The sequence below is a fragment of the Leptospira chreensis genome (assembly GCF_016919165.1).
Classification (GTDB): Bacteria; Spirochaetota; Leptospiria; order Leptospirales; family Leptospiraceae; genus Leptospira_A; species Leptospira_A chreensis.
In genome coordinates, this window is record NZ_JAFFPS010000004.1 from 57,672 (window position 1) to 101,727 (window position 44,056).

At 41.2% G+C, this 44,056-nt stretch carries 38 protein-coding genes and 2 tRNA genes (1 of these 40 running past the window's edge); 20 read left to right on the forward strand and 20 right to left on the reverse strand.

The window, feature by feature from the left end:
• The 3 genes in view from secF to JWG41_RS00630 are tightly spaced (at most 10 nt apart) and all read left to right on the forward strand, a layout consistent with a single transcriptional unit that may run on beyond the window.
• A protein-coding gene (gene secF / locus JWG41_RS00620) for a protein translocase subunit SecF (protein ID WP_205268029.1) crosses the window boundary here: on the forward strand, positions 1-749 show its 3' portion. Its footprint begins 190 nt before the window's first position; the window shows 749 of its 939 coding nt (coding positions 191-939); its start codon lies beyond the left edge, outside the window; the stop codon is at positions 747-749.
• Positions 750-759: 10 nt separating this feature from the next.
• Positions 760-2,082 carry a dihydrofolate reductase family protein gene (locus JWG41_RS00625; protein WP_205268030.1) on the forward strand — a complete coding sequence of 441 codons (1,323 nt, stop codon included), beginning with the start codon at positions 760-762 and terminating at the stop codon, positions 2,080-2,082.
• A gap of 4 nt (positions 2,083-2,086) precedes the next feature.
• Entirely contained in the window at positions 2,087-2,695 is a 609-nt protein-coding gene (locus JWG41_RS00630) for a riboflavin synthase (protein WP_205268031.1), read from the forward strand.
• Here JWG41_RS00630 and JWG41_RS00635 read toward each other — a convergent pair.
• Positions 2,692-3,069, reverse strand: a complete 378-nt coding sequence (locus JWG41_RS00635) for an STAS domain-containing protein (RefSeq protein ID WP_205268032.1) — start codon at positions 3,067-3,069, stop codon at positions 2,692-2,694. The two genes, JWG41_RS00630 and JWG41_RS00635, sit on opposite strands and share 4 nt — an antisense overlap.
• A 118-nt stretch (positions 3,070-3,187) precedes the next feature.
• Here JWG41_RS00635 and JWG41_RS00640 point away from each other — a divergent pair, with 118 nt between their 5' ends.
• On the forward strand, positions 3,188-4,396 hold the full coding sequence (locus JWG41_RS00640) for a bifunctional 3,4-dihydroxy-2-butanone-4-phosphate synthase/GTP cyclohydrolase II (protein ID WP_205268033.1): 1,209 nt from the start codon (positions 3,188-3,190) through the stop codon (positions 4,394-4,396).
• 110 nt (positions 4,397-4,506) lie between these two features.
• Here JWG41_RS00640 and pdxH read toward each other — a convergent pair whose 3' ends face one another.
• The 3 genes from pdxH to JWG41_RS00655 are packed head-to-tail and all read right to left on the reverse strand — an operon-like array spanning position 4,507 to position 7,124.
• Positions 4,507-5,154, reverse strand: a complete 648-nt coding sequence (gene pdxH, locus JWG41_RS00645; protein ID WP_205268034.1) for a pyridoxamine 5'-phosphate oxidase — start codon at positions 5,152-5,154, stop codon at positions 4,507-4,509.
• Positions 5,138-5,986: a prepilin peptidase gene (locus JWG41_RS00650; protein ID WP_205268035.1), complete on the reverse strand. Its 849-nt coding sequence runs from the start codon at positions 5,984-5,986 to the stop codon at positions 5,138-5,140. The genes pdxH and JWG41_RS00650 overlap by 17 nt, the downstream gene beginning before the upstream one ends.
• A 40-nt stretch (positions 5,987-6,026) precedes the next feature.
• The gene (locus JWG41_RS00655) at positions 6,027-7,124 is read right to left on the reverse strand and encodes a pyridoxal phosphate-dependent aminotransferase (protein WP_205268080.1); all 1,098 of its coding nucleotides are present in this window, start codon (positions 7,122-7,124) and stop codon (positions 6,027-6,029) included.
• Between the two features lie 81 nt (positions 7,125-7,205).
• Here JWG41_RS00655 and JWG41_RS00660 point away from each other — a divergent pair, with 81 nt between their 5' ends.
• From JWG41_RS00660 to JWG41_RS00680, 5 genes are read left to right on the forward strand one after another with little or no spacing between them, the layout of a single operon-like run.
• Complete coding sequence (locus JWG41_RS00660; RefSeq protein ID WP_205268036.1) at positions 7,206-10,220, forward strand: AAA family ATPase; 3,015 nt, start codon at positions 7,206-7,208, stop codon at positions 10,218-10,220.
• Positions 10,221-10,228: 8 nt separating this feature from the next.
• On the forward strand, positions 10,229-10,717 hold the full coding sequence (gene smpB / locus JWG41_RS00665) for an SsrA-binding protein SmpB (RefSeq protein ID WP_205268037.1): 489 nt from the start codon (positions 10,229-10,231) through the stop codon (positions 10,715-10,717).
• The gene (gene der, locus JWG41_RS00670) at positions 10,714-12,066 is read left to right on the forward strand and encodes a ribosome biogenesis GTPase Der (RefSeq protein WP_205268038.1); all 1,353 of its coding nucleotides are present in this window, start codon (positions 10,714-10,716) and stop codon (positions 12,064-12,066) included. The genes smpB and der overlap by 4 nt, the downstream gene beginning before the upstream one ends.
• Positions 12,063-12,683 carry a glycerol-3-phosphate 1-O-acyltransferase PlsY gene (plsY, locus tag JWG41_RS00675; RefSeq protein ID WP_205268039.1) on the forward strand — a complete coding sequence of 207 codons (621 nt, stop codon included), beginning with the start codon at positions 12,063-12,065 and terminating at the stop codon, positions 12,681-12,683. Before der ends, plsY begins: the two co-directional genes overlap by 4 nt.
• Positions 12,673-13,302: a hypothetical protein gene (locus JWG41_RS00680; protein ID WP_205268040.1), complete on the forward strand. Its 630-nt coding sequence runs from the start codon at positions 12,673-12,675 to the stop codon at positions 13,300-13,302. The genes plsY and JWG41_RS00680 overlap by 11 nt, the downstream gene beginning before the upstream one ends.
• Here the strand turns inward: JWG41_RS00680 and JWG41_RS00685 are convergent.
• Entirely contained in the window at positions 13,266-15,140 is a 1,875-nt protein-coding gene (locus JWG41_RS00685) for a motility associated factor glycosyltransferase family protein (protein ID WP_205268041.1), read from the reverse strand. The genes JWG41_RS00680 and JWG41_RS00685 overlap by 37 nt on opposite strands.
• A 78-nt stretch (positions 15,141-15,218) precedes the next feature.
• Here JWG41_RS00685 and JWG41_RS00690 point away from each other — a divergent pair, with 78 nt between their 5' ends.
• Positions 15,219-18,002 (forward strand): chromosome segregation SMC family protein, encoded by a 2,784-nt coding sequence (locus JWG41_RS00690; protein WP_205268042.1) that lies wholly within the window; start codon positions 15,219-15,221, stop codon positions 18,000-18,002.
• A gap of 94 nt (positions 18,003-18,096) precedes the next feature.
• On the opposite strand, the gene JWG41_RS00695 is transcribed toward JWG41_RS00690, so the two are convergent.
• From JWG41_RS00695 to glnA, 3 genes are all read right to left on the reverse strand, one after another.
• Positions 18,097-18,387: a Cys-rich protein gene (locus JWG41_RS00695; protein WP_205268043.1), complete on the reverse strand. Its 291-nt coding sequence runs from the start codon at positions 18,385-18,387 to the stop codon at positions 18,097-18,099.
• A gap of 19 nt (positions 18,388-18,406) precedes the next feature.
• A tRNA-Met gene (locus tag JWG41_RS00700) sits at positions 18,407-18,483 on the reverse strand.
• Between the two features lie 113 nt (positions 18,484-18,596).
• The gene (gene glnA / locus JWG41_RS00705; protein ID WP_205268044.1) at positions 18,597-20,057 is read right to left on the reverse strand and encodes a type I glutamate--ammonia ligase; all 1,461 of its coding nucleotides are present in this window, start codon (positions 20,055-20,057) and stop codon (positions 18,597-18,599) included.
• Between the two features lie 361 nt (positions 20,058-20,418).
• Here glnA and JWG41_RS00710 point away from each other — a divergent pair, with 361 nt between their 5' ends.
• On the forward strand, positions 20,419-22,158 hold the full coding sequence (locus tag JWG41_RS00710; RefSeq protein ID WP_205268045.1) for a PP2C family protein-serine/threonine phosphatase: 1,740 nt from the start codon (positions 20,419-20,421) through the stop codon (positions 22,156-22,158).
• Here the strand turns inward: JWG41_RS00710 and JWG41_RS00715 are convergent.
• Genes JWG41_RS00715 through JWG41_RS00725 form a run of 3 tightly spaced genes read right to left on the reverse strand, consistent with a single transcriptional unit; the run spans position 22,155 to position 24,476 of the window.
• Complete coding sequence (locus JWG41_RS00715) at positions 22,155-22,886, reverse strand: hypothetical protein (RefSeq protein WP_205268047.1); 732 nt, start codon at positions 22,884-22,886, stop codon at positions 22,155-22,157. The genes JWG41_RS00710 and JWG41_RS00715 overlap by 4 nt on opposite strands.
• 46 nt (positions 22,887-22,932) lie before the next feature.
• Complete coding sequence (locus tag JWG41_RS00720; protein WP_205268048.1) at positions 22,933-23,616, reverse strand: response regulator transcription factor; 684 nt, start codon at positions 23,614-23,616, stop codon at positions 22,933-22,935.
• On the reverse strand, positions 23,613-24,476 hold the full coding sequence (locus JWG41_RS00725; protein ID WP_205268049.1) for a sensor histidine kinase: 864 nt from the start codon (positions 24,474-24,476) through the stop codon (positions 23,613-23,615). Before JWG41_RS00725 ends, JWG41_RS00720 begins: the two co-directional genes overlap by 4 nt.
• A 128-nt stretch (positions 24,477-24,604) precedes the next feature.
• Here JWG41_RS00725 and JWG41_RS00730 point away from each other — a divergent pair, with 128 nt between their 5' ends.
• From JWG41_RS00730 to JWG41_RS00740, 3 genes are all read left to right on the forward strand, one after another.
• The gene (locus tag JWG41_RS00730) at positions 24,605-25,669 is read left to right on the forward strand and encodes a class I fructose-bisphosphate aldolase (protein WP_205268050.1); all 1,065 of its coding nucleotides are present in this window, start codon (positions 24,605-24,607) and stop codon (positions 25,667-25,669) included.
• Between the two features lie 7 nt (positions 25,670-25,676).
• A complete protein-coding gene (locus JWG41_RS00735; RefSeq protein WP_205268052.1) occupies positions 25,677-27,401 on the forward strand; it encodes a 4-alpha-glucanotransferase in 1,725 nt (574 codons plus the stop codon).
• A gap of 90 nt (positions 27,402-27,491) precedes the next feature.
• Positions 27,492-28,031 (forward strand): Mpo1 family 2-hydroxy fatty acid dioxygenase, encoded by a 540-nt coding sequence (locus JWG41_RS00740; protein WP_205268054.1) that lies wholly within the window; start codon positions 27,492-27,494, stop codon positions 28,029-28,031.
• Positions 28,032-28,125: 94 nt separating this feature from the next.
• On the opposite strand, the gene JWG41_RS00745 is transcribed toward JWG41_RS00740, so the two are convergent.
• A complete protein-coding gene (locus JWG41_RS00745) occupies positions 28,126-28,899 on the reverse strand; it encodes a helix-turn-helix transcriptional regulator (RefSeq protein WP_205268056.1) in 774 nt (257 codons plus the stop codon).
• 49 nt (positions 28,900-28,948) lie between these two features.
• Here JWG41_RS00745 and JWG41_RS00750 point away from each other — a divergent pair, with 49 nt between their 5' ends.
• The gene (locus JWG41_RS00750) at positions 28,949-30,706 is read left to right on the forward strand and encodes a transglutaminase-like domain-containing protein (RefSeq protein WP_205268057.1); all 1,758 of its coding nucleotides are present in this window, start codon (positions 28,949-28,951) and stop codon (positions 30,704-30,706) included.
• On the opposite strand, the gene JWG41_RS00755 is transcribed toward JWG41_RS00750, so the two are convergent.
• The 5 genes from JWG41_RS00755 to JWG41_RS00775 are packed head-to-tail and all read right to left on the reverse strand — an operon-like array spanning position 30,707 to position 37,079.
• Positions 30,707-31,810 (reverse strand): alpha/beta hydrolase, encoded by a 1,104-nt coding sequence (locus JWG41_RS00755; protein ID WP_205268081.1) that lies wholly within the window; start codon positions 31,808-31,810, stop codon positions 30,707-30,709.
• A gap of 14 nt (positions 31,811-31,824) precedes the next feature.
• Entirely contained in the window at positions 31,825-32,949 is a 1,125-nt protein-coding gene (locus tag JWG41_RS00760) for a M23 family metallopeptidase (protein ID WP_205268059.1), read from the reverse strand.
• A 16-nt stretch (positions 32,950-32,965) separates the two neighbouring features.
• Positions 32,966-33,370: a bactofilin family protein gene (locus JWG41_RS00765; protein WP_002974102.1), complete on the reverse strand. Its 405-nt coding sequence runs from the start codon at positions 33,368-33,370 to the stop codon at positions 32,966-32,968.
• A 59-nt stretch (positions 33,371-33,429) separates the two neighbouring features.
• Positions 33,430-35,982, reverse strand: coding sequence for a penicillin-binding protein 1A (locus JWG41_RS00770; protein WP_205268061.1), 2,553 nt, complete (start codon positions 35,980-35,982; stop codon positions 33,430-33,432).
• 26 nt (positions 35,983-36,008) lie between these two features.
• On the reverse strand, positions 36,009-37,079 hold the full coding sequence (locus JWG41_RS00775) for a zinc dependent phospholipase C family protein (RefSeq protein WP_205268062.1): 1,071 nt from the start codon (positions 37,077-37,079) through the stop codon (positions 36,009-36,011).
• Between the two features lie 57 nt (positions 37,080-37,136).
• Between JWG41_RS00775 and JWG41_RS00780 the strand changes: the two genes are divergently transcribed.
• Together JWG41_RS00780 and JWG41_RS00785 are read left to right on the forward strand one after the other, a co-directional pair.
• Entirely contained in the window at positions 37,137-38,405 is a 1,269-nt protein-coding gene (locus JWG41_RS00780; protein WP_205268064.1) for a diaminopimelate decarboxylase, read from the forward strand.
• Positions 38,402-39,106: an IspD/TarI family cytidylyltransferase gene (locus tag JWG41_RS00785; protein WP_205268065.1), complete on the forward strand. Its 705-nt coding sequence runs from the start codon at positions 38,402-38,404 to the stop codon at positions 39,104-39,106. The genes JWG41_RS00780 and JWG41_RS00785 overlap by 4 nt, the downstream gene beginning before the upstream one ends.
• Here the strand turns inward: JWG41_RS00785 and JWG41_RS00790 are convergent.
• From JWG41_RS00790 to JWG41_RS00800, 3 genes are all read right to left on the reverse strand, one after another.
• Positions 39,089-40,183 carry a PilZ domain-containing protein gene (locus JWG41_RS00790; protein ID WP_205268066.1) on the reverse strand — a complete coding sequence of 365 codons (1,095 nt, stop codon included), beginning with the start codon at positions 40,181-40,183 and terminating at the stop codon, positions 39,089-39,091. The two genes, JWG41_RS00785 and JWG41_RS00790, sit on opposite strands and share 18 nt — an antisense overlap.
• 77 nt (positions 40,184-40,260) lie before the next feature.
• The gene (locus tag JWG41_RS00795; RefSeq protein ID WP_205268068.1) at positions 40,261-40,779 is read right to left on the reverse strand and encodes a Crp/Fnr family transcriptional regulator; all 519 of its coding nucleotides are present in this window, start codon (positions 40,777-40,779) and stop codon (positions 40,261-40,263) included.
• Complete coding sequence (locus tag JWG41_RS00800; RefSeq protein WP_205268070.1) at positions 40,776-41,198, reverse strand: cyclic nucleotide-binding domain-containing protein; 423 nt, start codon at positions 41,196-41,198, stop codon at positions 40,776-40,778. Before JWG41_RS00800 ends, JWG41_RS00795 begins: the two co-directional genes overlap by 4 nt.
• 118 nt (positions 41,199-41,316) lie before the next feature.
• Between JWG41_RS00800 and JWG41_RS00805 the strand changes: the two genes are divergently transcribed.
• From JWG41_RS00805 to JWG41_RS20880, 3 genes are all read left to right on the forward strand, one after another.
• Positions 41,317-41,398: transfer RNA gene (locus tag JWG41_RS00805), tRNA-Leu, on the forward strand.
• An 822-nt stretch (positions 41,399-42,220) separates the two neighbouring features.
• Positions 42,221-43,108, forward strand: a complete 888-nt coding sequence (locus JWG41_RS00810) for a hypothetical protein (protein WP_205268071.1) — start codon at positions 42,221-42,223, stop codon at positions 43,106-43,108.
• Between the two features lie 686 nt (positions 43,109-43,794).
• Positions 43,795-44,056 (forward strand): VOC family protein (locus JWG41_RS20880; RefSeq protein ID WP_476737616.1); only part of this gene is annotated, 262 nt, incomplete at its 3' end.

The following is a 44,056-nucleotide window of genomic DNA, read 5'->3' on the forward strand; positions in this document are numbered from 1 at the left end:
TCCAATCCAAAAACATTGAAGCCGTTGTGATCCTTTTGGAAAAGGAAAAGAACATCTACCAATTGGATATCGGACTTGGGTCTCTTGACACCATCGAAGCTTTGTATAAAGAAATTCCGGAAGCAAACAGAGAATCTTCTACATCGGCCATTGACCGTTTTGTTCAACTTCTCAGGTATGAATACAAACTCCCGAAAGAAAAAGTTCTCTCTGCTGACCAAGTAGGTGCGGTAGTGGGAGGTGAGTTGACAGAGGTAGGAATCACGTTACTACTTACGACTCTTGCCATCATTCTTTTGTATTTGAGTATTCGTTCTCAGTTTAAGTTTGCTTTGGCATCTTCCATCGCTCTTGTTCATGATATCCTTATGACATTGGCACTCATTGGATTTTTACAAATCAAACCGAGTGTTCCGATCATTGCAGCACTTCTCACTCTCCTTGGTTATTCCATTAACGATAAAATCGTTGTATTTGACCGAATCCGAGAAAATGCTCATGGAAAGGACAACCTAGCCCTTTCGAATATCATCAATGTTTCCATCACTCAAACTTTGGGAAGAACCATCAATACCTCCTTTACGACGATGATCTCTGTCGTGGCAATCATTGTGGGTGGGGCAGTGGAATTGTATGATTTTGCTTTTGTCCTTCTTTTCGGGGTGATTGTGGGAACTTATTCGTCTATCTACATTGCAGCTCCTATTTCTGAGATTTACGACCAACTCAGGAAAAAAAGATTCGCATAACAAATCTACTATGAATGCAGAGAAACGGAAGGAAACTTATTCTCTGCATTCCCTTCTCGGGTTTTTGGCTATGGGAAAAACCGGCGCCAATCCTCCCGTCTCTGCTGTCTTAACTGATACAGAGGGAAACATCCTCGCCAGTGCCCATACCCAAACCTTTGGGAAAAACCATGCCGAACGAGAACTCTATTCTCGTTATCCAAACACCCAAACCAAAGACCTAAAAGAAAATGGAAATCCCGGTTCGGATGATCTTAACCAATCAGGAAAACCCAATGAGGTTTTGTCATTTGAGGAGATCCTTTCTGTTACTTTAGAACCTTGCACTCATTTTGGAAAAACACCACCTTGTCGGAATTTGGTGATCGAAAGAAAACCGAAAGAAATCAAACTCGGATGGAAAGATCCCAATCCGCAAGTGGACTCAGGGGACTGGGAAATCTACAAAAAGGCGGGAATCTCCGTCGCATTGGATCCGATGCTCGCCAAGGTATCGTTTCCTTATTTGCAGGGATTTTTAACCAGAATCCAAACCGGACGGCCATGGGTTTGGATCAAATCAGCTACTTCTGTAGAAGGAAATTTTGCATCCCAGGACAAAAAAAAGGAAAGGGTGAGCTCAAGTGAAGTGGATCTCTCCTTGCAGCTGTTACGCGCCAAAGTGGATGCGGTGGCAGTCGGTCCTGGAACGGTTATTTCTGATTCGCCATCTCTTCATTTCCGAATTTCAGAAGAGATGATTCTTTCTCATAAACCGGGAAGCCGGATCACAGAATTAGAACCTTTTTTTGAGGCCGGATCGGGACTGATATCCTCCATTTTACAATACGCAAAAGATACGACAGAAATCCATCAATTAGATGAAAGTCTCTACCAACCATACCGTGTGTTTTGTTTGGATCCAAACCACTTGCCAACAAATGAGTTTTTTCGAAAACAAAGAGAACTCACAGAGATAATGGGTGAAAAAAAATGTATCTTCTTTATACTCAATCAGGAAGAACCTAAACCGATTGACATTGTATTGGAAGCGGAGATCCAATCCCTTTCTCGGTTCGAAGCCATTGATATTTACGAGGATGACGGCGGTAAATTTTTAGAAATACTAGGGGATCTTGGTATCAATACTTTGTTATGCGAGGCGGGAAACTTTTTCCCTTCTTTTTTATCGGAAGAACTTACGGAAGTCGATCGGATTCTGGAAATTCGAAATGAAAACAAATCCCTACCTGATGGAATCCCTTTTGTTTTTCAGAATGAACTTTTGATTTCGGAATACCAAGTAGGATCCAATCGTATTTTTATTAGAAAACCCCAAGTAAGGAGCACTTAAATCTATGTTTACTGGTCTTGTTGAAACTATCGGAAAAGTCGTCGAAATTAAACCCATTGATTCGGGGATCCAATTTTCAGTGGAAACAGAATGGGAAAATCCTGATTTAAAACTGGGGGATTCCATCGCCATTAACGGTGCTTGTATGACGGTAACTGAGTTTTCTGAACTAGGGAATGTATTTAAGTTTTATGCTTCTTTTAAATCACTTGAACTTACCAACTTATCACGATTAGGTGAAGGGTTTGTTGTCAATTTGGAGAGGGCGATGGCTCTTGGGCAACGTTTCGGTGGCCATATGGTGCAAGGCCATGTGGATGGAATGGCTAAGGTCATTAGTCGAAAACAAATTGAAAAAGAAGTAGAGGAATTTTGGGTGGAGATCCCGGAAGAACTTCGTCGTTATTTTGTGAAAAAAGGTTCTGTCACCTTGGATGGGATTAGTTTGACAGTTGTGGATGTAAAGGATGGAAATATCCAACTGATCTTAATTCCAGAAACCATGGAAAAAACAAATGCAGGTTCCTGGAAAAAAGACCAACGATTGAATGTAGAAGTGGATGTTCTGGCTAAATACATTGAAAACTATTTAAGCCAAAGATCTGGTTCTTAGTTTCTTTTTAATAGATCGTCGATATCCGAATCGTTGTCGTCGGCTACATATTTTGTTTGGAAATCTGCGGCATTCATGATTTCAAAAAACATATCTAATTTTGCTAATTTGAATACGTTCTGAATCATCGGTTTCATTCCGACGAGAATGAGTTTTCCTTTTTTATTTTTTAGAGAGTTGAGGCTTTTGATAAGAGAACCGATTCCGGAAGAATCGATATAATCAAGGCGGCTCATATCAATGGAAACAACACTTGGGTTTGGTTCTATCAGCTTCGCAAAGATAGATTCAAATTCTTCTGTGGACTCAATGTCAAATTTACCTGCAATTTCAATGGTTTTGATCTTTCCTGTTGTGTTCAGTTTCAGTTCCACATGGCCTCCGATCCGGAACATTTAGACAAAAGAAAGGGGAAAAATCAATGACTTTCTTTGGGAATCTTCTTTAATTCGGAACGGCTTTCAGAGTTTTAGTATATAGAGGCCTTTCCCCATGATACGTCCGATCGAAGAAGCAATCGAAGAAATCCGCCAAGGCAAAATGATCATTCTCGTCGACTCCGAAGACAGAGAAAACGAAGGTGATTTGGTTTGCGCCTCAGAGTTTGCGGATAAAGACAAAATTAACTTTATGGCAACCCACGGACGAGGACTCATCTGCGTTCCTATGGAGAGGGAAAGGTTACAAAACTTAGGTCTCGGGAAGATGGTGGATGACTTAACTCTCGGTGACAAACACGGAACTGCCTTTACCGTATCTGTGGACGCCAAACATGGAACTTCTACGGGAATCTCCGCGCATGACAGGGCTAAGACTGTCGAAGTTCTCCTCGATCCCAAAACCAAATCCGAAGATTTAGTGCGCCCAGGTCATTTGTTCCCACTCCAAGCGGTGACGGGCGGGGTATTAAGAAGGGCAGGGCATACGGAAGCAGCTGTCGACTTATCCAAATTAGCGGGTCTTTACCCCAGCGGTGTGATTTGTGAAATTATGAATGATGACGGGTCTATGGCTCGGATTCCTGATTTGGAAAAATTTGCAAAAACCCACGGACTCAATATTTATACGATCGAAGATTTAATTCGCTACAGAAGACACAAAGAAAAGTTAATCCATCTAGAAGTGGAGGCGAATCTTCCGACGGAGTTTGGAGATTTTAAAATCAAAGCCTACTCCACACAGATCGATGACAAAATCCATATGGCACTGGTTAAAGGGGAAATTGATCCCAAAAAACCAGTACTCGTGCGAGTGCATAGCGAATGTTTGACTGGTGATATTTTCTCTTCCCAACGTTGTGATTGTGGGCCTCAACTCCACAATGCCCTTCGTATGATCGAAAAAGAAGGGAATGGTGTACTACTTTATATGCGCCAAGAAGGTCGTGGGATCGGTATCATCAACAAACTCAAAGCCTATTCTTTGCAAGAGGGTGGGCTCGATACAGTGGAAGCCAATGAGAAATTGGGTTTCGCTCCCGACTTACGGGAATACGGAATCGGGGCTCAGATTTTACGGGATATTGGGGTGAAACAAATGAAACTCATCACGAATAACCCTCGTAAGATTGTGGGACTCGAAGGTTACAATCTGCACGTAACAGAAAGAGTTCCGATTGAGATCGATCCTATCGAAGAAAACTCTCGGTATTTACAAACTAAAAAAACAAAACTCGGGCATCTTTTGAATTTGCACGGTTAACCGAAAGGAAATGTCTCTTCGCAGAGAATGGGAAGAGACAACCGGTATTTATCTAAACCTGTCTGAAACAGATTTCATAAAAGCGATCAGGCAGAAGAATCTATGATTGCTTACGGTGATAGTCTAGACCTTTCCCATTCTTTTTCTTTTCTTTCAAATTGAATCCGGTCGTGGAGTCTTCCGACCCTTCCTTGCCAAAACTCGATTTTGGTAGGGAATACGGAATACCCTCCCCAGTTTTCTGGCATAGGAACCACTTTCCCTTCCCATTCTTTCGTCAGTGAGGCAAATTTTTTATCCAAAAACTCTCTGGAAGGCACCACCGAACTTTGGTTTGATGTAAGGGCTCCAATTTGAGATTCTCTCGGTCTGACTGCAAAATAACTTTCCGATTCTTCCTTGGCAATGGGACGAGCCAGTCCTTCGATCCGAATTTGTCTTTCGAGTTTCGGCCAAAAGAAATTCAGCGCTACCTTGTTGTTCTCGGCAATGTCTTTACCTTTGTCCGAATCGTAATTGGTAAAGAATTGGAATTCTTCTCGAATGAGGCCTTTGAGTAAAACGATCCTTGCTGAGGGTTGGCCCGATTTGTTTACCGTGGCCAAACACATTGCATTCGGTTCTTGTTCTCCTTCCTCTTTCGCTTCTGAAAACCAAACTTGGAATAGTTCTAACGGATTGGAGCCAGCGCTCTCTTCCGAGAGAACCGAGCGTGTGTAAAGCCTTCGCATATTTTGTAAATCATTCGATGGTTCCATATATGGAGAATCCCTCCCAATTGTAGTAGTGGACGAGTAGTTTGGCAAAGTAAGTCAAAAATAAACCCAGCGAAAAGTACAATCCCATGGGAACTTTTTTTCCCTTTAAGGATTCTCCTTTTTTACGAAGTAAAAAACTAAATCCCACCGCGAGTAGATAGGCAGAATTAAAATACAAAATCCAAAAAGGATTTCCGGCAAGGGCAGCAAACACAGGAGAAAATAAGACATCCCCAAGCCCAGTGCCCCCGCGAAACAAAAGGTAAATCAAAAGATAAAAAACAAAAAATCCTAAGTACACCCAAAGAGTTTCTAATGTAGGTAGTTCACCAAACAAAAGATAGTTGGACAAGAGTCCGAAACCAATGAGAAAGGGGAGGTTTTCATAATCCAGAGAAAATTTTGCCACATCCGTCATCATGGAAATGAGTAGATGGCCCAATAAAAAGAGAAGGACGATGGTTCCCGCGATGTCTTCCGAAACAAAGTAAACAAAGACTGCTACGATTCCGAGTAGTAATTCTGTGAGAGGATAGAGTTTCGGTAATGGAGTTTGGCACTGAAAACATTTACCCTTCGTCAAAAACCAACCTGCAATCGGTGTGAGATGGGTTTTTGTCACCAAATGCCCGCAAGACGGACAGTGGCTAGGTTTCGAAAAGATAACTTTCCAACGAAGGAATCCTAGGAACTCCTTTCTCTTTTTGCCATAACAATAGAGAAGAATTCGTTCCCCGAGGGTTGTATAAAAACTAGCGAGACTAGCTCCAAAGAAAAATAGAATTCCATAAGTCGACAGGGTCCAAAGAGATAACCAAATCGATTCTTCCATAAAATTCTATTTTACCTTCATTTTCATCTGAATGCGGAGTTCAAGATTCCTTCGAAAGTTCTTGTAAGGCCTTCATTCCTCGTTTCAAAGTGTCCCATTCGGTGGCAAAGGAAAGCCTTACAAAATTCTTTTTATCGCAGAAGATAAATCCAGGAACAAGGATTAGATCTTTTTTTACAGCCCTTTGGATGAACTCTTCATCGGTTACCGGAACTTGGAAAAAGGAATAAAAAGCACCCCCTGATTTTTGGATGGGGTAGAAGTCCTTCAAAGATTCGTAAACAAAGTCCCGTTTTTCTTTATAGTCCTGGATGTAGGCACTCATATCTGTTTTTAAAGCTTCGATTCCAGCCCATTGCGTGATGGAAGGAGCGCAGACTACGGTATACTGCTGTAAGGTGGTGAGGGCTTTGATGACCTTGTCTTCGGCAAGGATGGTGGCAAGCCGAAGCCCTGTCATATTGTAGGTTTTGGAAAAACCCGTGAGTGTGATGGTTTTTTCATACTCGGAGCCAATCGAGAAAAACTGTTTATCATAATCAAAGAGTTCGTAAATTTCATCGCTGATAAGATAGGCCCCAGTGTTTTCTGCTAAATTGGCAAGAGCGGTGAGTTGTTCTTTGGATAAAACCTTTCCCGTAGGATTGGAAGGATTCGAAAAAATGATGAGTTTGAATTTTCTAGATTTTAATGATTCTAAATCTTCTGGTTTAAAACTTTCCTCTAGAGGAACCACTTTTCCGCCATAGAACTTTAACATAGCGGGATACATTAAAAAGTAAGGAGAGACCACCAAACATTCATCACCTTCATTGACGAGGGCATTGAATAATAAAAAAAGTGCCGAAGAGATTCCCGATGTGACAAGGATTCTATCTTCATGAGCATAGGAGATTTGGTTCTGGGTTCGGTATTTTTCTGCCATGGCAGATTTTAGCTCAGGAATCCCACCGGTAAGGGTGTAAGAAGTTTTACCGTCTTGTGCCGCTTTTGTTAAGACCTCGATGATGTTAGGTGGGCAAGGAAAGTGAGGTTGTCCGATACTCAAATTGATCGGGTTTTGGATACTCCGTGCCAGCTCAAAGGCCTTGCGGATGGGGGAGGAGTCAATCCCATACATTCTATTTGCGAAATCCATGGAATCATCATGGTTTTTGGCGGAGGTACCGGTCAATAGAATTTGGTTTACACCTAGGAAATGGGTAGAAATCTGAAGGATATGGAATTTGTAACCATTGCCGATGTGAAAGTGCCGGTTCTCCCGCACTCCAATATGTTTCCTATTTTTCCTTCTAGCCTCGTCGAAACCGACTCGGTAAAACAAACCTTACAAAAAATCCTCTACCCCATGCTTGAAGGAATTCCTGTCCTTCTTGTGGGAGATGCGGGTGTCGGAAAAAACGCTCTTATCTATTATATCAACTCTCTTCGCAAACAACCCACCCTTCGGTTCAGTTTCAATGAAGACACTCTCCCGGAAGACCTAATTGGATCCTACCGGATTCTCTTAGATGGGAAAGGATTTACTTGGTCGAATGGACCTCTTACCAATGCTCTTTCCGAAGGACTTAGTTTTGTTGCCGATGAAATGAACCTCTGTGCACCAAACATCATCAAACGATTTTCCTCGGTTTATGAATCCACCTACTTGGATCTTTTGGAAGGAAGTGGAGAGAGGGTGAATGGAAAACCAGGGTTTTGGTTTATTGGAACGCAGAACCCAAGCGAAGGGTTTGAAGGTAGAAAACCTCTCCCTTTTGATATCACCAAACACTTTGCAGTTGTTTATGTAGATCCTTACTCACCGGAGGAGATGTTTTATATTCTAAAAAAACTCTATCCCCTGCTTGGGGAAGATGTTTTGAAACAAATCATTCGGATCAGTTTGGAATCAGAAGCTCGGATCAAATCGGGTGAGATTGGAAAGGGGGATTTAGAAAAATACCACTTCAATTTAAGAACCCTACAAAAGTATTGCAATCGTTTGGTTTTATTTGGTGCCAAAGACAAAGCGGTTGCGGCAAGAGAGGCTCTCTATTTATTCGAAGAACCCTTCCGCAAAAAAGAAGACAAAGCCAAACAAAGAGAACTCATTGAGTCTGAGTTTGGTGGGGGAATTAAAGTAGTTCCGACCAAAGGTTATGTCCAAGGTTCTACCATTTTCTGGAACGACAAAGAAATCAAAACTTGGGATGAGAAAAAAACCATCTCTCTTCTTTCCACTTATCCTACACCAGAACCAGTACTACATTTTTTAGACCAAGTATTCACGGCCATCCAGGCCAAAGAAAACATTCTGATTGAATACCGAGAAGACCAAGACCCTCAAGAATTTTTACCTCTCTTTACGGAACTGACTGGAATTGAACTCGAGTCTGTGATGTTATCCAAAGGAATGCATACTTCTGATGTCGTGGGTGCTTTGAAGCCAACAGAAGAAGGAAATATAGAAAGTGTGACTTGGGTGGACGGGCCCCTAACACGTTCGATTCGAAAAGGTCATATCATTTTGATCTCAGGACTCGAATCCGCCGGTGCGGAACTTGTCGAAAAAATGAATATGTTAACGGATGATGCAAGGTCTCTCACTCTACCTCCCGAGTCGGGTGAGTATCTTCCGATCCAACTGACAGAAAAATCCATTGTGTTTGGAATGAAGTCGTTTCGTGCTTCTAAGTCGGTAACAACCATCTCTCGTGCTTTCCGAAACCGTTTCACACCAATTCTTTTTCCAGAACTAGAAGATGTGAAAGTGTTAGAAGAGATTTTAGAATTTTATCTTCCGGAAGGTGTGCTTCCTCGAAGCCTCGCTCGCTTCCACCTGAAAGCAAAAGAACTGGCGGAAAAACGTACCATTGGATCGGCAAACCTGATGCCGTACCGATTTGGAATTTCCAATCTTCTCAAATGGAAAAATCATATCTATCGCTATAACCAAACGGACGTTAAAAATATTGCCATTCGCGGGGGAAAGATCTATTACACCAACCAAATTGCGGATCCGAAAGAACGAAAGGAACTCGAAAGGCTCCTCGAAGGGTTTCTATCTGGTGTGGAAGTCGTCTCAACACTCTTCGAGGAAATCGAAGAGAAAAAAAAAACGTTTACCGTTGAATCAGGACTAAATCGTAAAAATTGGTGGGATCCCGAACTCCACCAGCGCGACCCCCTAACAGGTGTTGCTAAAAAACTCAATTCTGGTGTGGAAACCAAACGCGGAATTGAGATCAATACTCCCGAAACGGGAGGAAGCACCAAAGAAGGACCGGATGCTTGGTATGGACAAGACACCCAAGGTAACCAAGGCCAAGGCGAACCGCAAGGGGGCGGGGGTGCTTGGGGTTACCGAACCGAAGAACTCTACAAACAATTCTTAAAAAAACGCAGGCTGCTTTGGGACTATTCCATTATGGTTGGTCTCGAAGAATTTAAGTCGGTATTCGGAAAGGAATTGGAAGAGGTCGAACTCAATTTAGAACAACTCTTTGATCCAGAAATTGACATCCACCGGATGTATAAAAACGAAGGGTCAAGAGTGGATGCAAGGAAATACATTTCCTACAAAAGTGGAAGGGGAGATACAAAAATCTTCGATAAAACCACAATCGAAAAGAATGATGAAAAACTAAAAGGTGTGGAAGTGACCTTCCTTGTGTCAAAATGCCGAAGGATCTTTAACTTCGAGTATTCGATTGCCATGCTTTCCGCACTTCTTGTGAGTTTGCATATCTTAAACGAACATGATATCAAAACAAGTGTTCATACTTTTTGTGATATCAAAAACTCAAAAGACACAGTGGACATTTACAACCTAAAGTCCGCGGAAGAAGACTATACTGCGGAAAAAGAAGAAGAAGTATTTAGTGCTCTCTGTAAAAATTGGCATGGGGACAGTATTCCGGAATACCAAGTTCTTTCGAATTCAGAACGGTATTTTTCCCCTGATGCCCAGACCAAGATCATTGTGATCCTTTCCGACTTCCGAGGACAAAGAGCCAAGACCTATATTGAAGACGAACTGGCATCTTTTGACACAAGAAAACTGAAAGAAGCTGTACTGAAAAACCAGGACAAAAATTATGTATTTTTAGGGGTGGGACTTGGGTCTCGCTACATTGCGGAACATGTGTTCCATGACTCCCTACAGATTACGGCCGATAACTTTTACTCGATGCCGAATTTGATTGGAGCAGAAATCGCAAGACTGGTGCAAACCCACCATTCCCTTCGTTAGTAATCACTATGGGCAAAACCAAAAAAGACGACAAACCACGCGGAACCGATCCTTTAATCAATAAAAAGGCAAAGTTCAATTTCGAACTTTTAGATTCGTTCGAGGCTGGTGTTGTACTCACAGGTTCTGAGGTGAAATCTCTGCGTGAAAAGAAGGGAAACCTGACCGACTGTTTTGCCAAAGTCAGAAATGGAGAAGTTTTTTTAGAAAACTTTCAGATCCCTCCTTACAAAGACGGAGGTTATGCGAACCATCCAGAAATTCGGCCTCGCAAACTTCTCCTAAAGGCAAAAGAAATCGAAAAAATAGATAGATCCATTAAAGAGAAGGGCCTTGTACTCATTGCCACTCGCTGCTTCTTTAAAAACAACCGTTTGGTGAAGATAGATGTCGCTCTTGCCAAACCAAAAAAACTTTACGACAAACGTGACGACATTCAAAAAAAGGAAGCCAAAATCGATATGGAAAGAGCCATGAAGGAACACCTACGCAAATGAAAGGACTTCCAGTGGTCACCATTGTTGGCCGACAAAATGTGGGTAAGTCCACTCTATTCAACGCCATCCTCCGAGCACAAAGTGCCATCACAGAAAATACAGCCGGTGTGACAAGGGACGTATTACAAAAGACAGTGGAACGATCGGAATTCAAAATTCCGTTCACTTTGTCCGACACTCCCGGTCTTGATATTGAAAACATTGACGAAATCTCAGGGGAGATCATTGAGATTGCCTTTGAACATTTACGAAATTCGGATCTCATCTTACATGTGATCGATCATAAAGATTTACGAAAGTATGATCACAAGCTCATAGACCTTTTGAAAAAAGATGAGGTTCTGAAAAATAAATCAGTTCTCACTCTTATCAATAAGGTAGATACCGAACAAGATGAATATGATCTGGAGCCGTTTTACAAACTAGGACTGAACGAACTCCTTCCCATCTCGGCACTGGGTCGTCGTAATTTTGATTTACTCTATCAAAAGATTAATTTTTTTCTGCCCGACAAAATCAAAATGCCGGAAGATCCTTATTGTAAAATTGCCATCATTGGAAAACCGAACTCGGGTAAGTCGTCACTCTTAAATACTTTCCTTGGATACAAAAGAGCTGTTGTGAGTGATGTGCCAGGAACCACAAGGGATTCTGTTTCCGATCAGTTCTATTTCCAAAACCAAAAATTAGAAATCATCGACACGGCCGGGATCCGAAGAAAATCCAAAACCGGAGAAAGTTTGGAATTCTATTCCTACAAACGCACCCTACATAGTTTGGGAGAGGCCGATGTTGTGGTTCTCCTCGTGGATGCGATGAAGGGCCTCGGAGAGTTTGACAAAAAGATCTTTGGAGAAATCCAAGAACTCGGAAAACCCATGATTGTTGCGGTCAACAAATGGGATCTCGTTCCCGAAAAAGAATCCAATTCCTGGAAACACTACAAAGACCGAATGGAAGCCAAACTTTCGATTTTAAAGGAACGTCCTCTCCTTTCTCTCTCTGCCAAAGAGAAACTTAGGACCCACAAACTCCTGGAATCGGTCGTCGCCCTCTATGAAAAGTCCCAAAAAAAGCTAACGACTCGTGCCTTAAATGACTGGTTAAGCAAGTGGGGGGGCAAAAATAAGGTGCAGAAGGCATCGAATCGACCTCCGAAAGTGTATTACGCCACTCAGGTCTCCCAGATTCCTTTTAAAATACTGTTCTTCGTGAATGATACGAAACTCTTTCCGTCAAATATTTTGAGTTTTTACCGAAAGAGTATAGTAGCAGAGTTTGGGCTTGATGGCCTTTCCGTCGAGATCGAGCTCCGCAACAGAAACGAGGGTAAGGAGGGCAAGGAATGATACTTGCCGCAGTCCTATTGAGCTACCTTTTGGGTGGCATTCCGGTTGGGTATCTCCTGGCCAGACAAGTGCGGGGGATAGACATCCGCGAACACGGCAGCCGCAATATCGGAGCCACCAATGTAGGCCGAGTCATCGGTTGGAAGTATGGAATCATCGCACTCTTTTTGGATGCCCTGAAAGGTGCTATCCCCGTTGTCCTTGCTTCCTATATTGAATCTCCCTATTCCCTCACCACCACAGAAATTCTCCTAGGTTCTGTTGCCATCCTCGGACATACATTCACTCCCTTTCTCCACTTCAAAGGAGGAAAAGGTGTGGCCACGGCTCTCGGTGTGTATATGACTCTTGTTCCTATCGTTACCGTTTGTGCGGTTGTCATATTTTTTGTTGTGTATAAGATCTCAGGCTTTGTCTCTCTTGGGTCCATCCTTGCGACACTTTCCATGCCCCTCTGGTATTTTGGAACGACCAAGTTCCTTCCCGATTTTGAATACCAACCAATCATCTTTTTTGTGTTAGTTGCTACTTTTTTCCTCATTTCCTATTCACATAGAGAAAACATCAAACGTTTGGTGTTAGGCAAAGAACTACGAGCAACACAAAATGCAAACTGAAAGAGAATCCACACTCACTCAAAAAGAAAAACTCTTTCTTCTTACCAAATTTGTAGAAGACCATCCCGAAGCCGAGATTCAGGACTTCTACAAATGGTTATATTATGGGGAATTTGGAATGGAAGAATCCACTCTCCTAATGACAGGAAGGCAATCCATCCCGGAACTCCATGTAGTACTCAGTGAAATCAAAAAAGAAGAAGCGGAGAATGCCGAGTCGGAACTCATTTGGGAACCAATGGGCCTTGCCGCTCGTTTTGTGAAAGTTTATGTAACCAAATACTATCATATGGATTGTCCAGTGAAACGCCTTGTCAATTTACTCGAAAGGTCTCCTGCTTTTCGCGGGGCAAGGATGAGTTTTAAATTGGATTGGAACTTACTGAAAGAAACAGCTTTGGAACTAAGACCAGAACTGACCCGTCGCGACTTTATCAATTTTGAAGAACGAATTAATTTCCACCAGCTGCCCGCTTTGCCGTATACAGATGGTTATGCGGAAAAAAATCCTTTTGCTTACCGAGTGGTATCCCAAAAACTATTTTTTGATTATTTTCCTGAGTTTGAAGACAACGCCGTCTTTCATCCTTTTTCTGGAAATGAATCCATCATCGGATAAAGACTTCGTTTTAAATACCGAATTTCCTTTTTGATGGATTGGATCATAATTTGATTTTTTCTATCCAAATCCAAATCCTTATGACGCAAAATATAAATTTCGGTTTTACGAACCATCCGTCTTAGGTAAGACTCTTCTCGCATCCAAATCCAAATATCCGAATCTTGAAAGGACTCTTTTGGTGTTTCCCGTTCAAATCGTCCCAATCCTTGTTCCATAAATTCGATATCCTTTTGAATTCGTTTGTATAAGGATTCCGAACCTTGGGGATGTAAATAGTTTGGTGGTTTGCTTTGATCGTTTTTTTGAGATTCTTTTTTGGTTGGATTCCATATGGCGAGGTCTCGCCAAGGGTAGTTGTGATCGGGCGTTGCCTCTAAAATCGTTTTTGCTTTCTCTGGGTCTAGAGAGGTAATGCCTGCAATGAGGGCCCCATCCTCATTCACATTGAATAACTTCATTTCACTGACAGTGCTTGCGGATTCTTCAAACCAGTGCCTGTACAAATCCAAAACATAATCGGTAAGAACAGATCCTTCCCCGTTGGCTCTGGGAACAAACCGAGTTTCTCTTTTGCGAATGATCACTTCATTGATTCGTTCTAAGCTGTTCTTTCTATTCAAAAGGGTCAGCCATTTTTCATTATGATGGGTTCCTGTGGAATGAATCTCCCTTCCAGAATAAGCCAAGTCTTGGCCAAGAAAATATACGGAAGTAAAACCCATATACCTTAACATATCAAAAGCCGTAGTAGCAACCGATCCTCCGGATTGGATATCGCCCACCTCCGTAAACACTTGTTCGGCGAGTTCTCCTCCCGCAGTGACTTCTCGGACCAGGGATCCTTCGGGATCTACTTGGTATTTGGCCGTCACCGAATGGACAACGGAATGAAACATGGGTTCTCTAAGGAGAGTGGGGGAGCTGACCAAATCGGCAAAGAGGGGAATTTGGTTCAGAGTCTCTCCCATAAAATGAAAGAAGGAATTGGTCTGGGCATCGAGCGTGACAACACCGTCCGCCTGAATTCCCGCTTTGATAAGAACTTTGAGAGAGGTATCACAAGAGAATACGAATACTTTGTCTCTGACCGATTGCAACCAAGGAATGTTCTTTCGTAAACTAGGACCCGCTGACACGAGTACGGCGGTGAGGCCTGGAAACTTATCTTTTAAGGAAGAGATGGGAAAACGAACCGGAGATTTTTTCCCTACATGGGCTAAATTCCAAATGGAGTTTTTAATCCATAACCTTTCAAATTCAAACTTGGTGAGTAGGTCACTCATTTTGGCCGAAAACACGGTTTGGGTTTTTTCTTCTAACTCACGGTAGACGGGATTTCTATTTGTATCTGTCGGGTTACGAATGATTTTGAGCCCACTCACTCGTTCAATGGGTAATGAGTCTAAATAGTTGAAAAACAAAGGAAAAAATAGTTCCCCGGAGAATAAGTGGCGGCCAGGAACTGTCATCACAGGCTTCAGAATTTGATCCCAGATAACGGGGATTAGTGTTTCATCGTCTCCGATGAGAATTAGAATTTGCCCCGGTGCCAAAGTTTCGCTAATTTTTTGGATGAGGTGGGGATTTCCCAGTCCAAACAAAATCACAATGTCTGTTGCTCTTAGGGAATACGTATCCAAAAGGCGGAGAGCTTGTGTTAGAGGAGAGAAGGAAGAAGAGAGGGGTTCTCCGTTTAATGAGACATAATATTCTCCCGTCTTCTTAGCTAGACCCAATTCCCAAAGATTTCCGGAAGAGAAGTTTCTGAAATAATTTTGTAAGTAAGGCTTCCTTTCAAAAATTTCACTGGAAATGGGATCGATAATTTGGGACATAATACTATCTAAGGTTTTTTCTTATGTCTCCCAAGTGGTGTCAACCGGGAAACAGGGAAATCGAACGGCGAAACATATATGCATTTAAAGAGCCTGAGTATTGTTGGATTCAAAACATTTGCGGATGAAACAGAGGTCAATTTTGATCCTGGGTTTACTGCTGTCGTCGGACCGAATGGTTCGGGGAAATCAAATATTGTCGATTCCGTAAAATGGGTCTTTGGAGAAAAAAGTGCCAAGGGACTCCGCGGAGAGAAAATGGACGATGTCATCTTCCACGGAACAGAGAGTAGGCGAGCGGCCGGTTTCGCTGAAGTTTCGATTCTTTTTGATAACGATGACCGTTTTTTCAACATTGATTATCCATCCGTCAAAATCACTCGCCGTTTGTATCCAGACGGAGAAAACGAATACTATCTCAATGATATCAGAACCATAAGAAAGGATATCGAAAAAACACTTCTCGATACAGGAATTGGTAAATCTAGTTACAGTATTTTAGAACAAGGTCGTGTGGACCAAATTCTCAATTCTAAACCAGAAGAAAGAAGAGCCATCTTTGAAGAAGCAGCTGGCGTATCTCGGTTCAAACTGGATCGCAAAGAAGCCACAAAAAAGTTGGATGATACCAACCAAAACTTACTTCGTATCCAAGACATTATGAACTCCATGGTGAAAGACCTGGAAGTCAAAGAAAAACAATCCGAAAAAGCAGAACAATACTTCAAACTCAAATCCGATTTAGATGAATCCGATAAAAACTTGAGGTTTCTAAAACTCCGAGATTTCAAACGTAGAATGAAAAAGTCAGATGAAGATCTGCTTGAGATCCGCGAAAAAAATAAATCCATTCTCTCTCTCATTCAAAACGAAACCAATTTGATTTCCGAAAAGGAAACTACCAAAGAAGCAAAGGAAAGAGAGATCGCGGAAATCGATAAAAAGTTATTTGATCATCTATCCAAAAGCCAAATCCAGAAAGAAAAAATTGCTAAAAACAAAACCTTCATTTTGGAATATGAACTTCGGATTGGAGAAATCCTTTCTGCTTTAGAAACAGAAAACCAAGCTACGATCAAACTCGAAGTGGAAAAACGGGCGATTGAACTCGAAAACGAACGCCAAAGGGAAATCCAAACCACTCTCCAAGAAGAGATCCAAACTTTGGAATCGAGACGAGTTTCTTTGGAACTTTCCATCAAGGAAGAAGAGAAGTCCATCGAAGAAAAAGAAGGTAAGATCAGCGAAAATGAAAAACGCCATATCACCCTTCGGGACAAACAAAAGACAGTAATCCTAGAGCTCATCCAAGAGTTAGAAAACAAAAAAAGGGAATCCAAAGAAGGGGAAGAGATTCGCAGTGCAGACAAAGCAGTCCTTTTGTCTGATTTGGATCTTTATGCCAATAAATTACAATTGGCTCTTTCTCACTTAGAATCTTCACAAGTGACAGAAGGAATTTCTAACCTTAGGGAAATCCAATTAGGTCAATACTCATCAAAACTCACTGAGTTTTTGAAACGAGAGGATGATTTTAGAAATTTACTTTTTGATAAAGATGGAATCCTTTCCAAAAAAGAATCCATCGACCAAGCAATTGAAGATTTAATTTTAGAAAACGAAAACCTCACACGAGGAATTCGAGACAACCAAAGTAATATCATTTTACACAGAAGCCATTGGGAAGAAACAAGAACCCATATTGTCGAACTCGAGAAAAAACTTCTAGAATCCAATTCTCGTCTGGAAAACCAACAGAAGGAAATTGCCGTACTCGACGAACGGATTGGAGAAATCCAAAAACGGATTTTGGGTGCGAAGGAACAAGAGTCTGTCATTCGTGAAAAGAAAGATAGTTTAGAGAAAGAAGTCGAAGTTTTAGAAAAAGAAATTGCTGAGTCTTACCAAGAATTTTTATCCATGAGTCGTATTTTGGAATCGGAAAAAGAAACCTTACAAACTCTTGTGGAAGAAATTTCTGGAATTAAATCTAATATTTCTAAAAACCAAGAAGTCTTCCAAAACCTTCTTCCTCTTTTGTCGGAAAAAGAAAGAACGAGTTCCGCACTCAAAGTGCAAATTGATTCTCTTGTGGAAGAGTTGTACAATGATTACTCTCTTACGGATTCTGAATTGGAAACAGAACGTGGTGGTCTCGAACTCGACCAAAAGGCTGAGGAAAGAAGGCTACGTTCTGCTAAGTCGGAGATCCAACTTCTTGGTTCCATCAATCCACTGGCGATTGAAGAGTATCGTAATATCAAAGAAATTTACGAACACAATCTCAAACAAAAGTTAGATATCGAAAGTTCTAAAAAAGATATCGAAGAAGTTTTAAAACGGATCAATGAACAGTCCGAAAAACTTTTCCAAGAAACTTTTGAAAAGATCAAACAGAACTTTCAAGAAACCTTTTCTACACTCTTTAATGGGGGAAGGGCCACTCTCGAACTTACCGAAAGGGATGACTCACTCAATTCCGGTGTGGAAATTATGGCAGAACCTCCAGGAAAACATGTGCAGAACTTACGACTGTTATCTGGTGGAGAAAAGTCGCTTACGGCCATTGCTCTGCTATTTGCAATCTATATGGTCAAACCAAGTCCGTTCTGTTTCTTAGATGAAATTGATGCGGCTCTCGACGAAGCCAATAAACTCCGGTTCTGTCAAATCCTGGACAGGTTCAAAGACAAAACACAATTCATTGTGGTGTCCCATGCGCAGTCCACAATCTCTAGAGCCAATGCCATCTTTGGTGTCACCAACGAAGAACCAGGGATTTCTAAAATCCTATCTCTCCGATTGGATGAAGCCAAATCTCTTTCCAAACAGATCACACAAAAAACCGGAACCGACAACTAAGTCGGTTTCTAAAACCTATTCAACAAATACAAACGAAAGGGCTATCACTCGAGATAGTCACCTTTCGTTTTGTTATATAGAGATGTTGGTTTTTTTATTTGTTGGCTTGCATTTCTTTAAGGATGCAAGAAGAGAAAGCTTTGCAGGAATCGCCAGCACTGAGGCAGTTTGCAATTTTGTTGTAGTATTTGGGACGGTTGCAATTGAATTCACAACCTCGTTTGAGAGTTGATTTTTGTTCTTCTGTTGCTGTTGGGTTCACTTGAACCGAACAAGTATAGAATTTATCGCAAGCCTCTTTACATTTAGGAAAGTCAGCTGCTTGTAAGGATCCGGTAAGTACTACCAGAGCCAGAATTGAAAAGAAACGGTTTGTTTTTTTCATACCTTGTCCTCTCGATCTTTGGTAGCGAAGACGGGAGTCGAACCCGTGACCTCAGGGTTATGAATCCTGTGCTCTAACCATCTGAGCTACCTCGCCCTATCACCTTAGATCGTTTGGTTGAACTAAATCTTTAGTTCTTTTGTCATTTTTTGAAGAGATAAAGAATGGTAAACAAAAAAAAGCCCCGACGTTTGCCGGGGCCTTTTCTCTTAACAAGAGTAAGTAGTGAGGAATTCGTATGGGTGAGGGCGACCTTCCCATGGCCAAATTTCTGTTTCAAACTTGTAGTGTTGGTATGTTTGTAGAAAGTTTTCTGAAAACACATCACCTTGTTTGAAAATTTCTCTTTGAGCGAGCATTTCTTCCATTGCTTCACGAAGTGTGTGAGGCATTTGACGAATTCCTTTTTCACGGATTTCATCCAAAGAAAGTTCGAAAAGATCTTCTTCACGAGCAGGACCTGGATCGATTTTTTCAGTCACTCCAGAAATACCTGCCATAAGTAAGGAAGCGAACGCCAAATAAGGGTTAGCTGTTGAATCTGGGAATCGGAATTCCACACGTTTTGCTTTTTCGCCGCTAACAAAAGGAATACGGCAAGAAGCGGAACGGTTCTGAGCAGAGTATGCTAGAATGGATGGAGCTTCGAATCCTGGAATGAGTCGTTTGTAAGAGTTTGTAGATGCATTTGTGAATGCAGCACAAGCTCTAGCATATTTCAAAACTCCACCAACATAGTTGAATGCGAAGTCAGAAAGACCTTGGTATTTGTCTCCAGCGAAAAGGTTTTTTCCACCTTTCCAAAGAGAGATATGAACGTGCATACCGTTACCGTTATCACCAAAAAGTGGTTTTGGCATAAAAGTAGCAGTTTTTCCGTGTTTATGAGCTACCATCTTAACGATGTATTTTAGCTTTTGAACGTTGTCAGCCGCTTCAATCAAAGTTCCAAACTTAACACCAATTTCCCCTTGTGCTTGTGCTACTTCGTGGTGCACAACGAATGTTTCCATTCCGATGGCTTCGAGAGTTTTTACAAATTCAGCACGTAGGTCAACTTGAGAGTCAATCGGAGCTACTGGGAAATAACCACCTTTTGTTCCTGGACGGTGTCCAGAGTTGAAGTTGATTTTTCCTGTATTGTTTGTTCCTGGAATTTCTGAGTGAGTGTTCCAGATTCCTTCATTGGAATCTAATTCATAGTATTGGCAGTTGATTTCATCACGAACACGTAGACTGTCGAAAACAAAAAATTCGTTTTCTGGGCCGAAGTAAGCTGTGTCTGCAATCCCTGATTTTTTCATGAATTCTAATGCTTTTTTCGCAATGGAACGTGGGCATTTTTCATAGTATTGATTTTTGTAAATATCCCATACGTCGCAAAACATAACGAGTGTTTTGTCAGCAGTAAACGGATCCAAAAAAGCCGTAGAAATTTCTGGGTGTAGTTGCATATCGGAAGCATTGATTGGCTGCCAACGAGCAATGGAAGATCCATCAAAAGGAATCCCTTTGAATGTTTCTTCATCAACGGAATTCACATAATACGAAACGTGGTGCCACATTCCTTTGATATCCGTGAAGCGGAAGTCGTAGAAAATGACTCCATTTTTTTTGGCATACTCAACCACTTCCTTTCCGGAAGTAAATTTTGGGGTTGCGAACTGCATTTGATTCTCCTTCTTTCAGAGGTCGGTCTGATTGTTGTAATCTGGTGTCCATTTAAATGCAAGATTTATACCAAGGCATTTCGACCTAAATATAAGGGTTTCGTGGAGTTTCTAAGCAATCTGAATTGAATCTCATGCCCAAATTATACACGATTTGCATATAGTGGAAACCTTATGCTTAAATATTGTGCAAAAATGCTCTATTTAAGCCTCCGCCATTTCGAAATACTATCTACAAAAGGGGTGATTTGGTCAACGGAATCGGTTATTTTTCGAGCAGATTTCGGAAAATTTTCAGAATCACAATGGTTTATGTTTTTTTTGTGGCAATGACCGAAGATTCTTAGAGGTTAGAATCTAGATGAGTTCCAGGCAACCCGATTATGGTCGTTACCAACATTTAGAGAGCTTCATCCACCTTTCCAAAGACGCCATTTGGTGTTATGAATTGGACATTCCCATGCCGACATCTCTCTCTCAGGATGAGCAGATGGAATTCATCTGGAGCCATAGTGTGATCCGGGAATGTAATTTGGCCATGGCCCAGTTTTATGGGTATCAGGCGGTCCATGAGATCCTTGGCAAACACCTGAAAGACCTAGTCACTTTAAAGAGTGTCTTTTTACTTCGCAAATTCATCGAAGACAGTTACCAATTAGAAAATTACGAATACATCGTGGATTTGTCGGACGGACACCAACGAATTTTCTTAATGAATTCCCATGGCCAAGTGTTAGATGGACATCTTGTACGGATTTGGGGCCAACAAATTGAAATTTCTTCCATCCGGGAATCCGAAGTCAAACTTTCTGGCCTCTTGCAGTTTTCCCAAATTGTCACGGAAGTTTCCAAAACCTTTGTTCACTCGAAGGCTGAGTTTGTTTCCGATGCCATTCAATTTGCCTTGGAAGAACTCGGCAAATACTCCCGTGCAGATCGGGTGTTTGCTGCAGAAATTTCTTCTGATAAACAATTCCTCTCTGTTTCCCACGAGTGGGTCCTCGAAGGAATGCCTTCTTTATTCCAAGTGGGAACCAAACTTCCTATTGCAAAAATGAATCCAGAGCGATTGGGAATTCTTGCTTCTGATGGAGTGATTCATATCGCCGATACAACTCTCATGGTGGATGAACCCTGGCATCTGGATCTTTTCAAACGAGCAGAAGTTCGTTCCATCCTTGTTGTAGGTTTACGGGATGAAGGAAACGTGATTGGGATTCTCGGAATTACTACCTTCGAAAGGGTCGGGGTTTGGTCCGAAGAAACCAAGCGTTTGTTAGGTTTGATTGCTGGGTTTATTTCACAAGGGTTAGTTCGCGCTAAAAACGAAATCAAACTCATGAAAAAGGAAAAAATCCTACAAAGGTTTTATTCGGATGTGAAAGAGGACTTGGCCCTCGCCAAATTAACCCAAGAGGCTTGGGTTGCCAAAGATTTTGGAGAGATTCCCAATATCAAAATCCAATCTCGATTTTTGCCTTATGATGAAATTGGGGGAGACCTGATTTTATATGAAAAACCTAGGGAAGATTGTATCGATATATTTTTTGGTGATATTTCGGGACATGGAATTTCTTCGGCTCTGGTTTCTGGGATTGCGGCTGTATCATTTAAAAAATATTCCAAATTAGAATCCTCTCCGGCAAACATTTTGGCCGCTATGCATTTGGAACTAAAAACAATCATCTTTAAACATCATATCTCGGCCTGTGTGCTTCGCATATTTCCAAAAGAAAGAAGGGTGGAGTTTAGTTTTGCCGGCCATCCTCCCGTTGTGTTTTGGAAAGATAACGAACGCGTGATGAAACTCGTAAAAGATGAAATGTATCCGATTCTTTTACTCGATGCATGGCAAGGAAGAACCATTTCCAAAACCTTCGAACCTGGTGACAGATTACTTTTGTATTCCGATGGGATCTATGAACTAGAAGAAGAGAGTGGGGGTTATATTGGTCTTGATATCTTTTTACAGGAATTATCGGAGATGATTTCCGCATCGGACCATTCGGACACCTTACTTAAAAAAATGATCGCCAATTGCCTGATAGACAAAGAACGAATCATTCATGATGACATTGCAGTCCTTCTTATGGAATTTTAATTTTCTCTGTCAGCAAGATCTAAAACTTTTGCATCCGCTTCTGGATACTTAGCCAAATACTCAGATACAATTTTCTTTTTTCCATCGAGTCTATCTAAATGATTTTCTATGATATGTCCAAAATCCAATTTCCCAGTCACAATTTCATATCGTTCTGTTTCAATGGTTCCTAAATCCAAATCGACGGGAACTTCATTGGCCTTGTCAGCATAATCTTTTGCTTTTTCCCAATAAGGAATGGCTTCTTTATAAAAAGCTTCTGCCACATTAAAACTTTCTTTGAGTTCATGGGCAAAATCTAAATTATAAAAATAAACATGGCGTTTGTCAAATTTTGAAGCAAGTCGCATGTAGGAACGCATGATTTGAATGTTGATATGCATAAACATCAAATTGCGATATTTGTAATATTCTTTTTCTGTTTTGGTCTCACATAAGGAATGTTTGGGATGGCGAAACCGTTTCCCGAGCGAGATTTTTAACCAATAGATATTTTTTCTGATTTCGTTATCGTTATAATGTTGTTTGAGGTTGTACAACTCATAAAAGTCTTCCAAATACTTGGGTTCCCATTTATGGAGTTTGTAAGGAACCCAATCCGAAAACTTGGTATAAGGTCCATTTTTCTCGTATTCGTAATTGTAATCGATGTCTGTTTCCCAAGCACCAAGGGAATGTGAAAACAAGGAGAGTGTGAGGACGAGGGAAAATAAAAATCCTTGTTTCATTACTCAAAGTATCGGCGAAATTCCCAGATTCCCCAATGGGGATGCGTTATTTTAGGGGGATCACTTCTGCCACCCACTGGTAACCCACACCCCGCACATTGCGGATGGAGTCTTCTCCGAGGGCATCCCGAAGTCGGACAATGGCATTGTCTATGGTTCTTTCTGTAGGGAAACTTTCTTCTCCCACAATATTGTCCAAAATCTCCGAACGACTAAAAACTTTTCGGGCATCCGAAAGGAGAAGGGCAAGGAGGGCGCAGTCCCTTTTGGAAAGTAAAACGGAGGATCCATCTTCCCTTTTGACAAGGAAGGAATCCAAATGGATTTCCTTCTCTCCCATCTTCCATTTTTGGCCGAAGTGAGGTCGGGTTTGTGCCACCACCCGTTCCAGACGAATCAGAAATTCTTTTAGGTGGAAAGGTTTGGGAATAAATTCGGCAGCGCCGAGTTCAAACCCACGCAGTCTTTCCTGGGCACCGGCTTGGGCGGTAAGAAATAGAAAGGGGATGTCCTTTTCTTTGGACAAAAAAAGTTCCGCTAGTTGGAATCCATTCCCATCAGGAAGTCGTAAGTCAAGAACCACCAAATCAAACTGGTTCGGGGAAAATAGAGATTCTGCCTCGGATACGGTTTTGGCCCACTGGACACGGTAGCGGTCTTGTTCCAACCTTTCCTTTAAAGTTTCCCCTAAACCTTCATCATCTTCTACCAGTAAGATTCTTGGTTTCATGGAACCTCTCTTAGGGAAAGTTTTACTTGGAATCCGTGCGAACTGTTCGGAAACTCTAATGATCCTTTCATTTTCTCGATTAATTTTTTTACGATGTACAAACCAATCCCACTCCCGCTCGTTCTCGAATGGCGAAGGAAAGGTAAAGTGAGATTTTTTTTGTTCCCAAGAAATCCCATACCGTCATCTTCCAAAAGAAAACAAATACGTTCGTTTTCTTTTGTAACTGAAAGTTTGATGGTTTTGGCTTTTCCGTGACGTTTTGCATTTTCACTTAAGTTCTTTAACATAGCAAAAAATGCCTTTTTATCAATATAAACCTTAGTTTGTTTCGGAATCAAAACATCCCAAACCAAATCCGGTTCATGGTGGGCATAGGATTCACATAAATCATTTAGACTCAAATGTTCCATATACAAGGAATCCCCTTGCATCAGGCTTGCGAGATAAAATGCATTTCCCATTTGGGATTCAATGCGTTGGTTTTCTTTCCAAATCTTTTCTAGTTTTCTTTTGAGTTCGGGTTCTTTGGTATCTTCCAGAAGGACTTCGATTTGCAGCTGTAAGCTGGCGATAGGTGTCTTCATTTCATGAGAGACAGTAGAAAAAAAATCGGATATAAGTTTAGAACGTTTGTGATCTCTGTAAGAAAGTGTTGCCAGTGTCACCCCACCCAGGGTCAACATGGAAAGAAAGAAGGACCCTTCCAGTTGTAACATCCTGTTCACTCGGTCCAGCTCGACCTGCCTTTCCGCACTGATAGAAATTTCTGATATGGTTTTTGCTTGGCGAAACCCCAAAATCCACCACCAGACACCCAGAGAAAGTGTGAGGGATAGCCAAGCTAGGGAAAAAAACATTCGAAATTGTGCTGATCCTCTCAAATTCGCCTCTCAATTCAAGTTAGGGCCATGCGGATGGACGACGAGCAAAAAAAGATGTTGTCACATTGGAAGAACCCGAGATTTTATTTTTTAGGAGAACAACTTTGAACTTCGACGAAATCTCGAAACATCTTGGAAATGATGCGGAATCCCTACTTGGATTCAAATCGCCTAAAATCGCTAAAGAACTAATCCACGTACCTGGCTCTGACTGGGTTGATAGAATTTTTGCTCCCACAGACAGGTCAATCCCTGTTCTTCGTAGCATCCAAACCCTTCTCGGAAGTGGCCGTCTTGGTGGAACTGGTTATGTTTCCATCCTTCCGGTAGACCAAGGAATTGAACACTCCGCTGGTGCTTCTTTTGCAAAAAACCCCATTTACTTTGATGGCGAAAACATCATCAAATTGGCTATCGAAGGTGGTTGTAACGGTGTTGCGACAACTCTTGGTGTCCTTGGATCGGTTGCGAGAAAGTATGCTCACAAAATTCCTTTCATTTTGAAAATCAACCACAACGAACTCCTTACGTATCCAAACAAAAGTGAACAAATTTTGTTCGCGACTGTAAAACAAGCTTATGACCAAGGTTGTGTTGCAATCGGTGCTACGATTTATTTTGGTTCTGCTGATTCCGGTCGTGAAATTGTTGAGATTTCTAAAATCTTCCAAATGGCACACGAACTAGGAATGGCAACTATCCTTTGGTGTTATGTTAGAAACAATGCGTTCAAAAAAGATAAAGACTACCATGTTTCTGCTGACCTAACAGGACAAGCAAACCACTTAGGTGTGACCATCCAAGCGGATATCATCAAACAAAAGTTACCTGAAAACAACGGTGGATACAATGTGTTAAACCAAGAATCTTCTTATGGTAAAACAGACAAACGTATCTATTCTGACCTTACTTCTGACCACCCGATTGACCTCACTCGTTACCAAGTAGCAAATTGTTACATGGGAAGAGCGGGACTCATCAACTCCGGTGGAGCTTCTGGAGAAAACGATTTACAAGATGCCATCAAAACAGCCGTAATCAACAAACGTGCTGGTGGAATGGGTCTTATCTCTGGAAGAAAGGCATTCCAAAAACCAATGAAGGAAGGAGTGGCGTTACTTAACGCCATCCAAGACGTATACCTCTCGAAGGATATCACAGTCGCATAAAAAAGACTTGGAATCGATTCGAAATGTAAACAGAAGAAGGGCGGGGGTAATTGTATCTCTGCCCTCTATTGTTTCTGAGTATTCCTTGGAATGCGGAGACATTTATAGTCTGTATCCTCTTTGCGATTGGGCAAAGGATGTAGGTTTTAGCATCATTCAATTATTACCCTTAAACGATACAGGGTTCGGATACTCACCTTACAGTGCCATCTCTGCCTTTGCGATTGATCCGATTTATATATCCTTATACAAATTAAATCTAAATTTTAAATCTCGCAAACGAGAGATTCGTTCTTTAGAAAACCATCCCATCCGCATTCGTAATTTAAAATTGGATATCATCCGTAAACACTATACGGAAAACCAAAAAGAAGCTGTCAAAGAGGCTACCTACTTTTTAGAAAAACACCCTTGGTGTTATTCTTATGCTGCTTTTCGGCTGCTCTATGAAGAGTTTACGGATAAGGGTTGGTGGGAGTGGCCCAAAGAATATTTAGATCCCAATCTTGCTAAAGAATATATATTTTCCAAACGAAGAGAGGAGGCATTCTTTTGGGTCTATTTACAAAAGATCGCCTTTGATCAGTTATCTGCAGTAAAAACCCATTATGAAGATGCAGGTGTTTATTTAAAAGGGGATATGCCCATCCTTACTTCTCGAAATTCTTGCGATGTTTGGGAACATCCAGAATTTTTTATTATGGATCTGCAGGCAGGTGCGCCTCCTGACGATTTTTCCAAAACCGGTCAAACTTGGGGATTCCCAGTCCTTAATTGGGAAGTGTTGGAGAAATCCAACTATTCTTGGTGGAAGGATCGTTTGTCTTATTTGGAAAATTTTTTCCATCTTTACCGCATTGACCATGTGATTGGAATGTTTCGGATTTGGGCGATCCCCAGGGCCGATTCCACAGCCCTCCATGGCTGGTTCCATCCACAATTTGGAATTGCCAAAGAAGAATTTATCAAAGAAGGACTAGATCCCAAACAATTTGAATCTTTGGGTCTCATTCATGAATTCAGTCCCGACCATTATATTTTCTATTGGGATTTTTGGAAAGAGGCTACATACCAAGAGTTAGCTGAAGAAACCAAGGCAAAACTATTCCCTTTATCAGAATTACATATCAAAGAAGAAGAAAAACATTGGAAGGAATCGGGAGAAAGAATTTTGGAAATTTTTGAATCCTTTTCTTCTATGTTGCCATGTGCGGAAGATCTGGGATCGGTTCCCAAGTTCATTCGAGAATCTTTATTCGAACGCCAAATGATTGGGATTGATGTGGTGCGTTGGACCAAATCTTTTACAACTGGCGAGTTCATTCCAGAAGAATCGTACAGGGAAAATGCGATCTCTGTATTGTCTACGCATGATACAAGTTTGGTGATGGAGTGGTGGAAAAAGGAAGGAGATTTGGAATCAAAATTCCAATTTTTCTTTGACCGCTTAGGAAAACCAAGGCCAGAATCTGATGACGAAGTGGTTCTCGGGCTTCTCGAATTTGTCTTCCAAACCCAAAGTATTTTCTCCATCCAATTGTTTCAGGATCTAGCCATCGGTGTTTCTGATCTTTGGGAGAGGCCTGAAAAACACCGGATCAATCTTCCGGGAACGCCGGACCAGGCCAATTGGACTTATAGGTTTCCGATTCTTATCGAAGACTTTGCCTCTGATTTCAAACGCAATTTTACCCTCCGCAAACTCCTTCTGGATTCAGGTCGAAATTCCTAATTTTTTAGAAATTTTCGAATTTTGACAGGTTCGTTCAAGTCGATCCCCAAGGTTTCTGGTAGGATGGATCTTTACACCCGGAGGTCTCCCTTGAGATTTGCAAAAGAAATGGCGTTTTATTCCGCTTACCATCAGGAAAAACGTAATGTTTTAGTTCATGTGCTCGGTGTTCCTACAATCACCTTCACTTTGTTTGTTGTGCTAAGTCGTTTTAGCCTTTTTGAATACAATGGTTTTCATGTGTCCGCATCCCTTGTATTCACTTTGGCTGTCCTTGGTTATTACTACACTTTGGATGTATTGTTTGCTTTTGTGGCGACTCTCGTTTTTGGAGGGCTTTATTTAACCTCCGAATGGATCACAACACAATTACCGGCGACCACTGCTTGGACCATCTTTGGTCTTGGCCAAGTGATCGGATGGGGATCGCAGTTCTATGGACATTTTGTTTTTGAAAAAAGTCGTCCGGCACTTTTTGACAATCTTTTCCAAGCATTGGTATCCGCACCACTATTCGTGGTAGCCGATGTTTTCTTTGAACTCGGATACCGATTGGATTTGAAAGCTGCTGTGGAAAATGAACTGAAAGCGCGTGGAGTGTGGAAAGATTTTTCACATAAACATGCTTAAACTTTCTATACTTATAGTATCACTTAAGTAACATCGTAAAGTAAGAGAGTTCAATACATAAACTCAAACTCCTCTTACTTTGCGAGATCCCCATTTAATTTTCGCAAAAACATACCTTGCCGAGGGACTGACTTCCTAGAAATAGGGAAGGTTTGACTCCAAACATCTTTTTGAAGGTTCGAGACAAGTGGGCTTGGTCACTAAAACCGGCAGCATGAGATGCTGTTGTCAGATTTTCACCACCTTGTAAAAGTTTTGCGGCGATGTGAAGGCGTTGCCATAATAAATATTGCCGGAGTGGAATTCCCATATTGTCCTTAAACAAATGCATAAACCGATCCGTGGAAATTCCTGAGATTTCAGAGAGTTCTGCGAGAGTCACGGGACTAGGGATTTCTTCTTTAATTTTTTGAATGGCTATTTCGATTCGTTCATCAAATTTTTTGGGAACTGTTTTGGAACCCAGTAGAGAAAGAATTTGATTGTAGATGGAGCGGGCTGATTCACAGGTGAGTGTTTCACCAAACAAAGGATCGGCGAGTTTTTGGATTTTGGATCTGATTTCTGGTTCAATGGTTTTGGGAGATAAATCCATTTCGATCCGTTTGTATTCATCTGATTTTGGATCCAATTGGATAATGACCATTTCTGAGTTGGATCCATCCAGTCTATGGTAATAGTTTGGGGGGATGATGATCCCATCGGATTCAATCACAACATCAGATTTGGTATACAAATGGAAAGATCCGCGGAGAGATACTAAGATAGATACGGCATAATGGGAGTGGGGTTCTGTCACGATCCCAACAGTGCCGAGGAGAATCCGTTCCCCAAAATAAAAAAGACTTCCTTTTCTTTTAGAATCCATACACTAAAAAAACTTTAAAGAACCATTCTAAAAAGGCAAGGATTATCGAATGAAAAAAATGGTTTGGGTTTTAGTTTTCCTCATCTTCCTACCTTCTTTATTGGCAGTAGGAGTCGGTGAGATTCCTCTTACTTGGACAGAGATACGTTCAATGTACGATTGGAAGAAGTCCATTTCCTTTCCTGAATCAGAATCTGTGGAATTATTTGAGTCTGTCTTGTATTCGGAAGGCCGTCTCTTTTTTCAGACAAGAGATGCGATCAAACAAACTTCCATCCTTGTTTGGAATTTAGATTCTGGGGAATCAACAAAACTTCCTTGGAATGAAGGTAAGGTTACGGGTTGGTCCGAGTGTCGGGGAAACCTTCTTATCCAAACGGCAAAGACTCTTTGGGAACTCCATCCCAAGACCTTTGTTGTCCAAAGGAAATTACCTTGGCCAGACAAAGGAAAACATTGGCAGGATATTGTTTGTTTGGAGAAGCAAATCTATCGATTGGCTGGGAACCAATTGGAAGTGTACAACCTAAATTCAGGGGAATTGGAATCCAAAATTTCCCTCCCGTTTGCATCCATTCAGAGAATGACCAAACGCAGTGAAACCGAACTTCTTTTCATCTCCTCATTTTGGGGAAATACCATCCAAGTATTTTCTCTTAAAGACCAAACAAGTGTTAGAGAATTAAAATTCCCTGTGAACCATAGGGCCTTATTTAAATTAGCAGTTTTACCCGAGGATCGTTTCCTTATTTTTGATCCACTCAGTAAAACTTATGGGGAGTGGAAGGGAATGGGATCTGCCTTTTTCCCTTTAACAACATCATCCTTGGAAGTGGCTTCCGGTGCGAAGGCCTACCGTTTTTCTCCCATTCAAAATCAAATTGAATACCAATTCCAATTCACAGCCTTAGTCGACATTCCAGAAACGAAGTTTCATTTTGTATTGCCGAGAGATGGAACTCACTCCCAAACACTGAGTGAAGAAAATTTAGGACCTGATACGAAGCTCGAAGTGGATCCAGGCGGGAATCGTTCTCTCACTTTGACCGTGCAAGCAATGAAGGCGGGGGATACAAAAGAGATGACAGTCTACCGCGCTCTACTCACTCGTTATAAAATCCAATGGAATATCGATCCTACCTGGGACTTACCATCAAAGCAAATCGGGGAAGAGTTCCAGAGTTATCTCTTAGATGATTGGTTTTTGAAAATGAATACCGATATTGTTTTGGAAAAAAAGAAATCTCTAATTGGTGAGAGTCGAAATCTAAAAGAGATTCTGACCAAAACCCAAGAGTATGTGGCATCGATTCCTTACAAATCGGGAAGTTTTGAACCAGCACCGAAAGTGATCGAAAAAAACAATGGAGCTTGCACGGAACATTCCTATGTCACCATGGCATTGTTACGTGGTGTGGGAATTCCTTCTCGTTTGGTTTGGAACTATCTACCGACAGAATCATCCAAAGAAATCACGTTCAATCATAAGTTTGTGGAAGTTTGGGTGGAAGGACTCGGTTGGATTCCTATGGAACCATTGGCCCCACCCAAATCCAAACCAGGTGTGACCCATGCACGGCATGTTGTGTTTGCGGGACTATCCGGTACAAGCCATCCTAAAATCGCTGGCGGAGACAGGTTAGTTCAATTGTCGAAAGAAAGTTTAGGTTTGGCCAAGAAGTTAAAATTCAAATTGGTTGTGGCAAAGGTCGAAGCCGGAAAAGAAACAGAGGACAAGGAAGAGGGGGAGATTCCCACAAAAACCAACCGTGCCCTAACCAAAGGGGAAGAGATACTGGTTCCTTAGTTATTTTCTAAGGACAAAGTTCTCTCCATTTTTGGGACCCGATTTTCGGATAAAGAGTCGTCTTTCTACAGAGATACCGAGTAACACTTGATAGATGTCTGTTAGAATGGGCCTAGAGGAATAATATCCATGTCCCAGTCCACCCACACCAAATACAGGATCATCCACTTCGTTGACATTGATCACATCCACGCCGGAATATTTAAAACACATTCCGGCACGAGGAGCTCCATTGACTTTTTGGGAAGCAACGAGGGCATTATCCCCAGGAGAACAATAGAGGGTGATCCTTTCGGAAGATTTGGATAAGTCGCTTAGTATAAACTCAAATTCATTTTTATCAAAATCGGGAGCATTTAGGATGAGCTCCGATAAAAATTTACTTTTGCCTTGTTTGGCGAGCGCTGCCACAGAGGGTAATACTACTTGGTGGCCCATACTATGAACCACTAAATGTACTTTTTTACCAAGGCCAGTGATGTCGGTTAAAAATTTGGCAAAGGGTTCTCGGTTGATTTTTGCTTCTGCAAAGTTTAGATCGTAAGTGGATTTTACCATCACTTGGCCAAGAATCCCCGCATCCGCTCCTGCCGGCCAAGAATAAACAACCACTTCTCCTGGAAACTTTAGATCATATTTGATTTGTCCTGCACGAAGTACAGCTTCATCAAAGTTAACATTAAACCCATGAACAAAAACTAAAACCTCATTCGAAGCCGAGGATTTGATTTTGGTTAAAAATTCTTTATCGTCTGTATTGATCCGGCCTTTGAACTGAAAGAACTGGTTTTTGTCTTGGGCATTGTCGAGAGAGATATCGCCAATGATATGTTTTGACGGGATATTCACTAAACAGAGTCCATAATGGGGATTGATGTCTGTGATGAATCCAAAACTTTGAGGATCACAATTGTCTTTCACAGTCATTTCTCTACGTGTGGTGACAAAATGTACATTTAGAATTTTGGTTTCATCGAATGGATCTACAATTCGTTTGTTGATTTCTTCTCCAATTTTTACCGTGCAGGAAAGAAATAAATGAGAAACGGATATAAGGAATATTAGTAAAATTGAATGTTTTTTGGTATAGGAAATTTTGTTCATAGTAAGTGTAATTTTCATTTATAAGAAAATCCTTTGATGATTTTTGTTGGGTTTACGTTTTTTCCATCTTTGATGACTTCAAAGTGGAGGTGGGGGCCAAAACAATATCCAGTGCAACCAGATCGAGAAATGACTTTGCCGGCACTTACGTAATCCCCTTCTTTGACAAAGAGTTTCGAGTTATGAGCATACAAAGTTTGGTAACTGTCATCATGAGTGAGAATGATCGCATTCCCATATCCACCCATCCAACCGGAATAGGTGACTTTTCCTTTTCTCGCAGCATATACCGATTCGTAATTGGCACGTAAGTCAAGAGCCATGTGGAATTTGTATTGTGGGTAGGAACGGGTTCCCCAACCGGAAGTGATGACTTTGGATACCACAGGGATTCTCCAAACAGGGCCTGTTTCTGGGATCACAGCCCCAGGAAGGAATACTTTTTGTCCTGATTTGAATAGGTCATAGTCTTCTAATTGGTTTTCGGAATAAATATCATCGATTTTGACTTTGTAGTAGTCTGCTACTTTGGCAAGGGTATCGCCTTTTTTTAGTTTGTAAACTAACCCATGTTTGTTGGGAATGTTTAGGATTTGTCCAGGGAGGATAGACACTTCTGGATTGATTCCCGAACTTCCAGCAATGGATTCGGCAGAAACTTTGAACCTACGTGCAATGTCAGATAGAGTTTCGTTTTTTTTGACTTTGTATTGGGTGACTTTTAGTTTTTTGTTTTTGTTTTCTGCCAGTGCATCCAAATCAGCGGAACGAAGGATGGCCATTTTTTTATCTTCTGTTTCTTGAAGATACTTGGCGTCAGCAAGTTTTGCTTCTTTATCCTTAACGTCGTTTTCTTCCACTTCAGTGGACATACTTAAGAACTCTTTTTCCATCAAACTTTCTTCATAAGTTTGTTTGTCTACGATGATGGAGATAAAGAAAGCTAAGATAAAAGAAGAAGCGAGAAGGGGAAGGATTCGATACCGTTTCCGGTTGAGATCAATCGTTCCATGAAGGACACTGGATTGTGATTGGAGATTATAAAAATACTTACCGGGAGAAACTTGGATTACATTTACGTTTCCCCAGCGTAACACATGCTTACCGATCGTAGACTTTTCGGGAGATCGAAGTAGCATGTGTTAATAAGGAGAGTTAATCCTTGGTGTCTAAGGATTTAATACCGCCAAAGGATTCTTCAACAATCTTACGAACGTCCTTTTTTTGGCCGCCAGTGATTGTGATATTTCCTTTTGCTACTACACCTTTTTGAAGTTCTAAGTAAGGAGCAGTAATATCACCTAACATACGTCCTGTACCTTCGAGTTTTACTTCGTTTTCGGCTTTGATGTTACCGATGAGGGTACCTGATACAATGACTTCTCTTGCACTGATGTTGGTTTTTACTTTACCGGTTTCTCCGATAACGAGTGCATCCTCAGTTTTGATATCACCTTCGAATTTTCCATCGATTCTAAGTGAACCTGCGATATAAAACTTACCTTCAAATATCGACCCTGGTCCGATAACACTATTGATGGAATCCTTACCTATTGCCATTCCTGCTCCTTTTCCCCTTCTGTGAGAATCAAAATTTTCGGTCTTCTTGACAAGCCTTTTTAGTAGTCGATTTCCTCATCTCCGCTAAAGACCGACTTTTTTCGTTTCGGTGGTTTGGTGGATGGGGGGAGTTTTTCTACTTTTTCCGTTTTTTTCTTTTCGGAATGCACAACTGTCGTTGTAGGAGCATTCGATTTTGTTTCTACCACGTTCCAAGAAGAACCGTGGTCATTACAAACCTCTTTAGGTGCTGTTTGTGGGATAAAATACTCTTCAAATAGGTCGTGGCATTGGCCACTCGGGAGTTTGCCCGACATACGACAGACCGTCTTTTTGGTAACTTTCACCTCAGGAAGCCAAGGAAAGTCAATATGAGGTTCTCGGTCGAGGGCCCTTGCCATAAACCTTCCCCAAACAGGAGCGGCTAATTTTCCACCAGTCATCCCTCGTCCGAGAGAAATCGTTCCCACATCATATCCAAACCAGACCGAGGTCACAAGCTCTGGGGTGTAACCCACAAACCAAGCATCTCGAAAGTTGTTTGTGGTTCCTGTTTTTCCATAGGCTTTGCGGTTCAGTCCATAAGACAAAACCCCGCGTCCCGTTCCTTCTTCCACCACATCACGCATCATGGAAGTGATGAGAAAGGCGGCTTCTTTAGAGATGATTTGTTTGCGGTCGTCGTCATCAAAATCTTTGCGAAAGTCTTTGATGACATGCCCTGCATTGTCTTCTACATACAAAACGGAGATAGGGTTTACTGTTTTTCCACCGGAGGCTAAGGCCGCATAAGCTCTTGTGAGTTCATAAGGTGTGAGTTCAAACGATCCAAGAGAGACACTAAAGTTATAGGGAATGTCTCGTCCAGGAAGTTGTAATAGTCCTCGCAAACTATCCATTAGGTGAGAAAGACCTACTTGTTCCAAAACTCGAACAGCCACTGAGTTTTTGGATTGTTCCAAGGCTTTTCGTAACAAAATAAAACCTGAGTATTCGCTACTATAATTTTCGGGAGCCCACTCGTCTCCATCTTCCATTAGGTATTGGAGAGGAGAGTCAGCAAATAGGGTCGCAGGAGTGACATTTTTTTCTGGGTCTGGATTTTTGCCAGAGTAGTCCATGGCCGCCGCATACAGGATGGGTTTGAAAGCCGAACCTGGTTGGCGGAATGCTTGGAAGGGACGGATCTGTTGGTTGTCAGAACGAAAGCCTGAGCCTCCTACCATTGCTGTGATGTATCCCGTTTCTGGTCGAATGGCAATGAGAGAACCTTCTACAGGAAGGAGATGGTCTTTTGTGGTTTGAAAAGTGTAATTTTTATCAATTAAATCACCGAGAAAATCATCCCCAGTTAACAGGTTCAGTGCAGAGAATTCATCTCGCAGGTCTTCTTGGTAAGCGGAAGAGAACGTACGTTCGGTTCGAGAAATATGAAATTTAAAATCAGGCAAATCATATAAATCTGCAATGAGCGAATACCCACTTCCATACAAATCATCAAAGGCATCGATATTCCGGAAGGCTCTTTGGTTGGATTCTAAGGTTTGTCTTTGTAGTGCGGGGAGAAGTGCTTTTTCGGCTTCTTCTTGGTGGCGGATCTGGATGGTTGAATAAATTTTAAGACCACCATTGTACAAACGACCCGATCCAATGGAACGAATTAAGTTTTTTCGAATGTATTCAGTTACATAAGGAAACCGGTTGAGCCTGTCGGAAAATGCAGAATCATTAGGGGACCGGTTCAGATTGGTATAGTATTCTTCGAGGGCTGCATATTCTTTTTCCGCATCTGCCACTGACATCCTTCCGTTTTCCACTAACTTGCGAAAGACGACTCGCACTTTGTTCAAACTAGAAACAGGATTCACAATGGGACTAAACTGCGTGGGTCTTGTTGTGAGACTGGCAAGAATTGCGGCTTCCCCCCAACTTACATCTTGGACTTCCTTACGAAAATAAAACCGAGAAGCGGCCCCCACTCCGATGGTTCCGTGTCCCAGTGGAATTTCATTCAAATACACTTCTAAAATTTTATCTTTGGGATAGGCGAGCTCGAGTAGAAAGGCAAGCCAAGCTTCGCGCGCTTTTCTTGCGATGGATCTTTCGATGGATAAAAATTTAAGTCGGGCAACTTGTTGGGTGATGGTAGAGGCACCTTCTTTTACGCGGCCCGCCATGATGTTCACCACAAAAGCACGAGCAATCCCCTTTAAATCGATTCCATTATGGGAATAAAAGGAGTTATCTTCTGTAGATAAAAAACATTGAATCACCTTGTGTCTGTTATCTGGTGATAGTGTAATTTCTTCCGGTTTTAATTGCTCTAAACGAACAGGGATACGAGAAAACTTATAATACTCGGCGATGGGTTCATATTCCCCTTTGTCGGTCAGTCCATACAAAGTGGAAGGGATGTCATAAACCGCGGCTTCCTTCAAACGAAAGAAGTCTTTCACAGAACCTGTGAGTAAAAATACATTCAAAGCACCAAAGGCAAAAATGGCTATGGCGGTGTTTCTTAATTTTTTGTCTCCAGTCCAAATTCTCTCTGTGACAATCCGAAACCAAATGATAAAATACTTTTCAAAGAGCCCAGTGGGTTCTTGTTTCATACATTTCCCTTAACTTAATATCCCCATCAAACGAGGGGAGAAAATTCCTTCATATGGTCGATTCCGTGGTAACGGAGACCAGTATCCAAATTATAACCACCGAGAGAATCCAGAATTTTCGATCTGCTTTCCGGAGAAAAACTATATTCGTAGGCTCTCGTTAAAATTTCTTTGCTGGCTTGGCTTGCCTGGTTCAAAAGTTCGATAAATGAGTCGTTAAACTTTCTTTTGGGGTCAGCGGGATAGAACCATTCCCTCTTTTCATCGTTCATAATCTTGGGATTGATGTTTTCGAGAGTGGGTAACATAAGTACGCTGGCGTTGTATTTATGAAAGGTCAGTGTATCCACTACACTGACAAGACCTCGCATAAAAGTACTCCGCGAATCCAAAGTGGAGGTAAACCGGTAAAACCCAAGATAGGATTCGTTTAAGATATCCCCGGGGATGATTTTTTTTTCGGAACCTAAATAGGAGGAAGCAAATTCTTCAGGATAAGTCTCTTTGATGGATTGCAACCAAAAGTTCCAAAGAACTGGATCCATTTTGTTTTTGATCCCTACGGTTTTATGGCGGATATCAATGTACTGCGGGAAGTCATACTCTTTGGCACTCATTCCCCAACGGTGGTTGATAAGAAGGGTGTCCAGTCCAAACTCCACTTTCATATGGTTCACTTGTGCTTGGTACGAGATATTCTTATCGCTGTTATAGTAATCCCCTGAGATATAAAAGATATAGGGATGGGTTTGGATGTCGACCACACAGTGACAAATATACCCTAAAGTGAATGCAAGGAAACGATCCCGGTAAAGACCCATCTCTGTATCATAAACTTGATCTAGAAAACTTAAGATGAGCTCTGCTACTTTATGATGGTGGGCCAGGTCTCCAAAGAAAGCTGCCTTTTTCGTTCGTTTGGGCTGTAACAGGTGATAGAAGTAAAAGATGTCGGGGGCAACAGCACCGAGGTTGGCATAGGAGGCAACGTCTGGGCGTGAGAGTAATGCGGCAATCCGACGTTGGGTCGCATTTCCATGTTCCAAATGTTTTTTCACATGGGAGAGAGCTTCGATATGTGTAATCTTTCCTGCCATTTTCTACTTTTTTGACTTTATGGAATGGAACCTATTGAAAGGTTTATCTTAAATCCTATGACATCAATCGAAAAACTAAAGTTTTTAAAAGAAGACCAAGTGCGAGCTTTGGCAAAAGAATTCGGTACCCCCATCTTTGTCTATTCTGAGAAAGAAATTGAACAAAAATGTGACGAGACCTTGGCATTTCCGAATGCCTTTGGATTACAAGTCCGTTACGCCATGAAGGCAAATCCCAATTCCAATATCCTTCAGATTATGAAAAAGAAAGGCATCCTCATCGATGCTTCTTCGGAACACGAAGTTGTCCGCGCCCTCCATTTTGGATTCAAACCAGAGTCCATTATGCTTACCTCACAAGAACTTCCTAAGGCGTTCGAAGAGTTGATTGGAAAGGGAGTTCGGTTCAGTGCTTGTTCCCTCCGCCAATTAGAAGCCTTTGGTAAGGCATTTCCAGGAAAGTCAGTTTCCATTCGTTTCAATCCGGGCCTCGGTTCTGGACATACCAAAAAAACGGATGTAGGGGGAGTCACATCTTCCTTTGGGATTTGGTATGAAAAATTACCAGAAGTGAAAGCTATTGTAGAAAAATACAAAATTGTCGTGGAAAAAGTCCATACTCATATTGGGTCGGGAAGTGATCCTGAAGTTTGGAAAGCAGTAGCCCAATATACTTTGGAATACGCGGAAGCTTTCCCTTCGGTGACTGTAGTCAGTCTTGGTGGTGGTTACAAAGTAGCTAGGATGGAAGATGAAAAATCGACCGACTTACAAAAGATTGGTGCTCCAGTAAAAATCCAATTTGAAGACTTTGCAAAAAAACATGGAAGAAAACTCATTTTAGAGATTGAACCAGGAACTTATCTTGTGGCTCTTTGTGGGGCACTACTTACCACAGTTGATGATATCGTGGATACCGGTTCTAAAGGATTCCGATTTTTAAAACTAGATACAGGAATGGATTCAAACACCAGACCTTCGTTATACGGTGCAAGGCATCCTCTTGTGACTGTGAAAAAAGAGGGTGGAGTTCCAAAATCAAACGAAGAGTATGTGGTTGTGGGTCATTGTTGCGAATCCGGTGATGTATTCACTCAGAAAGAAGGGGGAGAGCCAATCACTCGCCTTATGGGAGATGCAGAAGTGGGAGACTATGTAGTGATGGAAGCAGTCGGTGCCTACTGTGCTAGTATGTCCACAAAAAACTACAATAGTTATCCTGAGACAGCTGAGGTTTTACTTCGGAAAAGCGGTGAAGGAAAACTCATCCGCAAAAAAGAACCCATCTTAGAGATCTTTCGAAACGAAATCCTCGTTGTAGAATGAACAATTTGTATGTTGTCCTACTTGCGGGTGGGACAGGAAGTCGGATGGGGACAGAGGTCCCCAAACAATTTTTAAAAGTTAGAGGTGAGTCCCTCCTTCGGCATTCGGTCAAACGGTTCCGGAGTTTTGGACTCATTAAATCCATTACTGTTGTTTCTCATCCCGATTGGATTTTAGAAACAGAAAAAGAACTGGGTGATATTTTAGAAGGGAACGATCGGATTGTGCCTGGCGGTGAGAGCCGCCATCTGTCTACGTTATGTGGGCTAGAATCAATTCCCTATGATACAAAGGATATTTTTTTCATCCATGATGTTGCTCGTCCCAATTTCAAACAAAAAGAACTCTATCAGTTAGTCGAACAAACTCGGATTTTTGGTGGGGCCACGATCGTTGGAAAATCTACCGAGAGTTTGGTGCGTGTAAGGATGCACGTGAATTATACAGAAGAACCATTAAAACGGGAAGAAGTGTATTCTGTCAAAACCCCACAAACCATCGCTGGGTTTATGATAGAGGAGCTTTTGGCTGAAGGACTTTCTGCAGATATTCAGAAACATCCGACGGATCTTTGTACTTGGATGGGAAAAAGAAAGGTAGGAATTGTGGAAACAGATTACCACAATATCAAAGTCACAAGTCCAGGGGATGCTGAACTTGCCGACTCGTTGTTTTGGGAAGAACTACCGCCCGTGGAATAATTTGAAACGTTGTTTCCAAATCCAAATACGAAATAGGTTTTTGTTTTCAATGGAATCAATTTGAATTCCAAATCCACTGGGTTTTCCGTATTTACCTTGTGGGTTCGACCAACGCACCACACCACCCACAGCAATGTCTCCCGATCTGGTTTGGATTTTTACATTACAAATTTGATCTTGTTCTAAAACGGAACTGGTTTCTATATACAATCCTTCTATAGAAACGTTGAGGAGAGTTCCTTGGCAGGTTTTATTGTTTTTCCCTGAGAAATTTACGGGATTGGAAACAGGATATCTCGGTGCAAACACTCGTGCCAGGAAGGTTTCGTAGATTTGTTTTTCTTCTCTTTGGTTGAGGAGGAATAAAAGTTGGACACCCGCAATTTCTGATCCATCGCTTTCCTTATCGATCCGAACGATCTTTGCTTGGACAGAAATGGATACAGGTTCTCTGTTTTCCTTTTCTAACTTTAAGAGGAGATTGATAGGGTCGCCCACTTTTAAAAAGTGATGCGCTGTCATAGGAATGAGGATACCGTTACGAGAAATATTGATGGTTTGCCCATCACCCTCACGTTCCCCATCTGCGTTCGTCCAATGAAAAGGAATGGGATGGGTTTCCCGGTATTTGGTTCTCCAACCGCGTCGTTTTCCACTCAGGTAAGGTGCTGCAATCTCCCGGCGTAAAAAATAAAACACAATCCCAAGTAAGAGAGTGGTGATGACCATATTCCAGATCACGTCGGAGGTATGAATGCGAATGCCTGCAAGGAAGATCTTTTTGCCAAGAGTTACTGACAAAACCATCCAAACATTGTAAGTGAGAATGAGAAAACTGAAACAAAGGAAGAGGTAGTATCCAAATTTCTTTTTGGTGATGAGGCCATAAGCGATGATGGCGCTGAAACCAGACAAAACGTACTGCCAAGGTTGGATCCGAGAAAGGATCATGCTGAAATGTTCTAGATCCAAATCGTAAAGGGTCGCGATGGCAAAGAAATTCAGAAAAGGTACGGCAAAAAAACCGACGGTTACCAAAAGAACGGGGATGGGGTAGTTGAAGAACCGCAAAGTCACCCGCAAATCAAACTCGATTTTAGGGGTTTAGTCAACTTATTTTTAAAAAGTAGGGATTCGGAGGAGTCCGAGTTTCTTTACTCGGCTTTCTCCTCTGTATTTGTAGAATCTTGTGTATTCTCCTCATTGGTTGTGACGGATTCTGTGGTAAGAGGGTCAGCTCGGAGAGAAGGCATTTGGTTGATCAGAGTATGTAACTCTAGTTGTCGATCCGTGATTTGATCTTCTACTGATGTTAGGCGGTTTATGATGCTTTGAAGGATAACGGAAAGAAACCCTGGACTTTCATGGCCCATGGCCAAAAAGATTTCTTTGGTAATAATTCCCACTTTTGTATCTTCTGCAGAGGCAAGAACCGTGGCCGCTCTGGGTGATGGGAATACAAGAGCCATCTCTCCAAAAAATTCCCCAGGTTTGATATCTCGTACATACTGGTCTTCTCCATTGGCCTTTCGTTTGAAAACCTGGAGTTTTCCGGAGAATACAAAAAACATCTTTCCATTAGAATCTTCGCCTTCGGAAAACACTTTGGTTCCTTCGGCAAAGTGATCAATTCGTACTTCGTTGATGTACTTTCGCAAATGGTCGATGCTCATTTCTCTTCTTCCTTTTTGATTTCTTCTAACATGTGGTCAAGCTCGGTAAGTCTTGCTTCTGCCCTATGGAGTTTTTCGACTGTACTTTTGGTCAATTGGAATAGGAAATGCGTATTGATCCGAGCTAATTTTTCAAACTGATCGTCGCGAAGGATTCCGACCCGTGCATTGGCAGAGACTACGCTTATGGTCATAGCCCTTGGTCTTCTTGTGAGTAGGGAAAGTTCTCCGAAAAATTCCCCCGGCCCGAGACCTTTAATGACTTCTTGGGTGCCATCTGGCATTTGTTTGGTGACAGCAAACATCCCACTCATGATGCAATACATACTTCCATCATGAGAATCCCCTTCACGAAAGATCACATCCCCTCGCAAATACACTTGCGTAGAGATATTTTGCATAAATTCGAGTATGTTCATGGGAGTAGTCCTATTGGTATCTGACATGAGAATAAAATTTCAAAACAAAGGCAAGTGAATCACAAAAACTCACTAGACAGATTTCCCTAGTACAAAAACCTGCTTATACAAACGCATTGCGGGCGTGGCGAAATTGGCAGACGCACCAGATTTAGGTTCTGGCGCCGAGAGGCATGGGGGTTCAAGTCCCTCCGCCCGCAAAACACTTTCCTTAATCACAATCCAAACATTCAAATTGATACCAGGTCCGAGGGACTTGAACAGTTCCCTGAGACTGTTATGGTTGCGACCCATAGGGAGCAATCATAACAGTGAGCATGCCTGGATGGCATGCGACGAAGGGAGCCGTGCCTCGAAGCTTTGCAAACACACGAAGTGTTTGCAGCGGAGAGGTCAAGTCCCACAGCAGAATCAATACTGGATGAACTGTTATTCGATTCGCCGAGGGATTCTTTTTCCAATAGGTTGGTCTGCAGCATGCAATAATTTCAATATATTAATTCGCATTTCTAATTAGAACATATATGTTCCTTTCCTTCGGATTGTTTTCACGGTATATTTTCCGTATTATCAATCTAATTTTAAAAGCACCAAAAGTTACCCGTTCAAAACCCAGTGACTGGGTTACAATAGATTCAATTGCAAGAATTTACATTTACTAAGTTAGATACTGTAGCCAACGGATTTTTATCGAATCTCAGTATAGAGATGGAATAAGCATAAAACATTTTGTCTTAATCTTGGCAATTGCCTCTTCTGGAAAAGTAGGCTGTGCATTATGGCCAAGTGAACAAACAGGAAATCTACACTGATTCGATTCCGTTCCTAGTAACCTCTTTTTGGTCTAACTATCCTTCCATAGTATTCAAACTGGAAAAGAAGGTTCCAAAGGCCGAAGCGGAAAGCCTAGAGAATCAACTAGGAGTATATTACAATAATTAAGTAGACAGATTTAACCAAAGGTTAGCTGATAGGAGCGAGGAATAAACACCTTCGTTTTTTTTATTTCTAAGGAGTGCAATATGTCAGCTTTTAAAGAGGTAAGTGATACTTTCATTAATATCATGAAAAAAAAAATTGGCCATCCTTTTATGGGTTCCTTTATGTTTACTTTTATAGGAATAAACTATGATATTCTAATTGATTTAGCTATAAATATACAAGATACATTTGCAGTTATTATTTTCAAAAGTTTCCTATATGGTGAGTGGTATTATAGATTGTTAATTCCTTTTGTGATGATGTTTGCATTTCCTCTATGGATACACAATCGACTTAATTTCTGGTTTTCATATTTTAGAGAAAAAACAGATGGCGATATAGAAAACATGAAAGAAAAGGAGCAAAACGAAGTATATAAATACAAGGCAAATAAGTATCAAAAGCTTTTTCTTGACTCAAGAGATGAAAATAAAAAATCAATTGATAAATCAGTGCTAATTAATGCCTTTTTGGTTAATGAATTAACGAAACATTTGAAGCTTGAAAATGTGCGAATAATGGAAAGTGAAGAAAAGTTAAATGATCAAGAGTATGTGTCTTATTTAGAAGATCGTAAAAAAATAATTCCATATAATCGATTCCAAATTTTTATCGGTAGAATAAGTTTAAGGATTGCTGATAATCTTTATTTGGTAGAGTGTATTCCTGAATATAAGGCATACGATCATTTCAGAAAATTAATTCAAGGAAAGGAAATTTATAACGGTCAAAACGTATTGATTGGTAGGGATGGGAAAATTTCTATTATTAGTGATAGCAGATTATCACATGAAAATAATGTTTTCGGAATACTAACTCCTGGTTCTGATGTTATTCAGATTAAAGCTAATATAAAAAATCAAACAGTATTAGAAGAAAAAGAATTTTTAAAGAATCTTTTGTTAAATGTAAAAGAACCTATTCAATAATCCTTGTAGCCCATATCAGAAATGATTCTCGGTTCTCGTTTCTTCTTATAATTACATGATGGCGGACACACCGTAAAATAATGTCTCTCTCCATCATCGGTCAATGTATAGAGTTTACAGTTCTCTACCGGAAATAAATAATGCCGAGATAAACCTCTAAGAAAAGTTTAAAAAAACGCCAGCGATTGCAGCGGAAATCCTTTCCGCAGGAAAGATTGAAGCGTAAAGCGCGGTCGCCTCATCCAATAAAATCTCATCCACCAAACCATCGCGAGGCGCAAAACAAAACACTCGGATCGAAAACAGTATTAATAATTTTTTGGATAAGTTTTGTTGACAGTTCGCAAAATGAATATCTTGTAATGTATGGTTTTTATTATTTTGTAAAATAATTTTTTCACAGGGCTATCGGTAAAAAATGAAATATTTTTTTCGCATTCTTCCGTTTAAGTTTATACTCATCATTATTTTTCTATCAGTAATCCAGTGTAGCTCACCTGCAGAATCGGGGAAGGATTCAAAAAATTGTTCTAATGCTTGGAAGATCTATCAGGCATGTTTGATGATCAATGATAACAATTCCAATTTTTGCAGACCCCAATGGGATGGTGTTGTAGTTGCTTGCGGTATGATGTAAAATTGGTTTTGTATTATCGGATGCGCGAATTAAGGGAAGTGAGGATAAAATGAGAAGATCAATTATTATAACGATTGTATTGTGTTTAGGAATTGGATTTGTGACTTGTAAAAATGAAAGTAACTCCAATGCAGTCAATGAAATGGAAGGAACGGTTAATGTTGTGCTTGTGAAGGGTGAGGAGTATATCCCTACAAAAAATGGAACATTGATTTATTTAAATCCAGGGGATGATCTGCAGGCGGCTTTGGATCGAGTAGAAAAAAACGGTGGCAAAGTCATTCTTCCCAAAACACAAATTAGTCCAGAAA

Excerpts from the sequence above, each read along its gene's own strand:
- JWG41_RS00625 (WP_205268030.1), top strand. The coding sequence starts at position 760 with ATGAATGCAGAGAAACGGAAGGAAACTTATTCTCTGCATTCCCTTCTC.
- JWG41_RS00630 (WP_205268031.1), top strand. The coding sequence starts at position 2,087 with ATGTTTACTGGTCTTGTTGAAACTATCGGAAAAGTCGTCGAAATTAAA.
- JWG41_RS00640 (WP_205268033.1), top strand. The coding sequence starts at position 3,188 with ATGATACGTCCGATCGAAGAAGCAATCGAAGAAATCCGCCAAGGCAAA.
- pdxH (WP_205268034.1), bottom strand. The coding sequence starts at position 5,154 with ATGGAACCATCGAATGATTTACAAAATATGCGAAGGCTTTACACACGC.
- JWG41_RS00650 (WP_205268035.1), bottom strand. The coding sequence starts at position 5,986 with ATGGAAGAATCGATTTGGTTATCTCTTTGGACCCTGTCGACTTATGGA.
- JWG41_RS00655 (WP_205268080.1), bottom strand. The coding sequence starts at position 7,124 with ATGGATTTCGCAAATAGAATGTATGGGATTGACTCCTCCCCCATCCGC.
- JWG41_RS00660 (WP_205268036.1), top strand. The coding sequence starts at position 7,206 with ATGGAATTTGTAACCATTGCCGATGTGAAAGTGCCGGTTCTCCCGCAC.
- smpB (WP_205268037.1), top strand. The coding sequence starts at position 10,229 with ATGGGCAAAACCAAAAAAGACGACAAACCACGCGGAACCGATCCTTTA.
- der (WP_205268038.1), top strand. The coding sequence starts at position 10,714 with ATGAAAGGACTTCCAGTGGTCACCATTGTTGGCCGACAAAATGTGGGT.
- plsY (WP_205268039.1), top strand. The coding sequence starts at position 12,063 with ATGATACTTGCCGCAGTCCTATTGAGCTACCTTTTGGGTGGCATTCCG.
- JWG41_RS00680 (WP_205268040.1), top strand. The coding sequence starts at position 12,673 with ATGCAAACTGAAAGAGAATCCACACTCACTCAAAAAGAAAAACTCTTT.
- JWG41_RS00685 (WP_205268041.1), bottom strand. The coding sequence starts at position 15,140 with ATGTCCCAAATTATCGATCCCATTTCCAGTGAAATTTTTGAAAGGAAG.
- JWG41_RS00690 (WP_205268042.1), top strand. The coding sequence starts at position 15,219 with ATGCATTTAAAGAGCCTGAGTATTGTTGGATTCAAAACATTTGCGGAT.
- JWG41_RS00695 (WP_205268043.1), bottom strand. The coding sequence starts at position 18,387 with ATGAAAAAAACAAACCGTTTCTTTTCAATTCTGGCTCTGGTAGTACTT.
- glnA (WP_205268044.1), bottom strand. The coding sequence starts at position 20,057 with ATGCAGTTCGCAACCCCAAAATTTACTTCCGGAAAGGAAGTGGTTGAG.
- JWG41_RS00710 (WP_205268045.1), top strand. The coding sequence starts at position 20,419 with ATGAGTTCCAGGCAACCCGATTATGGTCGTTACCAACATTTAGAGAGC.
- JWG41_RS00715 (WP_205268047.1), bottom strand. The coding sequence starts at position 22,886 with ATGAAACAAGGATTTTTATTTTCCCTCGTCCTCACACTCTCCTTGTTT.
- JWG41_RS00720 (WP_205268048.1), bottom strand. The coding sequence starts at position 23,616 with ATGAAACCAAGAATCTTACTGGTAGAAGATGATGAAGGTTTAGGGGAA.
- JWG41_RS00725 (WP_205268049.1), bottom strand. The coding sequence starts at position 24,476 with ATGTTTTTTTCCCTAGCTTGGCTATCCCTCACACTTTCTCTGGGTGTC.
- JWG41_RS00745 (WP_205268056.1), bottom strand. The coding sequence starts at position 28,899 with ATGGATTCTAAAAGAAAAGGAAGTCTTTTTTATTTTGGGGAACGGATT.
- JWG41_RS00750 (WP_205268057.1), top strand. The coding sequence starts at position 28,949 with ATGAAAAAAATGGTTTGGGTTTTAGTTTTCCTCATCTTCCTACCTTCT.
- JWG41_RS00755 (WP_205268081.1), bottom strand. The coding sequence starts at position 31,810 with ATGAACAAAATTTCCTATACCAAAAAACATTCAATTTTACTAATATTC.
- JWG41_RS00760 (WP_205268059.1), bottom strand. The coding sequence starts at position 32,949 with ATGCTACTTCGATCTCCCGAAAAGTCTACGATCGGTAAGCATGTGTTA.
- JWG41_RS00765 (WP_002974102.1), bottom strand. The coding sequence starts at position 33,370 with ATGGCAATAGGTAAGGATTCCATCAATAGTGTTATCGGACCAGGGTCG.
- JWG41_RS00770 (WP_205268061.1), bottom strand. The coding sequence starts at position 35,982 with ATGAAACAAGAACCCACTGGGCTCTTTGAAAAGTATTTTATCATTTGG.
- JWG41_RS00775 (WP_205268062.1), bottom strand. The coding sequence starts at position 37,079 with ATGGCAGGAAAGATTACACATATCGAAGCTCTCTCCCATGTGAAAAAA.
- JWG41_RS00780 (WP_205268064.1), top strand. The coding sequence starts at position 37,137 with ATGACATCAATCGAAAAACTAAAGTTTTTAAAAGAAGACCAAGTGCGA.
- JWG41_RS00785 (WP_205268065.1), top strand. The coding sequence starts at position 38,402 with ATGAACAATTTGTATGTTGTCCTACTTGCGGGTGGGACAGGAAGTCGG.
- JWG41_RS00795 (WP_205268068.1), bottom strand. The coding sequence starts at position 40,779 with ATGAGCATCGACCATTTGCGAAAGTACATCAACGAAGTACGAATTGAT.
- JWG41_RS00800 (WP_205268070.1), bottom strand. The coding sequence starts at position 41,198 with ATGAACATACTCGAATTTATGCAAAATATCTCTACGCAAGTGTATTTG.
- JWG41_RS00810 (WP_205268071.1), top strand. The coding sequence starts at position 42,221 with ATGTCAGCTTTTAAAGAGGTAAGTGATACTTTCATTAATATCATGAAA.